48 protein-coding genes (2 of these 48 running past the window's edge) are annotated in these 57671 nt (G+C 62.9%); 29 read left to right on the forward strand and 19 right to left on the reverse strand.

Annotation, left to right across the window (positions count from 1 at the left end):
- A protein-coding gene (locus HJ583_RS06065; protein WP_170021059.1) for a YqaA family protein crosses the window boundary here: on the forward strand, window positions 1–104 show its final stretch. The gene continues 451 nt to the left of window position 1, outside the view; the window shows 104 of its 555 coding nt (coding positions 452–555); the start codon falls outside the window, past its left edge; the stop codon is at window positions 102–104.
- Here HJ583_RS06065 and HJ583_RS06070 read toward each other — a convergent pair.
- The 6 genes from HJ583_RS06070 to HJ583_RS06095 all read right to left on the reverse strand — a co-directional run bounded on the left by HJ583_RS06070 (window position 71) and on the right by HJ583_RS06095 (window position 6813).
- Window positions 71–1489, reverse strand: a complete 1419-nt coding sequence (locus tag HJ583_RS06070; protein WP_170021060.1) for an HD-GYP domain-containing protein — start codon at window positions 1487–1489, stop codon at window positions 71–73. The genes HJ583_RS06065 and HJ583_RS06070 overlap by 34 nt on opposite strands.
- Before the next feature lie 42 nt (window positions 1490–1531).
- Window positions 1532–2512 (reverse strand): phosphatidate cytidylyltransferase, encoded by a 981-nt coding sequence (locus tag HJ583_RS06075; protein ID WP_170021061.1) that lies wholly within the window; start codon window positions 2510–2512, stop codon window positions 1532–1534.
- A gap of 76 nt (window positions 2513–2588) precedes the next feature.
- Window positions 2589–3206, reverse strand: a complete 618-nt coding sequence (locus tag HJ583_RS06080) for a lysophospholipid acyltransferase family protein (RefSeq protein WP_170021062.1) — start codon at window positions 3204–3206, stop codon at window positions 2589–2591.
- Window positions 3196–3630 carry a hypothetical protein gene (locus HJ583_RS06085; protein WP_170021063.1) on the reverse strand — a complete coding sequence of 145 codons (435 nt, stop codon included), beginning with the start codon at window positions 3628–3630 and terminating at the stop codon, window positions 3196–3198. Before HJ583_RS06085 ends, HJ583_RS06080 begins: the two co-directional genes overlap by 11 nt.
- 21 nt (window positions 3631–3651) lie before the next feature.
- The gene (locus tag HJ583_RS06090) at window positions 3652–4971 is read right to left on the reverse strand and encodes a phosphatase PAP2/dual specificity phosphatase family protein (RefSeq protein ID WP_170021064.1); all 1320 of its coding nucleotides are present in this window, start codon (window positions 4969–4971) and stop codon (window positions 3652–3654) included.
- Between the two features lie 87 nt (window positions 4972–5058).
- The gene (locus tag HJ583_RS06095) at window positions 5059–6813 is read right to left on the reverse strand and encodes a bifunctional alpha/beta hydrolase/class I SAM-dependent methyltransferase (protein ID WP_170021065.1); all 1755 of its coding nucleotides are present in this window, start codon (window positions 6811–6813) and stop codon (window positions 5059–5061) included.
- A gap of 293 nt (window positions 6814–7106) precedes the next feature.
- Between HJ583_RS06095 and HJ583_RS06100 the strand changes: the two genes are divergently transcribed.
- The gene (locus HJ583_RS06100; RefSeq protein WP_170021066.1) at window positions 7107–7883 is read left to right on the forward strand and encodes a hypothetical protein; all 777 of its coding nucleotides are present in this window, start codon (window positions 7107–7109) and stop codon (window positions 7881–7883) included.
- 45 nt (window positions 7884–7928) lie between these two features.
- Here the strand turns inward: HJ583_RS06100 and HJ583_RS06105 are convergent, their stop codons facing one another.
- The 4 genes from HJ583_RS06105 to HJ583_RS06120 form a co-directional block, all read right to left on the reverse strand.
- Entirely contained in the window at window positions 7929–8534 is a 606-nt protein-coding gene (locus HJ583_RS06105; protein ID WP_170021067.1) for a CDP-alcohol phosphatidyltransferase family protein, read from the reverse strand.
- 37 nt (window positions 8535–8571) lie between these two features.
- A complete protein-coding gene (locus tag HJ583_RS06110) occupies window positions 8572–9042 on the reverse strand; it encodes a GNAT family N-acetyltransferase (RefSeq protein ID WP_170021068.1) in 471 nt (156 codons plus the stop codon).
- A 75-nt stretch (window positions 9043–9117) separates the two neighbouring features.
- Window positions 9118–10830 carry a single-stranded-DNA-specific exonuclease RecJ gene (recJ, locus tag HJ583_RS06115; RefSeq protein WP_170021069.1) on the reverse strand — a complete coding sequence of 571 codons (1713 nt, stop codon included), beginning with the start codon at window positions 10828–10830 and terminating at the stop codon, window positions 9118–9120.
- Window positions 10827–11939 carry a hypothetical protein gene (locus tag HJ583_RS06120; protein WP_170021070.1) on the reverse strand — a complete coding sequence of 371 codons (1113 nt, stop codon included), beginning with the start codon at window positions 11937–11939 and terminating at the stop codon, window positions 10827–10829. Before HJ583_RS06120 ends, recJ begins: the two co-directional genes overlap by 4 nt.
- A gap of 92 nt (window positions 11940–12031) precedes the next feature.
- On the opposite strand from HJ583_RS06120, the gene HJ583_RS06125 reads away from it, so the two are divergent.
- Both HJ583_RS06125 and lolD read left to right on the forward strand, forming a co-directional pair.
- Window positions 12032–13285 (forward strand): lipoprotein-releasing ABC transporter permease subunit, encoded by a 1254-nt coding sequence (locus tag HJ583_RS06125; protein ID WP_170021071.1) that lies wholly within the window; start codon window positions 12032–12034, stop codon window positions 13283–13285.
- On the forward strand, window positions 13278–13970 hold the full coding sequence (gene lolD / locus HJ583_RS06130; RefSeq protein ID WP_217423274.1) for a lipoprotein-releasing ABC transporter ATP-binding protein LolD: 693 nt from the start codon (window positions 13278–13280) through the stop codon (window positions 13968–13970). Before HJ583_RS06125 ends, lolD begins: the two co-directional genes overlap by 8 nt.
- Window positions 13971–13985: 15 nt before the next feature.
- Here the strand turns inward: lolD and HJ583_RS06135 are convergent, their stop codons facing one another.
- The 4 genes from HJ583_RS06135 to HJ583_RS06150 form a co-directional block, all read right to left on the reverse strand.
- Window positions 13986–16430, reverse strand: coding sequence for a two-component system response regulator (locus HJ583_RS06135; RefSeq protein ID WP_170021072.1), 2445 nt, complete (start codon window positions 16428–16430; stop codon window positions 13986–13988).
- Window positions 16427–17848, reverse strand: coding sequence for a sensor histidine kinase (locus HJ583_RS06140; RefSeq protein ID WP_170021073.1), 1422 nt, complete (start codon window positions 17846–17848; stop codon window positions 16427–16429). The genes HJ583_RS06135 and HJ583_RS06140 overlap by 4 nt, the downstream gene beginning before the upstream one ends.
- Before the next feature lie 257 nt (window positions 17849–18105).
- Entirely contained in the window at window positions 18106–18816 is a 711-nt protein-coding gene (locus tag HJ583_RS06145; protein ID WP_170021074.1) for a hypothetical protein, read from the reverse strand.
- Window positions 18817–18886: 70 nt separating this feature from the next.
- Window positions 18887–19453 carry a DUF2062 domain-containing protein gene (locus HJ583_RS06150; protein WP_170021075.1) on the reverse strand — a complete coding sequence of 189 codons (567 nt, stop codon included), beginning with the start codon at window positions 19451–19453 and terminating at the stop codon, window positions 18887–18889.
- Between the two features lie 94 nt (window positions 19454–19547).
- On the opposite strand from HJ583_RS06150, the gene HJ583_RS06155 reads away from it, so the two are divergent.
- The 5 genes from HJ583_RS06155 (at window position 19548) to HJ583_RS06175 (ending at window position 26543) form a co-directional block, all read left to right on the forward strand.
- A complete protein-coding gene (locus HJ583_RS06155; protein ID WP_170021076.1) occupies window positions 19548–21887 on the forward strand; it encodes a DNA internalization-related competence protein ComEC/Rec2 in 2340 nt (779 codons plus the stop codon).
- A gap of 11 nt (window positions 21888–21898) precedes the next feature.
- Window positions 21899–22795 carry an alpha/beta fold hydrolase gene (locus HJ583_RS06160; RefSeq protein WP_408058171.1) on the forward strand — a complete coding sequence of 299 codons (897 nt, stop codon included), beginning with the start codon at window positions 21899–21901 and terminating at the stop codon, window positions 22793–22795.
- An 87-nt stretch (window positions 22796–22882) separates the two neighbouring features.
- Window positions 22883–23722, forward strand: a complete 840-nt coding sequence (locus HJ583_RS06165; RefSeq protein ID WP_170021077.1) for a helix-turn-helix domain-containing protein — start codon at window positions 22883–22885, stop codon at window positions 23720–23722.
- Between the two features lie 75 nt (window positions 23723–23797).
- The gene (locus HJ583_RS06170) at window positions 23798–25708 is read left to right on the forward strand and encodes an ABC transporter substrate-binding protein (RefSeq protein ID WP_170021078.1); all 1911 of its coding nucleotides are present in this window, start codon (window positions 23798–23800) and stop codon (window positions 25706–25708) included.
- Window positions 25709–25826: 118 nt separating this feature from the next.
- On the forward strand, window positions 25827–26543 hold the full coding sequence (locus HJ583_RS06175) for a DUF599 domain-containing protein (protein WP_170021080.1): 717 nt from the start codon (window positions 25827–25829) through the stop codon (window positions 26541–26543).
- Window positions 26544–26637: 94 nt separating this feature from the next.
- Here the strand turns inward: HJ583_RS06175 and HJ583_RS06180 are convergent, their stop codons facing one another.
- Window positions 26638–27540: a LysR family transcriptional regulator gene (locus tag HJ583_RS06180; RefSeq protein WP_170021081.1), complete on the reverse strand. Its 903-nt coding sequence runs from the start codon at window positions 27538–27540 to the stop codon at window positions 26638–26640.
- Between the two features lie 144 nt (window positions 27541–27684).
- Here HJ583_RS06180 and HJ583_RS06185 point away from each other — a divergent pair, with 144 nt between their 5' ends.
- Both HJ583_RS06185 and HJ583_RS06190 read left to right on the forward strand, forming a co-directional pair.
- On the forward strand, window positions 27685–28314 hold the full coding sequence (locus HJ583_RS06185; RefSeq protein WP_170021083.1) for an NADPH-dependent F420 reductase: 630 nt from the start codon (window positions 27685–27687) through the stop codon (window positions 28312–28314).
- 73 nt (window positions 28315–28387) lie between these two features.
- The gene (locus HJ583_RS06190; protein ID WP_217423275.1) at window positions 28388–29209 is read left to right on the forward strand and encodes an isochorismatase family protein; all 822 of its coding nucleotides are present in this window, start codon (window positions 28388–28390) and stop codon (window positions 29207–29209) included.
- An 84-nt stretch (window positions 29210–29293) separates the two neighbouring features.
- On the opposite strand, the gene HJ583_RS06195 is transcribed toward HJ583_RS06190, so the two are convergent.
- Window positions 29294–30202 (reverse strand): LysR family transcriptional regulator, encoded by a 909-nt coding sequence (locus HJ583_RS06195; RefSeq protein ID WP_170021084.1) that lies wholly within the window; start codon window positions 30200–30202, stop codon window positions 29294–29296.
- Between the two features lie 98 nt (window positions 30203–30300).
- Between HJ583_RS06195 and HJ583_RS06200 the strand changes: the two genes are divergently transcribed.
- The 6 genes from HJ583_RS06200 to HJ583_RS06225 all read left to right on the forward strand — a co-directional run bounded on the left by HJ583_RS06200 (window position 30301) and on the right by HJ583_RS06225 (window position 34051).
- Window positions 30301–30927 (forward strand): NADPH-dependent F420 reductase, encoded by a 627-nt coding sequence (locus tag HJ583_RS06200; RefSeq protein WP_170021085.1) that lies wholly within the window; start codon window positions 30301–30303, stop codon window positions 30925–30927.
- 62 nt (window positions 30928–30989) lie between these two features.
- Window positions 30990–31988, forward strand: a complete 999-nt coding sequence (locus tag HJ583_RS06205; RefSeq protein WP_170021086.1) for an alpha/beta fold hydrolase — start codon at window positions 30990–30992, stop codon at window positions 31986–31988.
- Between the two features lie 65 nt (window positions 31989–32053).
- Complete coding sequence (locus HJ583_RS06210; protein WP_170021087.1) at window positions 32054–32236, forward strand: tautomerase family protein; 183 nt, start codon at window positions 32054–32056, stop codon at window positions 32234–32236.
- Between the two features lie 101 nt (window positions 32237–32337).
- Window positions 32338–32631 (forward strand): putative quinol monooxygenase, encoded by a 294-nt coding sequence (locus tag HJ583_RS06215; RefSeq protein WP_170021088.1) that lies wholly within the window; start codon window positions 32338–32340, stop codon window positions 32629–32631.
- Between the two features lie 138 nt (window positions 32632–32769).
- On the forward strand, window positions 32770–33324 hold the full coding sequence (locus HJ583_RS06220) for an NADPH-dependent FMN reductase (RefSeq protein ID WP_170021089.1): 555 nt from the start codon (window positions 32770–32772) through the stop codon (window positions 33322–33324).
- Window positions 33325–33427: 103 nt separating this feature from the next.
- The gene (locus HJ583_RS06225; RefSeq protein ID WP_170021090.1) at window positions 33428–34051 is read left to right on the forward strand and encodes an antibiotic biosynthesis monooxygenase; all 624 of its coding nucleotides are present in this window, start codon (window positions 33428–33430) and stop codon (window positions 34049–34051) included.
- A gap of 327 nt (window positions 34052–34378) precedes the next feature.
- On the opposite strand, the gene msrB is transcribed toward HJ583_RS06225, so the two are convergent.
- Window positions 34379–34774, reverse strand: a complete 396-nt coding sequence (gene msrB, locus HJ583_RS06230; protein ID WP_170021091.1) for a peptide-methionine (R)-S-oxide reductase MsrB — start codon at window positions 34772–34774, stop codon at window positions 34379–34381.
- A 138-nt stretch (window positions 34775–34912) separates the two neighbouring features.
- On the opposite strand from msrB, the gene purL reads away from it, so the two are divergent.
- The 3 genes from purL (at window position 34913) to HJ583_RS06245 (ending at window position 41711) form a co-directional block, all read left to right on the forward strand.
- Window positions 34913–38839 (forward strand): phosphoribosylformylglycinamidine synthase, encoded by a 3927-nt coding sequence (gene purL / locus HJ583_RS06235; RefSeq protein WP_170021092.1) that lies wholly within the window; start codon window positions 34913–34915, stop codon window positions 38837–38839.
- Window positions 38797–39954: a BamA/TamA family outer membrane protein gene (locus HJ583_RS06240; protein WP_217423276.1), complete on the forward strand. Its 1158-nt coding sequence runs from the start codon at window positions 38797–38799 to the stop codon at window positions 39952–39954. The genes purL and HJ583_RS06240 overlap by 43 nt, the downstream gene beginning before the upstream one ends.
- Window positions 39955–40604: 650 nt before the next feature.
- Window positions 40605–41711 carry a pectate lyase gene (locus tag HJ583_RS06245; RefSeq protein ID WP_170021093.1) on the forward strand — a complete coding sequence of 369 codons (1107 nt, stop codon included), beginning with the start codon at window positions 40605–40607 and terminating at the stop codon, window positions 41709–41711.
- 145 nt (window positions 41712–41856) lie between these two features.
- Here the strand turns inward: HJ583_RS06245 and HJ583_RS06250 are convergent, their stop codons facing one another.
- Window positions 41857–43935 (reverse strand): WD40/YVTN/BNR-like repeat-containing protein, encoded by a 2079-nt coding sequence (locus tag HJ583_RS06250; RefSeq protein ID WP_170021094.1) that lies wholly within the window; start codon window positions 43933–43935, stop codon window positions 41857–41859.
- 268 nt (window positions 43936–44203) lie between these two features.
- Between HJ583_RS06250 and HJ583_RS06255 the strand changes: the two genes are divergently transcribed.
- From HJ583_RS06255 to HJ583_RS06285, 7 genes are all read left to right on the forward strand, one after another.
- A complete protein-coding gene (locus HJ583_RS06255) occupies window positions 44204–46318 on the forward strand; it encodes a WD40/YVTN/BNR-like repeat-containing protein (protein ID WP_170021095.1) in 2115 nt (704 codons plus the stop codon).
- Between the two features lie 130 nt (window positions 46319–46448).
- A complete protein-coding gene (locus tag HJ583_RS06260) occupies window positions 46449–47663 on the forward strand; it encodes an acetylornithine/succinyldiaminopimelate transaminase (RefSeq protein ID WP_328824837.1) in 1215 nt (404 codons plus the stop codon).
- A gap of 99 nt (window positions 47664–47762) precedes the next feature.
- The gene (locus HJ583_RS06265; protein WP_170021096.1) at window positions 47763–50354 is read left to right on the forward strand and encodes a PAS domain-containing hybrid sensor histidine kinase/response regulator; all 2592 of its coding nucleotides are present in this window, start codon (window positions 47763–47765) and stop codon (window positions 50352–50354) included.
- 194 nt (window positions 50355–50548) lie between these two features.
- Complete coding sequence (carA, locus tag HJ583_RS06270) at window positions 50549–51694, forward strand: glutamine-hydrolyzing carbamoyl-phosphate synthase small subunit (protein ID WP_170021097.1); 1146 nt, start codon at window positions 50549–50551, stop codon at window positions 51692–51694.
- 66 nt (window positions 51695–51760) lie between these two features.
- Window positions 51761–54982, forward strand: a complete 3222-nt coding sequence (carB, locus tag HJ583_RS06275) for a carbamoyl-phosphate synthase large subunit (RefSeq protein ID WP_170021098.1) — start codon at window positions 51761–51763, stop codon at window positions 54980–54982.
- Window positions 54983–54987: 5 nt separating this feature from the next.
- Complete coding sequence (gene greA / locus HJ583_RS06280) at window positions 54988–55464, forward strand: transcription elongation factor GreA (protein WP_101943121.1); 477 nt, start codon at window positions 54988–54990, stop codon at window positions 55462–55464.
- A gap of 5 nt (window positions 55465–55469) precedes the next feature.
- Window positions 55470–55922 (forward strand): DUF4149 domain-containing protein, encoded by a 453-nt coding sequence (locus HJ583_RS06285; RefSeq protein ID WP_170021099.1) that lies wholly within the window; start codon window positions 55470–55472, stop codon window positions 55920–55922.
- Between the two features lie 45 nt (window positions 55923–55967).
- Here HJ583_RS06285 and HJ583_RS06290 read toward each other — a convergent pair whose 3' ends face one another.
- Entirely contained in the window at window positions 55968–56438 is a 471-nt protein-coding gene (locus HJ583_RS06290) for a YhbY family RNA-binding protein (protein ID WP_101943118.1), read from the reverse strand.
- Between the two features lie 39 nt (window positions 56439–56477).
- Here HJ583_RS06290 and HJ583_RS06295 point away from each other — a divergent pair, with 39 nt between their 5' ends.
- A complete protein-coding gene (locus HJ583_RS06295; RefSeq protein WP_170021100.1) occupies window positions 56478–57098 on the forward strand; it encodes an RlmE family RNA methyltransferase in 621 nt (206 codons plus the stop codon).
- A 100-nt stretch (window positions 57099–57198) separates the two neighbouring features.
- Window positions 57199–57671: the 5' portion of an ATP-dependent zinc metalloprotease FtsH gene (gene ftsH / locus HJ583_RS06300; protein ID WP_170021101.1), read on the forward strand. Its footprint extends 1420 nt past the window's final position; only the first 473 of its 1893 coding nucleotides appear in the window; the start codon lies at window positions 57199–57201; its stop codon lies off the right edge, out of view.

The raw sequence follows: 57671 nt of genomic DNA on the forward strand, positions 1-57671 counted from the left end.
TCTGCCGGGCTTTGCCGCGCCTGTCGCAAGGAGGGCGGATGGGGCTGTGGGCGGCAGGCTGGCTGGGTTTTTACGGCTGGTATTTCCGCCACTTTGCGGGCTGAGTAGCCGCCAAGCCGGTCTTCGCTGTGTTTACGAGGCGGTGCGGGTGAGCGCTGCGCAGGGCGGCAAAGCAGTCCGGATCGAGCGCCGTGCCGACGCTCTCGGCCATCATCTCGAGGGTCTTGTCGATCGGAATGGCGCCGCGATACGGGCGTTCGGCGGTGATTGCGTCGAAGATGTCGGCGGTGGTGATGATGCGGGTCTCCAGCGTGATCCGCTCCGCCGTGAGGCCATGCGGATAGCCCTTGCCATCGAGCCGCTCATGGTGGGCGCCGGCCACGCTGGCCAGTTCGCGGAAGGCGCCGATGCGGCTGAGGATCTGCTCGGTGTAGGCAGCGTGCATCTGCACTGCGCGCCATTCGGCTTCATCGAGCTTGCCGGGCTTGTCGAGCACGCTGTTGGAGACGCCCAGCTTGCCCAGATCATGCAGCAGGGCGGCGCGTTTGAGCCAGCGGCGGCGCTCGGGTGTGAGCCCCATCCGCTCGGCAAGCATGTCGGTGTAGAGCGCTACGCGCTCGCTGTGGCCGGCGGTGTAGGGGCTCTTCGAGTCGACTACCTGACCGAAGCCGGCGGCGATGTCGTCGAGATAGTCGTCATCGAGCACGACCGAATCCCTTGCCGGCTCCAGCGCAAACACGGCCTGGTCGATGGTTTCCGATGCCAGTGTCTGCCAGAACTCAGGCGACTGGGCGACGGACTCGAAAGCCTGCACAAGTTGCGGATCGAACCAGCTGCCGCTGCGCGTGCGCACCTCCTGCTGCGCGGCCGCGGGTCCGTTGGCCGTGAAGAACACGTCGGCGACCTGGGCCAGCAAGGCGATGCGAGCCAGCAGCGAGATCGCAGGACCGGCGATGCCTAGCGGCTTGCCGCCGCCGTTCCAGTGCTCATCGAGGTGCAGGATGCCGTCGGCCACGGTTTCATCGAAGCGCAGCTTGCGGGCGATTTCGGCACCACGCTGACAGCGGGTTTCGAATAGCTCGCGGCCGATTTCCTCGCCGTTCTGAAACAGATGAAAGAGGGAGCGGAAGCGCTCGCTGAGGGAGGCGTGGAGGCCGGTGTGGCGCAGCACGAAGCCGATGATCTGGGTGCTGCGGGTGCCCGCCAGCTTGAAGTCGCGCTTGAAGGCGAGATCGTCGGTGAGGTAGAGCGCGCAGATCCGTGCCGCGTTGCTGCTGCAGCCCAGGTCCTTGAGCAGCAGAGTGTAGTAGAGCGAGCGCAGCTGGGCATTGTCCAGCCGCAGCGCATGGCCGATGTGCATGCCGATCCAGCACACGCGCACGCAATGGCCGCGCGGTTGGCCTTCGGTGATGTCCAGCGCATGGCTCAGCGCGGCCATCAGCTCGGCCAGGGTCAGGGTGTCGGCGGAAAATCTTGCGAAGCGCTCCATTCCTGCCTTAACGGCAGGAATGCCTTCAGGCCTGAGGAGTGACTATGTGAAAAAGTAGCGCACCAGATGGAAGAAGACCGGCGCGGAGAAGCACACAGAGTCCAGCCGGTCGAGCATCCCGCCGTGGCCTTCGATCATGTGCCCCCAGTCTTTCACGCCGCGGTCGCGCTTGATGGCGCTCATCACCAGCCCGCCGAAGAAGCCCATCAGCGTGATCGCCAGCGCCATGCCGGCAGCCTGCCAGGGCGTGAAGGGGGTGATCCAGAACAGCGCGGCGCCCAGTGCCGTGGCGCTGCCCAGCCCGCCGAGGAAGCCGGCGATGGTCTTGGAGGGCGAGAGGTTCGGCGCGATCTTGCGCCGGCCGAAGAGCTTGCCCCACACGTACTGCAGCACGTCGGAGGACTGCACGACGATGATCAGGAACACCACCAGCAACAGGTTGCGTTCCTCGTAACCGGCGATGTTCAGCGCGAGCAGGGCCGGCACATGCGAGATCGCATACACGCAGATCATCAGTCCCCATTGGGTCTGGGTCGCACGCGCGAGGAAGTTCGTGGTGTCCTGCCCGAGGCAGGCCAGGCAAGGCATCAGCAGGAAGGCATAAACCGGGATCAGGATCGAGAACATGCCGTACCAGTTCTGCCACACAAACACATACTGCAGCGGCAGGAACACGAAGAAGCAGGCCAGCAGCGCGTAGTGGTCGCCGCGCCGGGTGTTCGTGAGGGTGATGAACTCGCGTAGGGCGAAGAAGGAAATCAGCCCGAAGAGCACGACCACCCCGGTCTGCCCGCCGAGCAGCGCGATGCCGATCACGGCCACCATCACCCACCAGGCATTGGTGCGTGCCACCAAATTGGCAACCACGCCGTTGTCGCGACCCAGCTTCCAGCGCAGTAGCCAGCCGATGAGGCTGGCGAGGAGCAGCACCGCACCGATGCCCATGAACAGATGCAGGGTGGCTTCGCGCGCGGCTTCGGGAACCTGGTTAGGTATGCTTTGCAGGGAAGTGGTCAGGCTCATGATTGGTTTTGGTGAGAGCGGCCATCGGCCGTGAAGGTTCATGCAGGAGCGGCCTCTGGCCGCTCCTGCCCCCGGATCAATGTTGCGGCATCATCGCCAGCACGGCTTCGCGCGCCCGCAAGAGAAAATCCGCCTTGGCCTCTTCCGCACCTAGTGCCAGCGGCGTACCGAAACTCAGCACGCACACCAGCGGCACTGGCAGCAGATTGCCCTTGGGCATTACGCGATTCAGATTCTCCATGCGCACCGGCACCAGCTCGACCTGTGGATTGTCACGCGCCAGGTGATACAGGCCGCCCTTGAAGGCCTGCATCTCGCCATCGAGCGAGCGGGTGCCCTCGGGGAAAAAGATCAGTGAGTCGCCTGCATCCAGCGCTGCCTGCAGCGGCGCCAGCGGGCTCACGCCGGGCTTGGGTTTGCGTTCCACCAGCACGCCGCGGAATACGCGATGGATCAGGTAGCGCCGCAGTGCGGAGGCGCCCCAGTAGTCGGCGCCGGCCACCGGCCTCGTGCGGTAGCGGATGGCCGGTGGCAGCATCGCCCACAGCAGCAGGAAATCAAGATGGCTGGAATGATTGGCGAAGTACAGGCGCTGTTGCGCTTCGGGTCTACAGCCCAGCCAATTGGCATAGGCGCCGGTAAGCAGGCGGGCCAGCGCGATCAGGAAAAGTCCGGCGAAACGATCAAGCCACATACAGGAAGCCGCTGGCGGCCAGCACGAGAATGAGTTGTGCGCATACTACCGCAGCCAGTCGTACGACCAGTTTCCGCGTGGCCGCTGCGCGCTGGGCCAGATCGCGGACATCCGTGCCCTGGCGCAAGCCCAGCTGGCTCAGCGCGGCGTCGAAATCCGGCAGGGCCCTGGCCTCCTGCTCATGCGTGGCGATCAGCTCGAAGGCGGCTGCGTCGAAACGGATGCGCAAGGCGTACCAGGCCAGTGCCAGACCCAGCAACAGGGTCGCGCCGAACAGCCACAGTGCAGGTGCTGCAGCCTGCCGTGTTGCGAGCAGCAGGCCGCCAGCCGCGACTGCACACAGGATGCCGCCGAAGACTTGCAGCGGCTGGGTGCTGCGCAGAAAGGCGGCGCTGAGGGTGGCGAGAGTGCGGTCCGGAGTCATGCGTGTCGGGCTGTTATGTGATCAAGGACGCGTTGCAGACGAGAGGCCTGCCGCAATGCTCTGCGCCTGCAGGCGCACATGGGGTCGTGCATGCCGGATTGCCATCACTGCCTCTTCCGGCGTGTGCGCGCGATGGCGCACCAGCCAGGCCGCCACGCTGGCGGCACTGCGCGAGAAACCCAGCGCACAGCAGACCCACACGCGCTGCCGCTGCTGGCGAGCATGTTCAATGGCGTCGGCTGCCGAGGTCAGCTGCGTGCCGCTGGGCGGCAGGAGGTCAAGCAGCGGGAGGCTGTGTGCAGCCGATCCTGGTGCGGGCAGTGGCAGCTCGGCGGCGAGGTCGATGATCTGATCGATGCCGTAGCGGGTGAGTGTGGCGGCGTCCGGCTGGCGGCCGAGGAAGACGCCATCGACGACTTCAGCTCCGGCCGGCAGTTTGCGTGTCCATAGCCATACATTGAGTCGCGCGCCCAGCAGGTAAGGGGCGAAGAACATCCAGCTGCGCCAGGGCATGCGCGTGCCCTGCTTGCCGAAGTGAGCGCCTTCGCCAAACAGATAGATCGCAGCGACACCGGCAAGGGCCGCAGCCGTCCAGTAGAGCAGCCAGGCGAGGGCGGCGGGGAAGAGCAGGGCGCCCAGGCCGGCGGCTGTCAGCGCACCGGCCCCGTAGTACAGCGCAAGGCGTGAGCGCTTTGCTTCCAGCCCGCGCCAACGCCATGGTGCGTCGCTGTCCGGCACCAGCAGCAGGCACAGCGCACCGGCCCAGAACCCGGTCAGTACATCAATGAAATGGTGCTGCCAGGTGGTGAGAACCGACACGCCAATCAGTGCGAACCAGAAGTGGAGCAGCCAGCGGATCGGGCGATGTCCTGAGAGGTCGGCATAGAAGCGCCACAGCACGACGAGCAGGCAGATATGCAGTGAAGGCGCCTGGTTGTAGGGCAGGTCGAAGCCGGTGAGTGCATCGAACATTACACCGGCCCAACCATGGGTTTCAGGGCGGCTGAACGAGAAATGCAGCGGCCATAGCAGGAAGCCGGTAATGCAGAGGACTTGCGCAGCCAGCAGGCGTTTGGCCAGACGAAAAAGTTCGTCGCGGCTGCGTGCGGCAAACAACGCAATGCCGTACAGAAAATCGATGCTCCAGTAGGGCAGGATGGTCCAGGCAATGAAGGGGATGTGGTGCTCCCAGCCGAAGACGTAGAGACCTACGTCGCTGCGCTGGGCGGTGAAGTGATTGGCTGCGCTGTAGCTGCCAAAGAACAGCACGCCGAGAAAGACACCCCAGGCAAGGGCCTGAGGCCAGGGGCGTCTGGGTTTTATGACGAGGTTTTCAGACATTTTGAGTCTTGCGCAGGGGGCTTAGGGATGAACCGCAAGGCCGACTTCTGTCGGCCCTGCGGGTTGGGTGTGCGGCTGAAGCCGAACCTAGGCCAGATTGCGCCGCGCAATCGACACCGTGAAGATCCCCCACTCATCGGCCAGCGTGTGCAGCTTGGTGAAGCCGGCGGCCTCTACAAGCTGATCCATCTCGGCCTGTACGCGGCGGCGCATCACCCAGGGCTTACCATCGCGATGGCTGGACAGCACGCGGGCAATGAACTCCAGCTGCGGGTGCCAGGGCTGGCCGGTGTAGATCAGGTAGCCACCGGGCTCTACGGCATCCGCCATACCGGCAAGTGATTCGCGCAGCAGTGCGTTGTCCGGGAAGAGTTCGTAGAGGCCCGAGACCACGCCGATCGTGGGGCGGGGCGATACGGCGGCGAGCGAAGCGCGGTTGAAGGCATCGCCCTGCACGAAGCGGGCAATGGCCTGCAAGCCCTTCTCGACGATGAGCTTGTTGCCCTTCTCGACGTTCAACTCGGAAAAGTCGCGCAGCAGGATGCCATCCGGCTTCTGGGTCAGCTTTTCGATGCCTTCGAGGATGTAGCGTCCGTGGCCGGCGGCGATGTCCAGCACCTGTACCGGGCGGCCTTCTGCGCGCAGCTTCGAGATGGCTAGCTGTAGCAGTTGCTCGACGTGCAGTTTGCGCTGGCGGATGCCGCGCCAGCCGATTGCGTCCAGATAGTTGCGGTCGATCAGGCGCCCAACCAGGCCCTGGCCGCGTGCTTCATTGCGATAAACGTAGTCCAGCGTGCTGCCCGAATCGAAGCCGGTGGCAAAGCCCAGGCGCACGCCGGAGGAGAGGCGGCCGATGCTGCTCATCGACAGGCGCGAGAGCGCAAAGGCCCAGCGCTTCGGACTCAGCAGGGGCAGTGGCCGCGCGAGTTGGGTGTATTCGTCAAAGCTGTAGCCGCGCTGGTGGGCATCGAGCAGTTGCGGCTTGAGTGCTTCGGCCTCGAAGCGCTCAAGCAGGAAGCTGCGTAGCTTGGCGATGGCTAGGTGGCGATCCACTTCGCCGAGCGTGTCGTGATAGAAGCCCTCAAGGACGTGTTTCTCTTTCACTGGGCTGCCCAGGCGTTCGAAGAATTCGTGCTGGGGGGCGTGATGAACCACCCAGTCTGCGCCGGAGATCAGTAGCTGAGTCGGCACCTGGATCGCGCCGGCATCCTGCACGACGCGCTCGGCCGCTTCGTAGAGCGCGAGCAGGATGTTGACCGAAATCGGCCGGGTGATCAGCGGGTCGGAGTTGAAGGAGCTGATGCGCGCCGGATCGTGCGTCAGGTAATGTGCCTTGACATAGGAATTGACGTAGAAGTTGCCGAACAGCTTGTGCATCAGCGCGAGGCCGGCGCGCGCGAAGGGGACATAGAGCTTGACCTTGAATGCCGGTGAGGCGAGCGACATGCAGCGGATCTGCGGCGCGTGATCATGCACCCAGGCGCTGACCGTGACGGCGCCCACACTCTGCGCAATGACGCCGACATCTGATAGCGGCAGGCCGTGCTGTGCCGCGGCAAAGCGCACGAACTCATCCACATCACGAACCGAACGGCCGAAGCTCGGCGAGAAGCCGCGCGGGCCTGCGTTGCGGCCATGGCCACGGGCATCCCAGGCATAGAAGGCAAAGTCCGGCAGCTGCAGTTCATCCACGACATGGGCCATGCGGCCCGAATGCTCATGCCCGCGGTGGAACAGCACGATCACGCCACGTGGTGTGGCGCTCTGTGCGGGCCAGTGACGATAAAAGAGCGAGGATCCGTCGCTGGTGGTGAAGCTGCTTTCAATGACCTGACGACTCATGTGTGCTCCGTAGGGAGTGAGAAAACCTGATAGGGCTGAGAGTCATTCTATGCGGAATAAATTTCTAGTGGTTTTCCGCAATACCCACTCGTCCTGAGTGGATTTTCTGTCTCACCATTTTCTCGTCGGTACAGGGGCGTAATCCAGGGGCTTGCGTGCCCGCAATGCCGGCTTGCGCAGCGCTGGAGCTCGCCCGATGATCGAACTGGTTTTCTCGTGAAAAGGATGACGACATGTGTACATCGGCCTTGCGGCGTCTGACAGCTGTTTCAGTTCTTTGTCTTGCCGGCGGCATGAGTGGTGCAGCCCAGGCAGAGGAGTGGCAGTATGCCGTGCAGCCTTACCTGTGGCTGCCGACCATCAACAGCACGTTCCGCTTCTCGCCGCCGGCAGGTGGCGGTGCACCGGAGAGTGAGGTCGGCCCGAACGACTGGCTCAGCAATCTGCAGATGCTGGTGATGCTCAATGGCGAGGCCCGCAAGGGTGACTGGTCCATCATTTCCGATGTGGTCTATCTGAGTTTTGCCGGCGAGAAGAGCCAGGTGAAGAGCATCGACTTCAATGCCGACGGCGCCCGCAACCGCTATTCGAGCAGCCTGGATGCCGGCAGCAATACGACATTCAAGGGGCTCGAATGGACACTGGCCGGCAGCAAGGTTGTGGCGCGCAACAGGGCCGATACTTTCGAAGTGCTGGGTGGTGTGCGCTACTTTGGCCTCAAGGCAACGGCAGACTGGGCGCTGAATGCTTCGGTCAGCGGCCCAGCAGGCACGACCAGTTTCCCGGCCAATGGCAGCATTTCCGAGCGTGTCGATCTGTGGAATGCCATTTTCGGCGTGCGCGGCGATGTCCAACTCGGCGCAAGCAACTGGCATGTGCCTTATTACCTGGATTTCGGCGTGGGGCCGGATGCGCAATCCTGGCAGGCCATGTTGGGGCTGGGCTACCGCTTCAAGTGGGGCAGCGCCAACTTTGCCTATCGTCACATCGCCTACGATCAGCCATCCGACAAGCTGGTGCAGAACCTGAGCTTCAGCGGCCCGGCTTTCGGCGCAAGCTTCAAATTCTGAGCCAGCAGGTTTGAATCTGACGGCCCGACAGTGTCGGGCCGTTTTTCATTCTGCGCTGGCTTCAGCCAGCCCCCTGCGCACGCGCTGTACGATGGTCAGCGCGCACAGCAGGCTCATGACTGGGAAGACCAGCGCCTGCCAGCCCTGCACCGGCAACCCTAGCCAGACGGCCAGTGCCAGCGCGCCGATCACGAAGGCCCGGTCGCTCTTGCCAAAGGGGCCGTCATAGCGGCGTGAGGCGCCCACCATGAGGCCGATCACTCCACTCATCTCGACCACGATCGAGAGCGCGATGAATACGCCTACCCACAGCGCCGGGAAATGCAGCAGGGCGGCGAAGGGCAGGTAGAGGCAGGCGTCCGAGATCACGTCGGTGAGCTCGTTGAGATAGGCGCCGAGTTTCGACTTTTGGCCGAACTCGCGCGCCAGCATGCCATCGATGGCATTAAAAGCCATGCGCAGGAACATCCACAGCGGGATCAGGCCGAACAGCGTCGGGCGCGGGTCGATGAACAACCACAGGCCCAGCGCCACTGAGATCACGCAGGCGGCCAGCGTGACCTGATTGGCCGTGACGCCGGCATTGAAGAGGGCGCGGGTGAGCGGGCGCAGCAGGTTCTGGAACTTCGGCTTGAGGGCGTAGATGCTCATCGGGAGTTAGGTTTCAGGGTGAGGATGAAAGTCTGGATCACAACGGCTTTCCGAGGAAATGCGAGCGTATTGCATAACCCAGTTCTTCGTACAGCGCGATCGCCCGCTCATTGAAGGCCCATGCGTGCAGGCGCATATCGATGGCGCCATGCTTTGCTGCCCATTCTTCCGCGCGTGCCATCAGTGCGCGGCCAACCCCCTTGCCACGATGTTCACTGGCTACGCTGACCGAGCCGATGCGTCCGTAGCACATGGGCTGCATGAGTGAGCCGGACTCCTGGAACAGGCTGACGGAGACAAAGCCGATGACCTGGTCATCGCGCTCTGCGACGAATGTCTCGGCCTCCGGCGCGCCGATCCCCTTTGCCCAGAAGGCTTGGTCGCGCGCTGCTTCGCCTGCGGGGGCAAAGATCTGTGGCCAGACGCGGTGGTGGATCTCGTTGACCTCGTTGCCCAGTGCGCAAATGGAAGGAATGTCTGCAATGGATGCCTGGCGGTAGCTGATCATCACGCTTCAGAGAGACTGCTTAAGTGAATGGCAACTACTTTATCGTCATAACGCGGCCTGCGAACAGATCGAGGGTCACGCTGGCTCGAAATATTCCAGCATCAGCTGCAGGCTCTGCACGCCCTGCCATTCGTTACTGGAGAGGCGGTAGGCGGCGCGGATGCGGGCGGGCACGTTCTCGGCACAGTTAAAGCGCACGGCTTCGAACACGGCGCCGGGCTTGGCCAGTTCAAGCTTGAGGTGACGATCCTTCATCAGGCGCTGGCGCCTGACCTCGAACACATCCTCGAAGAGCGGCGCTGCGAAGCCCTGACCCCAGATTTCGTCATCGAGCAGGCGCGCGGTTTCCAGACTCATGTAGCCGGTCTCCAGTGCGCCGTCGGTCTCCAGCGTGCGCTGCAGCTCGTTGGGTGGCACCAGCTCGGCTACGGTGTCGGCAAAGATCTGGCGGAAGCGCGCGAAATCGCGCTCGCGGATCGTCAGGCCGGCCGCCATCGCGTGGCCGCCGAATTTCAGGATCAGGTCCGGATGGCGCTTGGTGATCAGATCCAGCGCATCGCGTAGGTGCAGGGCCGGGATGCTGCGGCCCGAACCCTTGATCTCGCCGCCATCATCGTCGCGCTCGCTGGCGCGGGCGAAGGCAATGGTCGGGCGGTGAGCCTGATCCTTGATGCGGCCGGCGACGATGCCGATCACGCCCTGATGCCATTCGGGTTCAAACAGCGCGATGGCCGGTCCTTCGTCGATGCGCGTGGCATCCAGCGTGGCAAGCGCGGCGTCGCGCATCTCGGCCTCGATCTCGCGCCGCTCGACGTTCAGATTCTGCAATTCCTGAGCGATGGTGAAGGCGCGGGCATAGTCGTCGGTGATCAGGCATTCGATGCCGAGGCTCATGTCGGACAAGCGCCCGGCGGCATTCAGGCGCGGGCCCAGTGCAAAGCCCATGTCAAAGGGCGTGGCGCGCGCCGGGTTGCGCCCGGCCACGGCGAAGAGCGCGCGGATGCCGGCGCACATGCGATCCGAGCGCATGCGGGCGATGCCCTGGCGCACCAGCAGGCGGTTGTTGGGGTCGAGCTTGACGACGTCGGCTACCGTGCCGAGCGCCACCAGATCCAGCAGGCTGGCGAGGTTGGGCGCCGGGTTAGCCTCGTTGTAGATGCCGCGCGTACGCAGTTCGGCGCGCAGGGCCAGCGCGGTGTAGAACATCACGCCCACGCCCGCCAGATTCTTGCTCTCGAATGTGCAGCCGGGCTGGTTCGGATTCACGATCACTTCTGCGCCGGGCAGGGTGTCGCCGGGCAGGTGGTGGTCGGTGACCAGCACGGTCATGCCCAGGGCCTGAGCCGCGGCAACGCCATCCACGCTGGCGATGCCGTTGTCCACGGTGATCAGGATGTCTGCTTCGAGGCGCGCTACATCGGCGACGACGCTGGGCGAGAGGCCGTAGCCGTGCACCACGCGGTCCGGCACGAAGTAATGCACGTCACGCGCGCCCAGCAGGCGCAGCGCCCGGATGCCGACCGCGCAGGCGGTGGCGCCGTCGCAGTCGTAGTCCGCCACGATCACCATGCGCGCCTGCGCTTCGATCGCGTCGGCGAGCAGGCGGGCTGCGTCGGCAACGCCCTTGAGGCCTTCGGGTGGCAGCAGGCCCGCGAGCTCGGTCTTGAGTTCGCTGGCAGAGTGGATACCGCGTGCGGCGTAGAGGCGGGCCAGCAGCGGGTGCAGGCCGGCGTCCTGCAACTGCCGGGCGGTGCGTGAATCGGCTTGGCGCTGGATCAGGCGGGTCATGCGGGGCGATTCTCGGTAGGGGCCTGCAGCTGTCTGGCTACTGCGGCAGTGCTCAGCGGCTTGCGCCAGAAGGCCCAGCGGGCGTGGCGCGGCAGCCGTGCGCTGAGCAGGCGTTTGTCGGATGGCGCGTGCAGCGTAATGTTGTGAACGCGCCCGGCCTGCCAGGCCGCGAGCAGTGGCTGCAGCAGTTCCTTGTCGAGGGCCTGCAGGCCACCCAGCCAGGCGTTGAAGTCGCCCATCTGCGCGGCTTCCTGCAAGCGGCCGTCGTGCAGCCAGCTGTGGCCGGGCAGGCCGGCGATGAGGCGCGCGGGGCTGTCGATGAGCTGGCAACCGGCCCGGCGGGCGAGGCCGCGCAGCAGTGGGTCCGGGCTGCACAGGTGGGTGGTGGGCGCTTGCAGCCCCTCTCCCCCGGCCCCTCTCCCCTCCGGGGCGAGGGGAGTCTCCCCCCAGAACCACAGGGCATTCGGCGCGAGCTGGCCGCGTTCGCTGCGGGCCTGGCTCACCGGGTGATTATGCAGGGTGACCTGGATTTCGTTGGCCAACCGGTTCCAGCGCCGGGCGTCCTCGCCTTCCGGAGGGAAGAAGGCCACCGGCCGGCCCAGCACTTCGGCCAGCGGGTGGAAGCGGGCGTGGATAGGCTCTTTGGCCAGTAGGTAGAAGCGCTCCGGGCTGGTGGCAAGCCATTGGCCCATGTCGCCAAACTCGGTGTTCAGGGCGGTGATCAGGGCGCTGACTTCGTCCGGCGGCAAGGCCAGTTCGCGCGGGCCGCGCAGGAGCAGGGCGTCGGAGGCGAAGCTGAGCGAGACCGGGTCGGCGCACAAGACGTGCGTTGCGGCGGTCGTGGGCTGCGTGTCTTCGCCAGCCAGACGCAACGCTGCCCAGGGCAGTTCGCTGGCGCCGAACTGAGCAGGAAGCCACTGTGACCAGGGCTCCGCCGCCTGCTCGCGGGTGTCGCCGCGCCCGAGCAGGGTGGCCAGCGCAGGCAGATCAAGTTGCTGGAGGGAGGCCGTGATGCCGCTGCCGGGCCAGACGAGGCCGGGCAGAACAAGCGTGACGCGGATGGGCTCGCTGTGCTTGGGGCGGGTGCCCATGCTGGGATGAAAACTCACAGGATTTTCAAGGCCGAATAGGGCGCTAAAGAAAGGCGCAAAAAAGGGCGCGGGGTGCGCCAGAGGCCGGGGCAGTGTAGCATTGCCGCGCCATGAAATTTCCTCTCCTTGTCGGGCTGCGCTATGTGCGCGCCAAGCGTCGCAATGCCTCGGGCGGCGGCTTCATTTCCTTCATTTCCTTTGCCTCGATGGCAGGCATTGCGCTGGGCGTGATGGCCCTGATCGTGGTGCTATCGGTCATGAACGGCTTTCAGGAAGAGCTGCGCAACCGCATTCTCGGCGTAGCGGCGCATGCGCAGATCCTGTCCTTCGATGGCAGTCTGCAGAACTGGCGCGCCTACAGTGCCAAGGCGCTTGAGCGCAAGGATGTACTCGCGGCCGCGCCCTTTGTGCAGCAGCAGGCGATGTTCTCGATGGATCAGGCCGTGCGCGGTAGCGTGATTCGTGGCATCGATCCGGCACTGGAGGACACCGTGGCCGACTTCGCCCGCTTCATGCGCTCGGGCGAGCTGGGCGACCTGAAGCCAGGCGAGTTCGGCGTGATTCTGGGGCGTGAGTTGTCGCTTGCGCTGGGGGTACGGCAGGGCGACAAGGTGACCCTGATCGCTCCACAGGGGCTGGTGACGCCGGCCGCCGTGCTGCCGCGCGTGAAGCAGTTCCGCGTGGTGGGCGTGTTCGAGGCCGGCATGTATGAGTACGACTCGGGTCTGGCCCTGATCCACATGAAGGATGCGCAGACGCTCTACCAGATGGGTGACGCGGTGAGCGGCGTACGCCTGCGCCTGGCCGATCTGTTCAAGGCGCGTCAGGTGGCGAGCGAGCTGGGCGGGCAACTGCCGCAGGATGCCTTCGTGAGCGACTGGACCCAGAGCCATGCGAATTTCTTCCGTGCCGTGCAGATGGAAAAAACGGTGATGTTCATCATCCTGTCGCTGATCGTGGCGGTGGCCGCTTTCAACATCGTTTCCGCGCTGGTCATGGCAGTGCAGGACAAGAAGGCCGATATTGCGATTTTGCGCACCCTGGGCGCCAGCCCGGCCGAGGTGATGACGATCTTCGTGATCCAGGGCGCCACCATGGGCCTGATCGGTCTGGGGGTCGGCACCCTTGGCGGTGTGTTGCTCGCGAAGAACATCAGCACCATCGTGCCGTGGATCGAACGCACCTTCCACATGCAGTTCCTCGCCAAGGACGTGTACTACATCTCGGATCTGCCCTCGCAATTGCTGTGGGGTGACGTGGTCGGCGTGCTCGGGGTGGCCTTCGTGCTGACCGTGGTGGCCACGCTCTATCCGAGCTGGCGAGCTTCGCGCATCAATCCGGCGGAGGCGCTGCGCTATGAGTGAAGTTGCGATGAACGAATGTGTGTTACAGGCCCGTGGCCTGTCCAAGGCTTATGGCAGTGGTGATGCGGCCGTGCATGTGCTGAGTGGCGTGAGCCTCACCGTGGGCAAGGGTGAAACCCTGTCCATCATCGGCGCCTCGGGTTCGGGCAAGAGCACGCTGCTGCATCTCCTGGGCGGGCTGGATACCCCCAGCGCCGGCTCGGTGGAGCTGCTGGGCCGTCCGCTGACCTCGATGAACGAGGCCGAGCGTGGCCGCATGCGCAATCAGGCGATGGGCTTCGTGTACCAGTTTCACCACCTGCTGCCGGAATTCACTGCGCTGGAGAACGTGGCCATGCCGCTGGTGATTCGTGGCCTACCCATGCCGGTGGCGCATGGCCGGGCGGCGAAGATGCTGGAGTCCGTCGGCCTCGGTCACCGCCTCACGCATACGCCGGGAGAACTCTCTGGGGGGGAGCGCCAGCGTGCCGCGATTGCCCGTGCGCTGGTCACCGAGCCGCGCGTGCTGCTGGCCGATGAACCCACTGGCAACCTCGATCGGCAGACCGCCGCGACGGTCTTCGACCTGATGCTGGACCTGAACGAACGTTTGGGCACCGCCCTGGTGATCGTGACCCACGATCCGGAACTGGCCAGGCGTGCTGGCAGGGTATTGAACCTGCGTGACGGAGTGCTGGAGGGCTGATGGCGCGCGCCCGGCTCAATGTGGGTCGGGGGTGTCGGCGAGCAGCAGAGTCAGTGCCGGATGTGCCACCGGGCGACTGAACAGATAGCCCTGGCCGCCGTCGCAGCCGAGTTGCCGGAGAATGGCGGCCTGTTCAGGGCTTTCGATGCCTTCGGCAATGATTGCCATATGCAGCGAGCCGGCGAGTGCCACCATGGCCTTGACGATGGCAACGCCATCCTTCTTTTCCGGCAGGTGGGTGATGAAGGAGCGGTCGATCTTGATGCGGTCGATTGGCAAGTCGCGCAGGATGCTCAGCGACGAGTAGCCGGTGCCGAAGTCATCAATGCTGACGGCAATACCCAGGCGTTTGAGCGCGCCGAGAATCTCGATGCTGCGCTCGATGACCTGCAGCGTACTCTCGGTGATCTCGATCTCCAGCGCCCCGGCGGGGAAACCCGTCTGGGCCAGGGTCTCGCTCAGGGTCTGGATGAAGTCTTCGCGGCGAAACTCGCGTGCCGATACGTTGACGGCCAGGCGTAACTGCTCGCCCGCTGCATTCCTGAGCCCCGCGATATCACGACAGGCGCGCTCCAGGACCCAGCGCCCGAGGCTGTCAATCACGCCGCTTTCCTCCGCGATGGGAATGAAGCGATCCGGCGGCACCATGCCCAGTTCCGGGTGCTGCCAGCGCAACAAGGCCTCAACGCCGAAAATCTGCCCGTTGGCCAGCTCGACCTGGGGCTGGTAGAGCACGCTGAGCTGCTTTTCCTCGATGGCGTAGCGCAGGCCCTGTTCCAGCAGCAGGCGCTCGTTGGTGTGTGCCGCCATCTCCTGTGAGTAGAAACAGTAGCGGTTGCGCCCTGCCGATTTGGCCGAGTACATCGCGATGTCGGCCGCACGCATGAGCAGGTGTTGGTTGTTGCCGTTCGCGGGGTATACGGCGATACCGATGCTGGCGGAGACAGTGATTTTCTGGCCGCTCAGGCTGACCGGCAGGCGCACCGTGTTGAGGATCTTGCGGGCCAGCTCTGCCGCGTATTTTTCATTGGCACCGCTGGCCAGAATCACGAATTCGTCGCCTCCGAGGCGGGCCACGGTGTCGGTGCCGCGCAGGGTGTCGCGCAACCGTCCGGCGATGACACGCAGCAATTCGTCACCGACGCTGTGGCCCAGGGTGTCGTTGACGACCTTGAAACTGTCTAGATCCAGGAACAGCAGCAGGCAGGAGTGTTTCTGACGGCGAGCCAGTTCGATTGCCTGACCCAGGCGATCGTCGAAGAGCAGGCGGTTGGGCAGGCCGGTCAGAGGGTCATGGTGAGCGAGATGATTGAGACGCTCCTCGACGACATGGATTTCGCTGACATCGGAGAAGGCAATGACGAAGTTGCTGATCTGATTGAGCGGGTTGCGCACCACGCTCAGGCTTTGCCAGGCTGGGAAGCGCTCGCCGCTGCGCCGCTGACACAGCACCTCACCCTGCCAGTAGCTGTCCGGGCTGGCGGCCAGGGTGGCGAAGAAGGCAGCACTGTCGTGCCCGCCGCGTTGCACGCCGAGCAGCAGGTCGGTGTCGAAACCCAGCGCTTCGGCCTCGCTGTAGCCGGTGATGCGCGTGAAGGCCGCGTTGACCGCGACCACTTGGCGCTCGGTACTGGCGATGACGATGGCTTCGGCGGCGGTATGAAAGACAACGCTGGAACGACGCAGACTGTCTTCCGACTGGCGGCGCTGAGTGACATCCTGCAGGATGCCTACTACCCGGCCTTCGCTGCCGAGGCCGGAATAGGCCCTGACGTTGGCCTCCAGGACATGCGGACCACCGTTGGTGCGCAGGGTACGGAATTCGATGTGCACAGTTTCGCCGCAGCAGCGGGCCTGGCCCAAGGCTTCTGTGACCCGTTCGCGATCGTCATCGTGCACCCGGGCGGTGAAGGCTTCCCAGGATTCGTCGAGTGGCATCCGGGTATCGCCGAAGAGCGCGCCTAGATGGCCGTCACCATGCAGGCGGTTGCTCTGCGGCAGCCATTCAAAGACGCCCAGCGAGGCTGCATCCAGTGCCAGCCTGAGGCGCAGTTCGCTGTTTTCCACCGCGAGCTCCACCTCACGCCGGGCCAGTGCCATCTGAATGGAGGCATGTAGCTCGCGCACATCCCAGGGTTTGACGAGATAGCCGAAGGGCCGGCTGGCCAGTGCGCGCTGCAGCGTGTCGTCCTCGGCAAAGGCTGTTAGATAGATCACCGGGATCTGATGGCGCTGCTGGATTTCGGTGGCTGCCATTACGCCATCCATGGCGCCTTCGAGGTGGATGTCCATCAACACCAGATCGGGGGCGATTTTGGCGATGCAGGCCAGCGCTTGCTCGCCGCTGCCGACCATGGCGCCTACCCGGTAACCGAAGGACTGGAGCTGGTTCTTGAGGTCGAAGGCGACGATGCGTTCATCCTCGACCAGCATCAGGTTGATGGGTGTTTGGCTGTTCATGGCGAAGTCTCCATGACGGAATCGAGCGGATCGAGAGGGAAGCGTAGGCTGAAGCGTGCCCCCGGTCCGGTCCCGAAGCTGCAGCGGCCCTTGAGCTGTTCGACCAGCAGGGGCACCAGTTGCAGCCCCAGTGACTGGATGCTGTTCAGATCAAAGTCGGGCGGAAAACCGACACCGTTGTCGGTCACAATCAGTTCCAGCTCCTTGGCGTTCAGATGCAGTTCGAGGCCGATTTCGCCGGAACGCCCCTCCGGAAAGGCGTGTTTGAAGGCATTGGTCACCAGTTCGTTGACGATCAGGCCGCAGGGAATGGCGCGGTCGAGGTCGAGAAATTGCGGCCCCGAGGGCAGGGCCCGGCGCAGGCTGATGTGCGCACTCTCTTCGCGGTAGCTGCTGAGCAACAATTGGGCGAGGCGTTCAAGGTATTCGCCCAGATCCACGCGCGAGTAATCCTTGCGTTCATAGAGCAGCTGATGGGTCAGCGCCATCGCCCGTACGCGGCTCTGGCTCTCGCTGAGAATGGCGCGCAGTCGTGGTTCCTGGGTGTGGGTGGCCTGCAGGTTGAGCAGGCTGGCGATGACTTGCAGGTTGTTCTTGACGCGGTGGTGTACCTCGTTGAGCAGCACGGTTTTTTCTTCCAGCGCCTTTTCCAGGGTTTGCTGTACCCGGCGGCGTTCGGTGATGTCCACGATGGAAGCCAGAACCATCCGCCCTTCTTCGGTTTCGATCGGGTTGAGGCCGATCTCAACTGGAAACTCCGTGCCGTCGGCCCGCCGCGCGAAGAGGTCGCGGCCGACGCCCATCGGGCGGGGCTGGGATTCCTTGAGAAAACCGTTGCGGTAACCCACGTGCTCGCCACGCAGGCGCTCGGGGACCAGCATCTCGATGGGCTGGCCGATCACGGCGCTGCGTGGAAAACCGAAGAGCTGCTCGGTCTGGGCATTCACCAGAACGATGCAACCCTTGCGATCCACCATCACCATGGCGCTGGGCGCATATTCCACGACGCGGCGAAAACGCTCTTCCAGGCGTTTACGTTCGGTAATGTCGACGATCGCCGCCAGCACCATGAAACCGTTGCCGGCGTCTATCGGAGTAAGGCCGATCTCGACCGGGAATTCGCTGCCATCGTGGCGCCGTGCGAAAAGCTCGCGGCCACTGCCCATTGGGCGTGGATGGGGATTGCTGGAGAAGGCCTGGCGAAAGCCCGGGTGCTGGCCCGCAAAGCGCGCCGGCACCAGCATTTCGATCGGCTGGCCCAGCAGTTCGTCGCGGCTGTAGCCGAATACCCGCTCGGCCTGGGCATTGGCCAGCACTATCTGGCCTTCTTCATTCACCATGACCATGGCGGTGGGCGCCCACTCGACGGCCCGCCGGAAAGACTCGTCACCGGGAAGGGGGAGAGCGGCGTTATTCATCACCGCTTCCCTGATGAAGAAGGCTGCCCGGGCCGGGCTGTCCGCCGTGGAGTGCCAGGGCTGTGCCGGAGCTTAAGGCCGACAGGCGCGACAGCCCTGGCGCGAAAGCGGGTAGAGCCAAGGGATTGCACTGACTTCACGCGCAATCTTAGGGCAGCGTCTCCATACATTCTTCTCGTGCCCAAAGTCAGGGAATGAGAATTGTTTCTAGCTCTTTCTCAAGCCGATTACCAATCAGATTATTCGCTGTGAGTCGCTCAGTCGCCGAACAGGCCGTACCAGCCAAAGCCGAAGCTGAAGGTCGTGGAATCCTTCACGCCAGCTACCCGGGCAGCAGTGAAATCGATGCCGAATTTGTCCGGAACGGCCCATACGCGCAGGCCACCAGCCTGGGTCGTTCCGGCGCGTTGCTGGTACTGCGCTTCGGCAAACAGCATCACGCGCTCATGCGCGTCCCACGCCAGCGCGATGTTGGCCAGGCGAGCGTTCTGTTGTTCGACGCGATCCCGCGCGCTGCCGAGGTTGGCATGCAGGTTGAGACCGTTCGTGATCTCCCAGCTTGCCAGCAGCAGGGCGCCATTTTCGACCGGACGATAGCCTTCCCATGCTTCTTCGGCGGCCGGGTAGACGCGGGCGCGGCCAGTCCACAGCTTGGCCCCGAAGCCGACAGGGCCGAATTTCAGCACATCTGGCGCCCACTTCAGGGCCAGGCTCTGTGCGCTTTCCTTCTGTGCCTCAGGCAGTTTTGTTTCCGAGGCTTCCAGCCCCAACTCGAATTCACCCAGCCCGCAAGCCGGTGAAGCGACCCAGCCGCGCGTGTCCTGCGTTTTTTCATACCAGGCTTCGAGCTGGCATTGCTTGTCCCCAACGGTCGCGGCATCGTCGGTGCCCAGGGGGCGTCCGGCATGGGCTGGAAGGCTGCTCAGGGCGAGCAGCAGAAGGGCAAGGCGGCAGAGCGGGCGGTGCAAGATGGCATCTCCGTTAGGATGGGGGATGTCATCAGGATAGTCATTGAATGAGAGTTGTTATTAATTATTGTCAATCAGCACCCAATTGCGCTTTGGAGCTGCAGCGGCGCGTCTTGCAGCGTTTATGCCAGCTGTGGCGCAGCCAGATTTCCCAGCCGTATTTCACCGAGAAGTAGCCTGCAGCCGCCAGCAGCAGGGCGAGCAAGGGCAGGCCGACGAGCAGGGGCTCGCCCAGTTGCATGATCCATTGCGCCCAGGCAGACATCATTTCCGCGAGGCTGTTCCAGTCCACCTCCGGTGGGTGCGTGAAATGGGCATGACTGCCGGTCACGAAGCGGCCGATCATGAAGGCCGCCAGATACAGCGGCACGATGGTGAGTGGATTGGAGAAGAAGGTGCCGACCAGCGCCAGCGGCAGGTTCACCCGGAAAAACACGCACAGGATGCCAGCGCCCAGCATTTGCAGCGGGCCGGGAATCATTCCGCAGAAGAGGCCTACGGCAATCCCGCCGGCCGCAGAGCGGCGGTTCAGGTGCCACAGACGGGGATGGAGCAGGGTATTGCCGAGCAGACCGAAGATGCGATGTTCGCGCAGGCTGTCGGGATGGGGCAGGCGATGGCGGATGAATTTGCGCATGGAGTCATTATGGTGGAGCCGATGGGGGGATTGACCGCTGGCAATGCGGGTAGTTCAGCCGGAGGCCTGGCGGGGGCTGGTAATAATCCCCAGCATGCGTCTCTTGATCGTGTTCTTCGCCCTGGGAATCGCATCTTGCCAGTTGCAGGCAAATCTGCAGCCCTGGCTGTTCTGCTTGGGTAGCGCCGCCGCACTGGTGGGCGTGGCAATGGTCCTGCCGCGCAAGCCCCTGCGCGTGGCGACCCTGTGGCTGGCGATGGCCTTGTTCGGGTTTGCTTACGCTAACTGGCGTGCCGAGTTGCGTCTGGCGGATCGACTTGCCGAACATCTGGAGGGGCAGGACCTGCAGCTGCGCGGGCGCATCGTGGGCTTGCCTCAGGTTTTCGAGCGCGGTCTGCGGTTTCGCCTGGAAACCCAGCAGGCTCCCGCTGGAGTCCCTGCCACCTTGATGCTGAGCTGGTATGCGCAGGGAAAGGGCGAGCTGCGACAGATGCCACCAGCAGTGCATGCAGGCGAAACCTGGCAGTTCACGCTGCGCTTGCGCCAGCCTCACGCCAGTCTCAACCCGCATGGCTTTGATTACGAGGGCTGGCTGTTCGAGCAAGGCATTGGCGCGACCGGTTATGTGCGCAGCGGGCCGGGCAATCAGCGCCTCGAGGACAGCGGAGGCGGCCTGATGGCCCGTGTGGATCGCTGGCGTGAGCAGATCCGCAGCCGCTTTGAACGAGCGCTGCCCGACGCTGCCGGGCGCGGTGTGCTGGTGGCGCTGGCGGTGGGTGATCAGGCCGGCATTCCGTCTGCGCAGTGGGAGCTGTTCCGGATGACAGGTCTGACCCATGCGGTAAGCATTTCCGGGTTGCATGTTACGCTGATCGGAGCGCTGGCTGGATGGCTGGCGAGCTGGTTGTGGCGGCGTTCGCCGCGGCTGATGCTGTGTTTGCCGGCGCAGAAACTGGCCATTCTGGTGGCGGCGCTTGCTGCAGGCACCTATGTGTTGCTGGCCGGTTGTGGCGTGCCGGCCCAGCGTACCTTCTACATGCTGGCAGTAGCGGCATTGGCCCTGTGGAGCAAGCGTGCGGCGGGGGCCAGCCGGGTGATGGCAGCGGCCCTGCTGCTGGTGTTGCTGATTGATCCCTGGGCCGTGCTGTCGGCCGGTTTCTGGCTTTCTTTCGGAGCGGTGGCCGCCTTGTTGCTGGTGGCGTGCCAGCAGAGCGCGGCAGGGCGTGCGAGCTGGCGACGCCTCGTTCCGGACTGGCTGCGTGCCCAGTGGGCGGTGAGCGTGCTGAGCCTGCCCCTGCTGCTGGGTTTGTTCCAGCAGTTTTCGCTGATCTCACCGCTGACCAATGCGCTAGCGATTCCCTTGATCAGCATGCTGATCACGCCCCTGGCGCTCAGCTTTGCCGTGCTGCCCCTGCCATCACTGGCGGAGTTCGCACACTGGCTACTGGAGGGCCTGCTGGCTTTTCTGGCCTGGTGTGCGGCGAGCCCGCTGGCCTTGTGGCAACAGGCTGCGCCGCCGCTGTGGCTGGTGGCGGTTTGCGCATTAGCTGCTTTATGGGCCTTGCTGCCGCGCGGAGTGCCGGGGCGTGCGGTGGGGTTGTTGAGCTTTGCACCCTTGCTTCTGTGGGCACCCTTGCGTCCGGCGCCCGGTGAGCTGGATGTGAACGTGCTGGACGTGGGGCAGGGCCTGGCGGTGCATTTGCGCACCGCGCAGCATGACGTGCTTTTCGACGCCGGGCCGCAGTACGGGCCCGAGGTGGATGCCGGCGAGCGCATCGTGCTGCCCTGGCTACGCGCTGTGGGGGCGCGCAAGCTGGATCTGCTGGTGGTGTCGCATGACGATGCGGATCACTCGGGGGGCGCCGATAGCGTGCTGGCAGCCGCGTCGCCGGCGGAGTGGCGCAGCAGCCTTGCGCCCGGCCATGCCTTGCTGGGCTTCTTCAGCCCGCATCAAGCCTGCCGGCAGGGCGAGGCATGGGAGTGGGATGGCGTGCATTTCGAATTCCTGCACCCCGCCGAGGGCTTCAGTGGCAAGGACAATGAGCGCTCCTGCGTGCTGCGTGTGAGGTCCGCTCAGGGAAGTGTTTTACTCACCGGAGATATTCCGGCCGCTGTTGAAAGCCGTCTGCTGCAGGAGCAGGCAGAGGCACTTGCCAGCGAGATCCTGATCGTGCCGCATCACGGCAGCCGCAGCTCCTCCACGCCGGAATTTATCCGCGCGACAGCCGCTCGCCATGCTGTTTTCACAGCCGGCTATCGCAATCGCTACGGCCATCCTGCGCCAGACGTGCTGGCCCGTTATGTGCAAGCCGGAGCAAGCATCCATCGCTCGGACGCTGACGGCGCACTGCTGTTTCGCCTGCGCGCCGGCGGCATCGAAGTCGATCCCTTCCGCCAGACGCATGCCCGCTATTGGCACGATCGTACTTACTGAGGGTTCATGTCATGGCATTGGCTTACTTGTCGCGATTTTTCCGCTGCTTGGGTGCGATGCCCGAGATGCGCCGTGGCAGCGTGCAATGCCTCACTTCGGGCCAGTTGCACCGCATGGCCTACACCGAATGGGGGCGGCCGGACAATCCGCGCGTGCTGATCTGTGTGCACGGCTTGTCGCGCAACGGACGGGATTTCGATGTCCTCGCCGCTGCGCTCAGTGGCGACTATCGGGTGATCTGCCCTGACATTGCCGGCCGCGGCGACAGTGACTGGCTGGCGGACAAGAGCGCCTATGCCGTGCCCAGCTATGTGCCGCATCTGCTGAGCCTGATTGCGCGGCTGGATGTGGAGCGGGTCGACTGGCTCGGCACCTCGATGGGCGGCCTGATCGGCATGGCGCTCGCGGCCATGCCCGGCAACCCGATCCGGCGCCTGATCCTCAATGATGTTGGGCCGGTGCTTTCAGCTGCCGCCTTGAGCCGCATCGGTGACTACGTCGGACGGGCTCCGCACTTTGTGGCGCTGGAAGAGGCTGAGCGCTACCTGCGTGGCGTCTGCCCCGGTTTCGGCCCGCTCAGCGACGCACAGTGGCGTCAGCTGACCCTGAGCAGCCTGCGCCCGGAGGGCAATGGCTGGCGCATGCACTATGACCCGGCCATCGGTGATGCCATGCGTGCCCAGCCGCTCAAGACCGATATGCTGCTGTGGCCGATGTATGACGCCATCACGGCACCGACCCTGGTGTTGCGCGGGGTGGATTCGGATCTGCTGAGCCATGCCACCGCAGAGGCCATGAGTCGGCGCGGGCCATGCGCCCGCCATGTCGAGATTGCCGCGACCGGTCATGCGCCGATGCTGATGGATCCGGCACAGATCGGGATCGTGCGGGAATTTCTGGTGGGCTGAAATGCGCTTTGCGATCAATTGGCCGGAGTGGTGCAGGCGTATGCTCGCGGTTCCGTCCCCCTCGTTCTGTCGGAGCCCGCTCAAGCCATGCGCATGACCGTTGAACTCTTCGCCCTGCAGAGCCGCCGCGTGCGTAGCGTGATCGAGTATGTCGGCACGCATCTGGATGAGGATATTCCGCTGACGCATCTGGCCGATCTGGCCTGCCTCTCTCCCTCCCAGCTGGAGCGCCTGTATCGCAGCAAGGTGGGGGAGACGCCGCTGGTCACGCTGCGCCGCCTGCGCTTGTCGCGTGCACTGGAGCAGATCCGCAACGGTCAGGGCGCATTGCAGGATATCGGTCTTGCGGCTGGCTATGGTTCTGCGGCGGCTTTCTGCCATGCTTTCGTGCGCCGTTTCGGCTTCGCTCCCTCGCAGGTCGGCGCGCATTCGCCGCGCGGCCGGCCCCTGCCGCCCTTGAGCCTTGAATACCTGCCCGAGCGGCCCGTCTGGCAGATGAACTATCGCGGTCAGGCGCGCGAGCAACACACCGGCGCCGCCCCGCTGGTGGGCAATCTGGCCGTGGCCGGGGTGGCGCACTGGCGCAACTGGCTGGCGCTGGATCGCGATTGTCCGCTTGGCGGCGGGTTGGAGCGGAGGGTTGCAGTGCAGCACTTCGTGCCGGCCCTAGGGTTGAGCCAGCAGGTCGCGCAGGTGGATCGCGTCGTCCATCCCGCCGGGCTGTATGCGGTCTGGCACACCCTGGCTTTCCCGCGTGCGGCCAGCTTGCCTGGGGTAGTCGAGGAAGTCCGCGCCAGATTTGGCTGCGTATGGCGGCAGGAGGCGCGCGTGTTACTGCGCGAGATTACGGTCAGCGGCTACACCGCGCCGCAGGAGCGCCGCTTTGCGCTTTACCTGCCGGTTGTCGCACTCAAACGCCGATCCTGATCAAGGACGCGATGGCCTGCGCGGCATGCTGAGTCCGTCGGCAAACGGCCGGCATTTGCCCTGATGAGGACAAGCATGCAGCGATATCTATTTTTCCTGAGCCGGTTTTGGCGTAGCGGGCTGGCTGTCTGGGCCGCTCTGGCCTGTATGAGCAGTCAGGCTTTCAGCGAGGCCCCGGAACTTTCAGCGCGGGTAGCGGCAGGTGAGCTGGCTCCGGTACAGCGTCGCCTGCCAGATTCACCCGAAGTGATTCACGCACTCCCCGGTGCGCGCTACGGGGGCAGCCTGCGCAGCGCCTTGCTGGCCAGTGGTGATGAAAACGGCGTGCTGCGCTTTGTGGCCCAAGGGCTCACGCGTTGGGATACGCGCTTCGAGCACATCCAGCCCAACATCGCGGAGCGCTGGACGGTGAATCGCGATGCGACCGAGTATGTATTCAGTTTGCGCCACGGCCTGCGCTGGTCCGATGGTGTGCCTTTCACGGCAGATGACGTGGTGTTTGCCGTCAATGAAGTGATTGCCGACCGCCGCCTCTCCGGCCCGCCGGCCGATCGCTATCAGGCTGCCGGGGAGACCATGCGGGCGGAGAAAATCGATACCTGGCAGGTGCGCATCCGTTTTGCTGCGGGCAATCGCCTGTTACCCGAGGAACTGGCCGGTCCCTATGGCCATCACCCGGTGCTTTATCCCCGGCACTACTGCACGCGCTTTCATGCGGCCTACAACCCGCAGGCTGATGCCGAGGCCAAACAGGCTGGTCTGAGTGGCTGGATGGCGCTCTTTAACCGTCAGTGCCCGGCCTTCGCGGGGCGCTGGTCTAACCCGGACAAACCCACCCTTGATCCCTGGGTGATCAGTGCAGGCTTGGGGCGCGGTCTGACGCCGGTCGTCCTGCAGCGTAATCCCTACTTCTGGCAGGTTGACCAGCGCGGGCGCCAGCTGCCTTATCTCGATGCAATCCGTTTCGAGCTCTTTCGCGACCCCACGGCCATTCTTGCCGCGGCCATGGAGGGGCGGCTGGACCTGCAGATCCGTCATGTCAGCGGGGTAGCTGCGCGTGAGCGGCTGGCAGCGCTGGTGGCCAGCGGCAGCCATGTGCAGATGAGTTTGCCGGACGTGAATGCGTCGGCAGTCGGGCTTTATCTCAACCACACCACTGTGCGTGACGCGCTGCGCCGCCTGTATGCCGACGTGCGCTTCAAGGCGGCGCTGTCGCAAGCATTTGATCGCGATGCCATCGCGCGCGGCGTGTTCCGCGGTGAAGTCACGCCCTGGCAGGTTGGGCCGCCGCGTGGCCACCGCTTTTACAACGAGAAACTGGCCAGTCAGTTCACCCGCTTCGATCTCGCCGCTGCCAATCACAGTCTCGATGCGTTGGGTCTCACGGCACGCGATGCCCAGGGTTTCCGCCTGCTGCCCGATGGCGCTCGCCTGAGCCTGCGCGCCATCGTCAACAGCAACGCTGAACAGATGATCGCCACGCTCGAGATGGTGCGACAGGACTGGGCGCAGGCCGGTATCGAGCTGGTGATCGAGGCCCTGGATCGTGCGGTGGCAAGCAGCCGGGCGCGCGCCAATGATTACGACATCAGTGTGGATGTCGTCTCCGGTGGTATCGACCCGACCTACAACCCACGCGCCTATCTCGCCCAGCATCCGGCCGATTCGCGCCAGGGCCTGCCCTGGGTGCGCTGGTACGACAGTCACGGCACCGAAGGCTTGGAGCCGCCGCCGGCGATGCGCCAGCGCCTGCAATGGTGGGATGAGTGGAAGGCCGCCCGCTCCGCTGCCGAGGCCGACCGGCTGTTCCAGCGGATTCTCGCTATCGCGGCAGAGGAACTGGAAGTGCTTGGCACCGTCAGCTCGCCGGCCCAGACCGGCATTCGCGCCCGCCGTCTGCAGGGCGTACCTGATCAGATGCCCGGCGCCTGGATCTGGCCCACGCCCAACCCATCACTGCCGCAGCAGTATTTTTTCACTGATTAGCCGCGCCAGAGGCGCGCAGCGGGCACTTCCATGCCCGCTGCGTCAACCCTAGGCATGCGCTTGCGTGCGGGCAGGGCCTCGGGCATCCTTGCCCGCCTGTCATGCGGAGCTGCGCACCATGGATTTCCTGGCTTTCTTCAAGCAGTTCTTCTGGGCCGACTGGTTGGGGCTGGTCTGGTTCCTGATCTGCTGGTTCGGCTATGAGCGCCTTGTGGAGAAAGGCTGGAAGGGGCATTCGACCCTGCTTGTCGAAGGCCATCGCCTGCGCGTGCAATGGGCGCAGCAGATGCTTACGCGCGAGAACCGCATCGTCGATTGCGCGCTGGTCAGCAATCTTGTCAGTAGCGTGAATTTCTACGCCAACACCTCGATCTACATCATTGCCGGCCTCTTCGCGACCCTCGGGGCACTGGACCGCTTCATCGACACCGCTGCCGAGCTGCAGTTCTCGCGCAGCATCTCGCGTGAGGCCATGGAGCTCAAGCTGATCCTGCTGATCACCATCTTCGTGGTGGCTTACTTCAAATTCACTTGGGCGTTGCGTCAGTTCAATGTGCTCTCGATCACTACCGGCGCGGTGCCGCCCAGGGAGTCCGCCCCGGAAGTGCTGGAGCGTTTCGCCCAGAAGCACGCCGCCGTGAATACCTGCGCCGGGGATGACTTCAACCGCGGCCTGCGCGCCTATTACTTCGGCCTCGCCGTGCTGGGCTGGATGCTCTCGCCTTGGCTTTTCATCATCGCGACCACTGTGGTGGTTTACGTTCAAGCCCGGCGCGAGTTTGATTCACTGGTGCTCCGGGCACTGCGTGAGGTGGATGAGATCAAGGCGGAGTAAGGCCGCTTGTGCCAGCCAATGGCCAGGCGCTGGCAGCCTCGTTTTTCGCAAATCCGCCCGTGAGCGAGCGGGGTGTTTCAAAGCTGTTCTTGATTCATGATCGCCATGCGGGCTCGCGCAAAGCTTCCACCAGAAAGTCCAGCAGGCGGCGCACTTTCAGGGGCAAGTGTTTGCGGGTGGGGTAGACGGCATGGATCGGGATCGTGGCGGCGCGCCAATCCGGCATCAATTCAATCAGGGCCCCGCTGCGTAAATCCTCATGGATGAGAAAGTCCGGCTGCAGGATGATGCCTTGGTGTGCCAGCGCGGCTGCTCTGCAGGTGTCGCCGTTGTTGGCGTGCAGCCTTGAGCGGATACGCACCGAGATTTCTTCGTTTTCAGGTCCCTTGAAGCTCCAGGTGTCGCCCCCGGACCAATAGCTGTACGAAATCGCGGCGTGCGCTGCGAGATCTTGCGGGTGTGTGAGCTGGCCGTGGCGAGCGACGTATTCCGGTGAGGCGCACAGCACCATCCGGGTATCGGCGAGTTTGCGGCTGACTAGCCCTGAATCGGGCAATCGGCCAATCCGCACTGCAAGGTCAAAACCTTCCTCGACCAGATCAACCACACGGTCGGCCAGCACGATGTCCAGTGTGAGATGGGGGTTCTCGGTCACGAAACGTCCCCAGAGTGCCGCGAGGTGCATGGCGCCGAAGGTCTGTGGGGCGCCAATGCGTAACCGCCCCCTGATCTCGCCACTGCTGTCACTCAGTTCTGACTCCGCCTCATCTACCGCGAGCAGGATGTCACGGCAACGCTGCAGGTAAGTCTCTCCTTCGCTCGTCAGTGAGAGCCGGCGTGTAGTGCGCTGGAGCAGGCGCACACCCAGATGTTGTTCCAGTTCGTTCACGTGACGTGAGATTGCAGGTTTCGAGAGCCCCGTGCTGTCCATAGCACCCACAAAGCTACCGGCCTCCACAACCGCGACAAAAGTCTTCATGCCTTGAAAGAGATCCATGTTTCGAAATCCGGAACAGTTTGTCTTGTTTGGCCTAGTTTGTTCCGAATGTCGGTACTCGTAAAGTTCATTCCACGGCGGCACCACACGGTGCCCTGGCAGACGGATGAACCGGCTGCTCCCCCAATAGCAAAGGAAAGCATCATGAACATCACCATCATCGGCGCAGGCAACATGGGCTCGGGTTTCGTCAAGCAGCTCTCCGCTGCGGGCCACAAGATCCGCGTCACCGCACAGAATCTGGACAAGGCGCAGGCGCTCGCCGCAGCCCACGCAGGTGTTGAAGCGCTGCCCGCTGCTCTGGCGCTGGGCGACTCGCAGGTGGTTATCGTCGCCACGCCTTTCGGCGAAGCCGTCAATGCACTCAAGTCACTTGGCTCGCTCGAAGGTCGTGTCGTGATCGACATCACCAACCCGCTCACCGCCGACTACATGGGCCTCACCTTGGGCTTCGATACCTCGGCCGCTGAGCAGATCGCCGCCGCAGTGCCGGGCGCCCGCGTGGTCAAGGCCTTCAACACCATCCTGGCTCAGGTGCTGGCGCAAGGGCCAGTCTTCGGCACCAGCCGTGCTCCGGTTTTCTATGCAGCGGACGACGATGCGGCCAAAGCTGTGGTGCGTGAGCTGATTGCCGGCATCGGCTTTACTCCGGTGGATGCCGGTGGCCTCAAGAACGCCCGCTATCTGGAGCCGGTTGCCGGATTGAACATCTACTTTGCTTACGGCGCTGGTCACGGCACCCAGATCGCTCCGAACTGGATCCGCCGCGACTGAGTTTTACCCCGGGCGGTTGCTCCTCGGCACACATCGCGGCCGCCTCCACCCCGACAATTGAAAAGGAATTCCCATGAAACAGCGTCTTTCCCACATCGCCGCCGCCCTGCTGCTGGCAGGCGTTTCCAGCCTCAGCATGGCTGCCGACATCGTCAGCCCGATCAGCGACAAAGTCATGGCCAACCGGGTCCGCCCGGCCGACGCCCGCAAAGCTGGCCGCGTGGCTTACGACAAGCCCACGCCCGAGAACAGCATCATGCTTTTCATTGATCATCAGGTTGGTCTGATGGCGAGCGTGCGCGATTTTCAGCAAGCCTCCGGCTACAAGTCGAATGTGGTGTCGCTCGCCCAGATGGCCAAAGCGCTCGGCATTCCGGTGCTGGTGACCTCCTCGAACGCCCAGTGGCAGAACGGTGACACGCTGCCGGAGCTCAAGGAGCTGTTCAAGGATCAGCCGATCTATCGCCGCACCGGCATCATCAACGCCTATGAAGACCCCACTTTCCGCAAGGCGCTGGAAGATCTGGTCGCAAAAACCGGCCGTCGCCACATCATCATTTCCGGCGTCACCTTGGGCACCTGTGTGACCCTGCCGACCCTGTCGATGCTCAATGATGGCTACCAGGTTTATCCGGTCGTGGATGCCTCCGGTGCCTGGAGCCGCTATGAAGCCGAGGCCGCCATGCAGCGCATGACTGCCGCCGGTGCCGAACTGGAATCGGTGTTTGCACTGGGCGCCGAACTGCAGGCGGACTGGAAAAATCCGAGCGCAAACGACATGCTGCCGCCCTTCATCAACGGCCTGCCGGAGTACGGCTGGGTACTGCAGAACTACTGGAACAATGCCGACCCGGCCAAGCGCCCGGTGCAGGATCCTTTCGGCATCGTGAAGTAAGCAAGGTCAGCCTTTGCCAGAGCCCGACGGCAAGAAGCCGCCGGGCTCTTCTGCGTCGACATCAGGCAACTGAATGCCGATGAATCATGCCTCCAGATCAGGTTGGGCATCTGTACCGAAGGCGGCCAGCGCAAAGTCGACGAAGCTGCGCAGCTTGGGCGTCATGCGGCGGTCCGGCGCATACACGAGATGGAAGGGGCGGGTCGGTACCGGAAAGTCCGGTAGTAATTCGACGAGCCTGCCTGCAGAAATGTCTTCGCGCACCAGCTCGCAGGGCTGCAGCAGGATGCCCATGCCGGCGCGCGCGGCCATCAGCAGCGCCTCACCACTATCGACCATCAGCTTGCCGGAGACCGCGACGCTGATCGGCCCCTCCGGCCCCTCGAAACTCCAGCGGGTTCGCAACTCGGTGTAGGAAAAGCCGAGGCACTCATGCAACTCAAGATCGGCGGGATGGGTGATTGGCGCGTGGCTGGCGAGATAGGCGGGTGCCGCGCACAAGCGCAGGCGATAGGGTGCAAGCCGGCGCGCGATCAGCCCGCTGTCTGAAAGCTCGCCAACCCGGAAGGCCACGTCAAAACCTTCATCGATCAGGTCAACGAAGCGGTTGGCGAGCGACATGTCGACCGACACTTCGGGATACGCGGCCAGGTATTCAGGCAGACGCTTGGAGAGCGCATGCACGCCGAATGACACCGGGGCATTGATGCGCAAGCGCCCGCGCGGGGTGCCGCCGCTCATGGCGGCCATGCCTTCAGCGGCCTCCACCTCGGCAAGGATGATCTTCACTCGCTCATAGAAGGCAAAGCCCGCTTCGGTGAGGTGCTGGCGCCGCGTGGTGCGGTTGATCAGGCGCACGCCCAGATGCTGCTCCAGGGTCTGCACATGCTTGCCGACCAGCTGGGAGGACATGCGCAAGGCTTCCCCTGCAGCCGAGAAGGAGCCGGACTCCACGGCCTTGGCAAACACGCTCATGCTCAAGAGACGATCCATTGCAAACGCTCCGTTTCAAGTAATGGTAATTATCGGTCATTTATCCGCAGTGGTTTCAAGTCTTAAAGTGTGTGCTCCAACCAACAAGGAGCAAGAACATGAAAATCGCCATCATCGGAACCGGCAACATGGGCGCAGGTCTGGCCTCGGCACTGGCTGCTGCAGGACACGAAATCAGCGTCGGCGCACGCGATCTGACCAAGGCCGCTGCTCTGGCAGAGAAGATCGGTCACGGCACAGTGGGTGGCGGGATTGCCGCCGTAGCCAAGCTTGCCGACGTGGTGATTCTGGCTCTGCCGTTTGGTGCTGCGGCCGAGGCCATCAAGCTGGCCGGGGACCTGGCCGGCAAGCTGCTGATCGACATCTCCAACCCGATCAGCGCGGACTACAAGGAACTCACCATCGGTCACACCACTTCGGCTGCCGAAGAGATCCAGAAGCTCGCCCCGCAGGCCCGCGTGGTGAAGGCCTTCAACACGATCTTTGCGCAATTGATGGCGCCCGAATCCCGCAGCGGCAAAACCCTGCAAGTGTTCGTGGCGGGCGATGACGCAACAGCCAAGGCCACCGTATCCGGGCTGGCGCAGTCCATCGGCTTCGAGGCCGTGGAAGCTGGCCCCCTTTCCAACAGCCGCTTCATCGAGCCTATCGGCGAGATGAACATTCATTTCGGCTACTTCCTCGGCAAGGGCCCGAGCGTCGCGCCGGCCTGGGTGCAGATTTAAACCGGTTGCCCTCACTAAGCGGCCTGCGTCAGCGGGCCTCTGGATTGCCTTCAAGGATCATCATGGACTTCCGTATTCGCACAGCGCTGGGCGCTCTCGCCTTGCTGGTCAGCACCAGCCTCGCACTGGCCGCCCCGGCCATCGAAGTGCTGGGCCACGACTTCCGCTTTCCCAACAAGCTGGAGGGGCTTCCTGCGAAGCTCTCAGACTTCAAGGGCCTGCAGATCAACAGCTTCACCACGAGTGACGGTGTGAGGCTCAGCTACTGGGAGGCGGGTTCCGGCAAGCCGCTGGTGTTCATCCCGGGCTGGTCGGCCAACGGCGCTGAGTACATCAATGTGATGTACCTGCTCAGCAAGAATTACCACGTCTATGTGCTGGACCCGCGCAATCAGGGCCTGTCGCAACGCGTCGATTACGGCACGCGCATCGCCCGTTTTTCTGTGGACCTGAAAGAGTTCTCGACACACCTCGGTCTGAAATCAGCCGATTACATCGGCTGGTCAATGGGGGCGTCCGTGCTATGGGGTTACATCGACCTCTTCGGTACGCAAGGCATGCGTAAGGCTGTCTTCGTGGATGAGCCGGTGTCGATCTATTCACATGCGGACTGGTCGGAGCAGGAGCGCCTGGAAGCCGGCGGCATGACCTCCTCAGTCGAGCGCATGGTCGCCAGTTTCACGGCCGGCGCGCCGACCAACCAGCTCGTGGTCGACATGAAGGTCATCGAGCGTGCGATAGCCACAGATTCGCCCTATTACGTGAACTCGCTAGCTTTCGCCAACGCGTTCATCAAGACCGACCCTGCCTTTACCGCCAAGGTGCTGTTCGATCACGCGACCAATGACTGGCGCGACGTGATCCGCCACAAGATCACCGTGCCCACCGCGATCTTCTCGGGCGAGTACAGCCACAACCTGCCCAGTCAGCGCTGGATGGCCTCGGTGATTCCGCATGCCCGGCTCTATGCCTATACCGAGGCTGAGCAGGGAGACCACTTTCTCATGTTCAAGAACCCGTTCAGATTCACTCAGGATCTGCGCGATTTTCTCGAACATTGAGTCCGCGCCGGCTTCGGCCGGCAAACCTCCCCAACCTACACCTCATTCCATTCAAGGAGAAACCCATGCCCGTCGTACGCGTCAGCTGGTTCGAAGGTAAAGACACCCCCACCAAACAGGCTGTTGCAGCCGAAATCACCGAAAGCATCGTGCGCAATACCGGCACCGATGCGAAGTACATCTACGTCATCTTCGAAGACGTGAAGCCCTCTGACTGGGCCGGTGAGGGCAAGCTCTACGGCGGCTGATACCTGCCGACCATCCCCGGCGGTGCGCTTGTGGCAGCGCACCGCTTCATCCATTGATTCATCCGGCGACTGACAGCAGCGCGCCGACCTGAAGGATTCCCATGAGTATCACGATATTCGCAAGCGTCGAAGCCAAGGCAGATGCCGTGACTGCAGTCGAAACCGCATTGCGCGCAATGCTCGAGCCGACACGTGCCGAACCTGGTTGCCTCAGCTACGAGCTGTTCGCCTCGCGAGATGCTCCCGGCATCTTCCACTTGCTCGAAACCTATACCGACGATGCGGCGCTGGCGGCCCATCACGCCTCCGCGCACTTCGCCGGACTCGTTGCGAGTATTGGCGACAAGCTCATGCGCGAGATCCGCATCGAGCGGATCGCTGAGCTTGAGGCCTGAACGGTTCCGGTTCTTACGGAGAGTGTCGGGAGATTTCGCAGTAAAGGAATGCCTTCCGCTTGCCGTCAAGGTAAGGGATGGCATGAGTCAATGCCTAGCGACCCTTCTTCCTTGCGTAAATGAATGGGTGAAATCAACATGAGTAAGTTCAAGCTGCTAGGAATAGCCGGAAGCCTTCGCAGGCATTCGACTAACAAGGGGCTGCTTAGGGCTGCGAAAGCCTCGCTGCCTGACGATGTCACGATGGAGGTTGCGGACCTGTTACAGGTTCCGCTATTCAATCCGGACTTTCCTGATCCTCCTCCCTCGGTGAGAAGAGTGTTCGATCAGATGGCAGAGGCGGATGGTTTTGTTCTGGCTGCTACCGAGTACAACTACTCTGTTGCCCCGGCGTTGAAGAACATTCTGGACTGGGCCTCAAGAGTGCCTGGCAACGCGCTTCTGTGTGGCAAGCCTGCTGCCATGCTGGGCGCAGGTGGGCCGATGGGAACGGGGATCGGTACGGCACGCGCTCAATACCATTTGCGGCAGATCTGTGTGTTTCTCGATTTGCGAGTCCTGAACAAGCCGGAGGTTTTCGTGAACGCTTATGCAGGCGGCTTTGATGAGGAAGGGAACCTGACCGATCCCGCTGTCATCGAGGCTGTTGCAGCCCAGATGCAGGCTTTGCGCTGCGCTTTAAAGCTCAATTGAAACGCTCGGGGGATCGGCCCTTCTTGACTGCTAAGATCAATGCACCTAACAGCCCAGCCGCCCCTTGTAATCAAGAGGTTGATCTGCGGCGTCCCCGTCCCTGATGAAAACACCGAATGCTTGGACAATGAGTGATGCATCCGCCCACCCCGTATTGCTGCTCGTAAGCCGTCGCGCCAAAGCCGGGCATGAGGCTGAATTTGAATGGCTGATGGCCGAGTTCATCCATGCTGCCGAGGCCTTCCCCGGATGTCTAGGCGCTCAGTTGGTCCATCCTGGAGATGAGGAGGATGTTGAGGACACCCTCTACCATGCTTTGATGGCGTTCAAAGACGCCCAAAGTCTGGATGTCTGGCAAAAGTCGGCTGAGCGCTCCGCAGGGCTGGCCAGCATAGAACCCTATTTGGAAGGCCCAGCAGTGATGCGCGGCATTTCCGGGCTTGCGCACTGGTTTCAGGCTCCAGCTGGCGTCAAGCAGACTCAGCCTCCCCGCTGGAAGGTGGCCCTGGTCACATGGCTGGGTATTTTCCCAACGGTATATCTCCTCTTCCTGGAGTTGGGAGAGGTTTTGGCGCCCTGGCCACTTTTGCCCCGGATCTTTCTCCTGACGATGCTGGTGGTGATCATCATGACCTGGGGCGTTGCGCCACAGCTAACCCGGCTACTCAAGCCGTGGTTGTTTCCTTCCGCGAAGCCCAGTGTCCACAAGGGCCCCGAGCGGCCTTAGAAGCTGTTTACGATCTTACGGCGAGGCCGTGATCAGGGCTCATGCGCTGCTCGGAATCCTCATTTATCAACATAAACTCCGGTTCCTGTGCTGCGCTTCCCCACGGTTTGCTTCGCACAGAAAACCGGCTGCGGCAGCGCAGAGCAGGCTCTGTGCTTACCCAGCCTCAGCCCCTGCTGACGGCCTGTCGCTGCAGATCGTGAACAGCTTCTTAGCATACCTGGGTCGGGAAGCATGCTGCAGACAAGTCGCCAGGCGACTTGCTGCAAATACCTGGCATTCCAAAGTGCTGCAAAGGGCGATGCAGTCTGCGACAGCCCGTGCGTTTCAAGTCTTGTCCAACTTGATCGAGGCCGAGTTGATGCAGTAGCGCAGGCCGGTCGGGGCAGGGCCGTCATCGAAAACATGGCCCAGGTGCGCGCCGCACTGCTGGCACAGCACTTCGGTGCGGTACATGCCGTGGGAAAAGTCTTCGCGCTGCTCGACGTTTTCCGGCGCAGCGGCGCTGTGGAAGCTGGGCCAGCCGCAGCCGGCATCGAATTTCGTGTCCGACTGGAAGAGCTCGGCACCACAGCAGCGACAGCGGTAGTCGCCGTTTGACCATTCGTTCCAGTATTCCCCGCTAAAGGGGCGCTCGGTGCCGGCCTGGCGGGTGACGCGGTATTCCTCGGGGCTCAATACTTCACGCCATTCTGCGTCGGTCTTCTCGATGGGGCGGGGCATGGTGGGGGCTCTCTGTGATTGTGAATTGGCTTGTCTTCAAGACCTTACGGCATTTTTGCCCAGTTTTGGAGGGGCGCTTCCGCTATAATCCGGCCTCCCTCAGACCGGCCCGGCCGGTTTCAATCCAGAGTGCCTCCCATGTCCGACATCCTCAGCCTTCGCGGCGCACCGGCCTTTTCGGCTTCGCGTCTCTCTCGCCTATCCGAATCCTTGAGCAGCGCTGGCGTGAAATTGCGCGCGCTGGCTGCTGAATTCTGGTACTTCGTTGAGATCGAAGAAGCACTGTCGGCGCAGGAGTTGGAGCGTCTGGTCGATTTGCTCGATGCCCGCCCGGCTACCTCCGCTGCGCCGGCCGGCACGAATCTGCTGGTGACGCCGCGTCTGGGCACGATCTCGCCCTGGTCCTCGAAGGCCACCGACATCGCCCACAACTGCGGTTTTGCCAAGATCGTGCGCATCGAGCGCGGCATCCAGTTCTCGCTGGATGGCACGTTCGCCCGCGATACCGTGCTGCCGCTGCTGCATGACCGCATGACCGAATCGGTGCTGGACTCGGTGGACGCCGCTGCCGGTCTCTTTGCCCACTATGCTCCGCAGCCGCTGACCAGCGTCGACACCCTCACCGGCGGACGCGCCGCGCTGGTCGTCGCCAATACCGAACTGGGCCTGGCGCTGTCGGAAGACGAGATCGACTATCTGGTCGAGAACTTCACCAAGGTGAATCGCAACCCGACCGACGTCGAGCTGATGATGTTCGCGCAGGCCAATTCCGAGCACTGCCGCCACAAGATCTTCAACGCCGACTGGATCATCGACGGCCGCAAGGAAGAGAAATCCCTCTTCGGCATGATCAAGGACACCCACAAGGCGCACCCTGAGGGCACCATCGTGGCCTACGCGGATAATGCCTCGATCATCGAAGGCTTCGAGGTGGATCGCTTCTACCCGGATGCCGATGGTCAGTGGGCTTACCGCAAGGAGCTGACCCACATCCTTGCGAAGGTGGAAACCCACAACCACCCGACCGCGATTTCGCCTTTCCCCGGCGCTTCGACTGGTGCGGGCGGCGAGATTCGTGACGAAGGCGCAACCGGTCGTGGCTCGCGTCCGAAGGCCGGTCTGGCAGGCTTCACCGTGTCGAATCTGAACATTCCCGGCGCGACTCAGCCCTGGGAAAAGGCCTACGGCAAGCCTGAGCGCATCGCCTCCGCGCTGGACATCATGATCGAAGGCCCGCTCGGCGCGGCTGCCTTCAACAACGAATTCGGCCGCCCGAACCTGACCGGCTATTTCCGCACTTTCGAGCAGGAAGTCGAAGGCGAAGTGCGCGGCTATCACAAGCCGATCATGATCGCCGGCGGTCTCGGCTCCATTCAGGCCGAGCAATCCTTCAAGACCAAGTTTGCCCCCGGCACCTTGCTGATCCAGCTTGGCGGTCCCGGCATGCTGATTGGTCTGGGCGGTGGCGCCGCGTCCTCGATGGCGACCGGCAGCAACACCGCTGATCTGGACTTTGCCTCGGTGCAACGCGGCAACCCGGAAATGGAACGCCGCGCGCAGGAAGTCATCGACGCCTGCTGGCAGCTCGGCGAGAAGAACCCGATTCTGGCCATGCACGACGTGGGCGCGGGTGGCTTGTCCAACGCCATGCCGGAGCTGGCGGATTTCGCCGAACTCGGCGCGCACTTTGAGCTGCGCAATATTCAGATCGAAGAGCCGGGCATGAGCCCGCGCGAAATCTGGTCGAACGAATCGCAAGAGCGTTACGTGCTGGCAATTGCGCCGGAATCGCTGCCGCTGTTTGAATCCTTCTGCGCCCGCGAGCGTTGCCCGTTTGCGGTGGTCGGCACGGCGACCGGTGACGGCCGACTGCAGGTGACCGACAGCCACTTCGGCAATCACGCGGTCGACATGGACATGCAGGTGCTGCTCGGCAAGCCGCCGAAGATGACCCGCGACGTGAGCACGCGCCCGATCTACCTGCCGCCCTTCGATGTGTCGGAAATCGATGTGTCGGAAGCCGCGCTGCGCGTGCTGCGCATGCCGGCCGTGTCCAGCAAATCCTTCCTGATCACCATCGGCGACCGCTCGGTGGGCGGCCTGACCGCGCGCGACCAGATGGTCGGCCCCTGGCAGACTCCGGTGGCCGATGTGGCCGTCACTGCCATGAGCTTCCACGGTTACACCGGCGACGCCTTCGCGATGGGCGAGCGCACGCCGCTGGCCTGCGTGAATCCGGCGGCTTCGGGCCGCATGGCGGTGGGCGAATCCATCACCAATCTGCTGGCAGCGGACATTGCCGACATCGGCGACGTGAAACTCTCCGCCAACTGGATGGCCGCCTGCGGTCAGCGCGGCGAAGATGTGCGCCTGTTCGATACGGTCAAGGCCGTGTCCGAATTCTGTATCGGCGCCGATCTGTCGATTCCGGTCGGCAAGGATTCGCTGTCGATGCGCACCACCTGGAAAGAGGGTGAAGAGGCAAAGTCCGTGACCTCGCCGCTGTCCATGATCGCTACCGCTTTCGCGCCGGTGCAGGACATCCGCAAGACCCTGACGCCGCAACTGAAGATCGAAGAGGGCGTCGAGACCGAACTGGTGTTGATCGATCTGGGCAAGGGCAAGCATCGCCTCGGCGGCTCGATCCTCGCGCAGGCCTACAACTCGGTCGGCGAACATGCGCCGGATATCGACGCCGTGACCATGAAGGCTTTCTTCAAGGGCATCACCGCGCTGAAGCAAGCCGACCTGCTGCTGGCCTACCACGACCGCTCCGATGGCGGCTTGTTCACGACGCTGGCCGAAATGGCCTTCGCCGCCCGCAGCGGCATCTCGATCGAGCTGGATTCGGTGTGCTACGACGACATGGTCAATGACATCGATGGCGCCGAAAAGCGCCCGGATATGCTCAAGGGCCGCTTCAATGATCGCGTCTTCGGCGCGTTGTTTGCCGAGGAACTCGGTGCCGTCGTACAGATCCGCCGCAGCGACCGCGAGCGTGTGCAAGTCATGCTGCGCGAAGCCGGGCTGGGCGCGGAAACCCACTTCATCGGCTTCCCGAATGATCGTGGCGCCCTGCGTATCCGCCGCAATGCCAAGACCGTGTTCGAAGCCGATGTGCACGAGCTGCTGCAGGTGTGGAGCGAGGTCAGCCATGAGATCGCCCGCATCCGCGACGACGCGATGAGCGCCGATCAGGAATTCAATGCTCTGGCCGACAAGGCCGATCCGGGCCTGTCCGTCGCGCTGAGTTTCAATGCGGCCGAAGATGTGGCTGCGCCGTATATTGCCAAATTGAGCGCACGTCCCAAGGTCGTGATCCTGCGCGAGCAGGGCGTGAATTCGCAGAACGAAATGGCCTCGGCTTTCGAGGCGGCCGGTTTCGCTCCGTTTGACGTGCACATGTCCGACCTGATGGCGGGGCGCGTGAATCTGGCGGACTTCCACGGTCTGGCCGCTTGCGGCGGTTTCTCCTATGGCGACGTGCTGGGCGCGGGGCAGGGCTGGGCCAAGTCCATCCTGTTCAATGACAAGCTGCGCGAACAGTTCTCGGCCTTCTTCGGCCGCAGCGACACCTTCGCGCTGGGCGTGTGCAACGGTTGCCAGATGATGAGCAACCTCGCCGAAATCATCCCCGGCGCCGATGCCTGGCCGCGTTTCCAGCGCAACCGCAGCGAGCAGTTCGAAGCCCGCACCGCGTTGGTCGAAGTGCTGGAGTCGCCGAGCATCCTGCTCGCCGGCATGGCCGGTAGTCGCATGCCCATCGTGGTCAGCCACGGCGAAGGCCGTGCCGACTTCAGCCAGCATGGCGCACAAGACAAGGCGCTGGTCTCGTTGCGCTTCATCGACAACAAGGGCGAGGTGGCGAGCGCTTACCCCGCCAATCCGAACGGCTCGCCCGCTGGCATCACCGGCCTGACCACCCCGGACGGGCGCTTCACCATCATGATGCCGCACCCGGAACGCTGCCGCCGCACGGTGCAGATGAGCTGGGCGCCGGCCTCACTGGGAGAGGATTCGCCGTGGATGCGCATGTTCCGCAACGCAAGGGTGTGGCTGGGCTGATTCCACGCCTGATGATGCTCGCTAGCCTGGTGCTGGCAGCATCGCAAGTTCATGCCGAAAACGGCCGTTTCTCCGATCCGGAGGACGGTCGTTTTGACATGAGCGAGCACCTGCTGACCTATCAGGGCATGCTGCCGGTGCCGATCATTGTGACTGAGCCGGCCGTAGGCTTTGGAGTTGGCCTCGCAGCGCTGTATTTCGATGAGTCCATCGCCGACGCGTCGAATAAGAGCCTGGCCGAAACCGGGCGCCGGGCGCCGCCGAACGTTTCCGCCTTTGGCGGTTTCAAGACCGAGAATGGCACCCAGGGGGGATTCGCCGGGCATATGCATGGATGGAACGGCGACCGCATCCGCTCCATCAGTGGCGTGGTCAAGATGGGCATCAACCTGGATTACTACGGGCTGGGCGACCAGGCCCAGCGTTACACCATTGACGGGGCGGGTTTCGTGCAGCAAGTGCTGCTGCGCGCGGGCGACAGTCCCTGGTTAATGGGCCTGCGCTATGCGTATTTCGATACCGAAATGCACTTCGAGCGCGAACGGCCGCTGGATCTGGTGAATCAGTCCGTGTCGGAGACGCTTGGGGTCGGCGGGGTAGTGATTGATTACGACACGCGCGACAATTTTCTCTCCCCTAACTCCGGCAGCTATGTGGAGGGGGAAGCGAATTTCATGCGGCCGGAATTCGGCAGCACCAGCAGTTTCGATCTGCTGGGCGTGCGCGGCTACCACTGGCAGCCGCTGGGGCGCAGTCTTGTGCTCGGCCTGCGGGCAGACTGGCAGCGCGCGCAGGGCGACGCGCCGTTCTGGGCGCAGCCCTATGTCAAGCTGCGGGGTATCCCCGCTGCGCGTTACCAGGACAGGGAGACTGCCGCCGGAGAACTGGAGTTGCGCTATGCCATCGATGACCGCTGGTCGGCAATCGGGTTTGGCGGTGTGGGCAAGGCCTATTGCCGGCGCCATGATTTTTCGGAGGCCGAGCAGGTCACGACCATTGGTGCTGGCTTCCGTTATCTGATTGCGCGCAGGCTGGGGCTGCTGGCCGGGCTGGATGTGGCGCGCGGTCCGGAGGATACGGCGGTCTACATTCAGGTTGGTAGTGCCTGGCGCTGAACTCGCCAGGCGATTGCGCGTCGCACAGGCTTCGCTATCTATTGCCTCGATCCGCTAGTGCTGGCCTGAACTGTTTTGCAAGGTTTGTCTATAAATCCATTGAAATTTTCTATTTAGTTGCGCAAAAGACTTTCTCTCTGGCAGGCCCCCGCACCTTGTTGCACTGCCGGAGTTTGCCGCATGCCGCAGCGCTCTCAGACATAGCCTGGATTGATCCGGACGGGTGTTGCGCGCTACAACCAGGCCGTGCTTTCTGGGCTCTCTGGTTTATGAAATTCACTGATAGGCATGGAGTTTTCTGCTTCTCAGGGGACTGCAGCCTGCACCGATGGGTGAGCTTGCGAATTACTTTGCAGATCTGTCAGGCAACAGTGAGATGCCGCCTTGTCTTCGGCATGCACCGATGTTGCGCCGCAGCGTCATGAGCGCTGACGGAGAGGTATGTGTTTGTAGGCGGGTTTGATACAAGGGTAAACGCTTATTTGTGTCCATTGGTCGCGCTTATGCTGCGCTTGTCTCCATGGCTTGACCCGCGAATCATCCTGCAAGATAGTGCGCACCACTGAACTTATTACTTCAGTCGTAGTAGCCCGGCATCGGCGGCCAAACCCTTGCAGGGCCTCACTAAAACATTGGCAGGAGACAAGACTATGCGTAGCAAGATCCTGATGGGCCTCGCGGCCCTCGCTTTCGCCGGCACTGCTTTTGCCGCGACTGATTATCCTGACGGTTACACCAAGTGCGTCCAGAACACTGGCGCCACCTGTAGCATGAGCGGCACCCGCAACGTTGCGCTGGGTAAATCTGGCAGCTTCGTTTATGCCGTCAAGACTGGCAGCTTCGCCTGTATCGGTTCGGCTTTCCCGACCAATTCCTACACCACTTCGGCTTGGTGTTCCTACGGCGCAACGACGAGCGCCAGCAGTTCCTCCGCAGCTACTTCGAGTGCAGCGGCTTCCAGCGTCGCTTCGTCCGCAGCAGCTTCGAGCAAGGCCGCTTCCTCGGCGGCTGCTTCGTCCGCAGCCGCCAGCAGCACCGCCGCCGGCAGCATCAACATGACGATCCCGGCCGCTACGGCGACTGTGACCAATTCTGGTACGACCACCATCCCGGCAGGCAGCACCAAGAGCTACGGCAACCAGCGTATCGGCGTGAAGAACTCCGTGGGCAACTGCACCAGTGAAGGTCAGATCCCGGTCTTCATCCTTGAAGAGGGCGCAACCCTGAAGGATGTGATCATTGCCGGTGGCGTGAATGGCTCCGACGGTGTGCATTGCAAGGGCTCCTGCACGATCCAGAACGTGTATTGGGAAGATACCTGCGAAGACGCAGCCTCCAACCTTGGCGCGGGCTCGACCATGACCGTCAAGAACGTCATCATCGCCGGTGCGACCGACAAGGCCCTTCAGCACAACAGCAAGAACAGCCTGACCGTGCTGCAGGATTCCTATATCGCTGATACCGGCAAGGTGTGGCGCTCCTGCGGTAACTGTACCAACAACGGCGGCCCGCGCAAACTCACCCTAGACAATGTGAAGGTCGGCAAGGCTGGTTCCATCGCGGGTGCCAACGGCAACTACGGTGACGTGGTGAAGATCCGCAAACTGCAGATCAAGGGTTACAAGTCCGGCAGCCCGAGCGTTTGCGTCGAATACAAGGGTATTGAGAAGAACGGTAGCGCTGAATCGCCGAAGATTGGCGAGAAGTGGAACACCTCTGTTTGCGACGTCAGCACCTCTGACGTGACTGCCTACTGATCTGCGATCGCTAAGTTCTGCAAGATGAAACGGGTGCTGCGGCGCCCGTTTTGTTTTCCACGGTAGCCGGCTCGGCAGCAAGTGCTGAACTCAAGTGGATGCCCAGGCGCCTGCCCTGCCAAGGGGCCAGGCAGAGGGATTCCTTTTACTGCCCCAGGCGCAGGATTCGATCGCCCCAGAAGAACAGGCTGCCACTGGCCGGATTGAGCAGGCTGCCGGCGTAGCGTGTGGGCTCTGGCGGGCTGGCTTCGCGCCAGCTCAGGCCCAGATCGGTTGATTGCAGGATGGCACCGCCACGGCCAGCCACCAGCAGGCGCTGACCGACGGGGTCGTGGGCGATTAGCCGCAGCAGATCGGAGCTGCCGGAGGGGATGTTCTGCCAGCTCTGGCCCAGGTCGGTTGAGCGCAGGATGTAGCCCTTGCTGCCTGCGGCCAGGATGCCGCCGGGCAGGCCCGGGATTGGTGCGAAGTCCGACAGGCTGGTGAATTCCGGCAGCATGATTTTCTCGAAGCTGCGCCCGAGGTCGGCCGAGCGCAGGATGCTGCCCTCGTTACCGGCGGCGAGAAAGATTCCGCCGATCTGGCGCAGGCGCGAGATCCCCTTGGCCAGCCCTGCTGGCAGGTTCTCCCAGTGCGCTCCGCCATCATCGCTGCGGGCAAGACGATCTTCCCGGCCGGCGGCCACCAGCACGCCGCTGTGAGGCTCCTGATCCATGCTTAGCCAGATCGTGTCGCGGTCGGCGTCGCTGGCTTGCCAGCTCTGGCCCCCATCGTCAGACCACAGGATGCCCCTGGCGTTGCTCAGGGCGAGGATGCGCCCAGAAGTCAGCAGGCGCAGTTGCGAGAGGGTGGCGTCGCCCGCGATCTGGTGTGTTTGCCAGCTCCGGCCGCCATCGCTGCTGCGCATCAGGGTTCCGTTGGAGCCGGTCACCAGCAGGCTGTGGCTGGCTGGGTGAAACAGGGCCGTGAAGAAATAGACGTTATCGGGCGCGGTGACGCGCTGCCAGCTTTGGCCGTCGTCGCGCGACAAGGCCAGGCTGCCATTGACGCCGGCCGCCAGTAGCAGACCTTCTGGGGGCGCACTGGCGATGGCATGAGTGTATGGGCTCAGGCCATGCCGCACTATCTGCCAATTGCGGCCATCGTCCTCGCTGCGCGCGATGAGGCCACCGCCTCCGGCAGCCAGCAGCGCGCCCTCAGGCAGTCGGCCGAGGGTTTCAAATTCCTCCATGCCAGCTTGCAGCACTGACTGCCAGAGTCTGCCGCCCTCGCTGCTGCGGAAGATGCTGCCTTGTGCGCCGGCGGCGATGAACTCGCCATCCTGGGTGGCGAGTACGGAGGAGAGAAAGTGGCGGGTGCCGGTCTGGGCAAGCGACCAGCTCAGGCCGTCGTCTAGCGAGTGGAGTACACGCCCGTCCTGAGTCACGGCGGCGATCTGTCCTGTGCGGGCCTGGGCGATGGCATTGATAAGGGCGCCCGTAGCACCGCTTGGCAGGCGGGTGTTCTGCCAGCGCCGGCCGGCGTCGGTCGAGCGCAGGATTTCGCCTGTGCTGAAGGCCGCCAGCAGGCTCCCACTGGCGAGTTCGGCGAGGCGGCTGACGTCTCCGTTGGGCTGAACCGCGATGCGTTGCCAGCGTTTGCCTGTGTCGGTGGAGCGCATCAGCAGACCTTTTTCGCCGCCCGCCAGAAGGATTGAGCTAGATGTGTGGCGTAGCAGGTGGGCGATATAGGCACGTGTTGGCATGCTCACGGCTTGCCAGTCCTTACCGCCGTCGGCGGAGCGCAGTAGGCTGCCGCCTTCACCGGCAGCAAGCAGCAGGCCGGTCTTCTCGTCGGCGAGCAAAAGGCTGCGCAGCGCGAGCGGGGGAATACCTTCAAGCCGCTCCCATTGCTGGCCGCATTGGCTACTGCGCAGGATCGTGCCTTCGCTGCCGGCAGCAATGAACTGGTGACGCCCGGCATCGAAGAGCAGGGCTGAGAAGGTGGCACGCGCCGGGCTGGGGAGACTTTGCCAGTGGCGCCCGCCATCCTGGCTGAGCAGCAAGGCGGCATCGCTGCCGCTCAACAGGGTGGCCGGGCAGGCCGGGTCGCTGGCGGCGACAAAGAGATTGGCGTTACTGGTGCTGAAATAACGGCCATTCGAAGGCATCGCGCCCTGCGCAAAGGCGGCGTGCAGGCACAACGCCAGGGCGGTGGGCATGGCCAGGTGGAATGTCTGCTTCATCTGTCTCGTCCTGTGGTCCGAGCCGCTCTGCGGGGCTCTGCGAGCACGGATTCTGCCATGCGGCCTTGTGCAGCAGTTCAGTGTCCCGGAGCAAGATCGCCGTCCTGTTGTTGTTCTCCTGCGTCAGAAGCAGCAGGGCCCCGCGGGCCGACCGCAGGATTTCCCGCATTTCCATGCCCTGCGCTAGGATCGCCCTTCCGCAGTTAGCGGAATACAAGCCAAACAAGGTGGCCCACCACCTGGCAATCCAAAGGAGACTGGATTCGTGATGAGCAAGCAGAAACTGTGTTGCGCCCTTGCCGCGCTGGGCTGTGCCCTGGTGTTGAGTGCCTGTCAGCGTGAGGCCGCTGGGGTGGGGGGGGCGACCCTGAGCAAGACTCCGCCGACCTATCGGGGCGTGGTGATCAATCCTGCGCTGTATGTCGTGGAGTCGACCGGCAGTGGCTTTCTTGCTGCAGGCTCCGATGGAGCCGTCTGGCGCAGTGAGGATGGTGGTCAGAGCTGGCTGCCGGGCGTGCCGGGGCGGATCGCATCGCTTGCACGTCTGGCCGAAGTGCCGGGCAGCACGCGGCTGCTGGCGCTGGGTGCCAATGGGGCGCTGCAGCGCAGTGAGGATGGCGGACGTAGCTGGCTGCCGATAGCCTCTGGGGTGAGTTCGGCGCTACAGGCCTTGTTTGTCGAGGCTGACGGGCGCCTCGCGCTGGCGGCTGGTCTGGAGGGGGCAATGCTGCGCTCCGAAGATGGCGGCTTGAGCTGGGAACAGATTGCGCTGCCCGGGCCGGCAGCGATCGGCCGGATCGTGCAGGAGCCCAGGAAGGGGGATTTGCTTGCGGTGGGTGGGGCAGGGGCGATCCTGCGCTCATCTGATCGCGGACGTTCCTGGGCGGGCATCGATGCGGGTGTGCACGAAGGGCTGACCGAGGCGCTGGTCGAACAGCGTAGTGGCGATGTGTTGATCGGAGCTGGCAACGGTCATGTACTGCGTTCAAGCGATGCGGGCACGCGCTGGAGCAGGCAGGCCACGGGCCTGAGTTACATCACCCAGATCCTCCAAGAGCCGGCCAGTGGCGTGCTGATTGCACTCGGGGCCGACAGCCATATCGCCCGCTCGGAGGATGGCGGAAAGCACTGGCAGGTGGTGGCGGTGCCGATGCAGGGCGCCTTGCTGCGCGGGGCGCTGGCCGGAAAACGCATCGTGGCAGTGGGCGATCATGGCAGCACATTGGCCTCCGACGATCTGGGCAAGAGCTGGACGGCACAGGCGGCGGGCGAGGATCGTCCGCTCAATTCGGTCGCCTTCGATGCCAGGAGTGGCAGCCTGGTGGCGGTGGGGGCTGGGGGATGGATCATCCGCTCGACCGATGGCGGTCGGAGTTGGCAGACCCGTTCGCTGGGCATCGCCGAGTATGTGCATGCAATTGCCCAGTGGCCGGAAAGCGGCGAACTGCTGGCCGCGGGCATCAATCGCACGGTGTCGCGCTCGAAGGATGGCGGGCGTACCTGGAGCAGCCAGATCATGGGGCAGCTGGTCGAGCCGGCCTATCTCTTCAAGGTGGCGTATGAGCCGGTCAGCAAAAGCATGCTGTTTGCCGGTGGCAAGCGCTCCTGGTTGCGCACGCCGGATGCAGGCGCCAGCTGGCAGCACGAAAGCGCGGAGGGGCCGGTATATCAGGGTTTCGTGAGTCATCCGAAGACCGGGACGGTGATTTTCTTTGGCGACTCAGGCGTGCTGGCGCGCCTGCCGGCCGGGGCCGTCAAGAGCGAGCCGCTGCCGCAACTGGTGGATGCCGCCTGGTTTCGGGGAGAAGTGGATGCCCAGACCGGCAGCCTGTGGGTGTATGGCGCCCAGGGCGCGCTCGCGCGCTCGGACGACGATGGTCGCAGCTGGAGCCTGATCGCAACCGGCACGGATGCCACGCTGTATGGCGGCATCTTCGATAGCGCCCGTGGCCTCTTTCTGCTCTCTGGCAGCAAGGGCCTGATCTTGCGTTCCGAGGATGGTGGACGCAGCTGGCTGCCGGTGGAGAGCGGCTCAGTGGCCATGTTGGGGGCGATGCTGCGCGATCTGAAAAGCGGAACCTTGTTGGTGGCCGGGGCTCAGGGCACTGTCCTGCGTTCGACCGATGATGGCAAGCACTGGCAGTCTGCGCGCACAGGTACGGAAGCACTGGTCCGTGCTTTTGCCATCGAGCCCGGCAGCGAGGCTTTGCTGCTGGCCGGGCGGGATGGCGTGATCCTGCGCTCAACCGACGGCGGCGAGACCTGGCAAGGCATTGCGTCCAATACCGAGTCCCGCATCAAGGCCCTGCTGCCTGATCCGAAGAGCGGCAATCTGATCGCCTATGGCGATCGCATCGTATTGCTGGAGCGGGTGAGTCAGTGAGGTTGGCTGCCCGGATTGCGTGACATCCTTGGGCAGGAGCAGCAGCGCGGCGAGCTTTGCCCTTAAAATGACTCTCCTTGTCCGGCGTCCTGCCGGGTGAGTGTGCTTCTCTCGCAAAAAGGATATTTCAGTGACTGCCGCCGTCTCCCGCGCCGATTTCGATCGCTACATGGTTCCCGTGTTTTCCCCGCTCGACATGATCTTCGTGCGAGGTGAGGGTTCGCGCCTGTGGGACCAGCAGGGTCGCGATTACATCGATTTCGGGGCCGGCGTGGCCGTGACTTCGCTTGGCCACGCCCATCCGGCCCAGCTCAAGGCGCTCACCGAGCAGGCTGCCAAGCTCTGGCATGTGTCGAACTACTACACTAATGAGCCGGCCCTGCGTCTCGCGAAGAAGCTTTGCGACCATACCTTTGCCGAGCGTGTGTTCTTCTGCAATTCCGGCGCCGAAGCCAATGAAGCTGCGCTGAAACTGGCCCGCAAGCGCGCGGTGGACAAGTACGGCCCCGAGAAGATCGACATCATCGCCTTTAACGGCAGCTTCCACGGCCGCACCTTCTTCACCGTGTCGGTGGGTGGCCAGGCCAAGTACTCCTCGGGCATGGGCCCGAACCCGGCCGGCATCGTGCACATCGACCTGCACGACGAAGCCGCGCTGCGCCGCGTGGTGGGCAAGAACACCTGCGCCATCATCGTTGAGCCGGTGGTCGGCGAGAGCGGCGTGGTGCCGGTGAAGCCGGAATTTCTGAAGCTGATGCGCGAGCTGGCGAGCGAGTTCGATGCCAGCCTGATCTTCGATGAAGTGCAGTCCGGCAACGGTCGCACCGGGGCGCTCTACGCCTATATGAACAGCGGCGTCGTGCCGGACATCCTGACTACGGCCAAGGGCATCGGCGGTGGCTTTCCGATTGGCATGATGCTCACTACGGCTGCGGTGGCGGACAAGCACTTCACGCCCGGCGTACATGGCAGCACCTTTGGCGGTAACCCGCTGGCCTGTGCGGTCGCCGAGGCGGTGTTCGACGTCATCAACACGCCAGAAGTACTGGCGGGGGTGAAGCGCAAAGCCGCACATGCTGCCGGGCGTTTGCGCGCAATGGGTGAGAAGTACGCCTGTTTTTCGGAGGTGCGTGAATCGGGCCTGTGGCTGGGCTGCGAGCTGACGCCAAAGTTCGCCGGTCAGGCCGGCGCCTTCATGGCGGCGGCGGCCAGCAATGGCGTGCTACATATTGTGGCCGGGCCGAACGTGGTGCGTCTGGCTAGCTCGCTAATTATCTCGGACGCGGAGCTGGATGAGGGGCTGGATCGCCTCGATCTGACCTGCGCCCAGATGGCCGGGCGCTGATGCTTTGCCGGTGAGTTGATGCAGAGTGTGGCGGAACGCAAGTTCCGCCCGCTTTTTGCCGTTCACCCCTTGCACCTCTCCTGAATTCTTTCTGGACCCATGCCTTCTTCGCGCGATATCGCCAATAGTGTCAGCCCAGATCTGAGCAGCCTGCGTGACGCTTTGCGGGCATTGGCCGCGCGTGCCGGCATCAGCGATGGCTTCGAGGATCCAGCCAATGATCCGGTGCGCCTGATCTGGCGCCTGGTGCGCCTGATGGATCAGCAACTGCGCGAGAAGGACCGCCTTTCGCTGGCCCTAGATAACCGTCACGATGGTCTGTGGGACTGGGACTTGCGTAGTGGCCAGTGTTTCCTGAGCGAACTCTGGAAGCATGGGCTGGGTTATGTCGACGGCGAATTCGGTAATCGCCGTGAGGATTGGGAGGCGCTGATCCATCCCGAGGATGCGCCGCAGGTGCGTGAGCGTATCGATCTGCATCTGGTGGGCGGCAGCGAAGATTTTGAGGCCGAATATCGCTTGCGAGCCCGCGACGGTGACTGGCGCTGGATTTCCACCCACGGCAGGGTCGTGTCGCGCAGTGCGGATGGTCAGGCGGTGCGTGTGGTGGGTATCCACCGCAACGTGACCGAGCGCAAGGGTTGGGAGCTCGAGATGCTGCGCGCCAAGGAGGCCGCCGAATCCGCCAGCCGCGCCAAGGGCGACTTTCTTGCCAACATGAGCCACGAAATCCGCACCCCGATGAACGGCATCATCGGCATGACGGATCTGGCGCTTGATACCCAGCTCGACGCGGAGCAACGTGGCTATCTGCAGACGGTGAAAAACTCCGCCGATTCGCTGCTGGCCATCATCAACGACATCCTGGACTTCTCCAAGATCGAAGCCGGCAAGCTGGAGCTTGAGGACATCGAGTTCTCATTGCCGGCCGTGATCTCGGATACCTTCAAGGCGCTGGCCCTGCGCGGTCACCAGAAAGGCCTTGAACTGGTGTTCGGCATTCAGCCGGATACCCCGCATGTGCTGCGTGGCGATCCGAATCGCCTGCGCCAGATCCTGATGAATCTGCTTGGCAATGCGATCAAATTTACCGAGCAGGGCGAAGTCGAGGTTTCGGTGCGCTGCGTGCTGCGCGAGGGAGCGCATGTGCGCCTGCAGTTCGATGTGCGTGATACCGGCATCGGTATTGCCCAGGCCAAGCAGGGCGAGGTGTTCGGTGCCTTCTCGCAGGCTGATACCTCCACCACGCGCCGCTACGGCGGCACCGGCCTTGGTCTGGCGATCTGCAAGCGCCTGGTCGAACTGATGCGTGGCCGCATCTGGCTGCAGAGTGAGCCGGCGCGGGGTAGCACCTTCTCTTTCACCATCGAGGTGGGGGCGGTACGAGAAGCCGTGCAGGCCGAGCGGGTGGATCCGCGTTATGCACGCATGAACGCGCTGGTGGTGGAAGACAATCCGTCGGCCGCCCGAGAGATGACGGCCAACCTGCAGCGCTGGGGCTTTAGCGTGGATCTTGCCAGGAGTGGTGAGGAAGCCGAGGCCTTGCTCCAGCAAGCGGCCAAGAGCGGCTTCCCCTTCGATGTGATGCTGGTCGACGCCAATATGCCGGATCCGGCCGGCTTTGCTTTGCCCGCTTATTTTCACGGTGAGGGGGCGAGCTGCGAGCGTATCGTCATGCTGCTCACCTCCGATAGCCAGCGCAATGATTCAGCGCGCTGCCGCCAGTTCGGCATCAAGGCCAATATCGTTAAGCCCGTGTCCTCCTTCGATCTGCTGGATGCCCTGCGCCTCGTGCTGACCCAGGAGCAGCCTGAATCCGCTCTGGAGCTGGCTGAGTTCCAGATCGACGAAAGCCTCCTCAAGGCTAGCCCGCAGGCACCCAGGAGCAAAGCGGTGCTGCTGGTGGAGGATAACCCTGTCAATCAGACGGTTGCCACCAAAATTCTGCAGCGCGCCGGCTACGAAGTCGTGCCAGCGGGTGATGGGCAGGAGGCGCTGGACTGGTTCGAAAAGCGTCGCTTCGATCTGATTCTGATGGATGTGCAGATGCCGGTGCTGGGGGGGATCGAGGCGACCAAGGCAATCCGGGCGCGCGAGGCGCGGCGCAGTTGGGCGATGTCCGGGCGTTGGGAAGTAACGCCGATCATCGCCATGACGGCACACGTGATGCAAGGCGATCGTGAGCGCTGCCTCGAAGCTGGTATGGACGATTATGTGTCCAAGCCTATTCAGCCCTCCGAACTGTTTGCTGCCATAGAGCGAGTGACTCGGCGTTTCGAGTCCACCGATTTTGAAGGCAATCTGAATGCGCTCGATGAACCCAGCAGCCCTATCGATCCGGAGGGAGGCGTTGCCGATCTGGGACAGACCCGGGCACTGCTTGATGGCGATGAGGCTTCGGTGCACAGCCTGATCGAGATTTTTCTGGGCGATTACTCGCGCAACTGCAGCAAGCTAGAGGAAGCGGCTGCACGCAGCGATGCCAAAACGCTGTATACCGTGGCGCATTCTTTGAAGTCCTCGGTCGGCGTTTTTGGTGCAGTGATCGCGGCAGACGCGGCGCAAAGGGTGGAGCAGGCGGGGCGTCGCGGTGACCTGGAAAAAGCGCTGCAGGCCTTGCCGGAACTCTTGACGGAGCTCTCCCGTGTGGCGGCCTATCTGCGTAGCCAACTGCCGGATCCGGGCGCCTGAAAACGCCTCCGTAGCTACTTTTGCGTTGCGGAAAGGCCTGATTTCAGGCTACAATTGGCAAAATTTGCAAGCGGGACTCGTCTGGAAAGACGGGTCCCGTTTTTCACGTCGGACCCATCGACCAGGCCCCTCACCCCGCGGTGAACAGGCGGCCGGACCGAGGGTCCGATTTCACAGGAATCCAGGAGTAATCGATGACGGAAACCCTTTACGCCCTTCTTGCCCTTGCCGACGGCACCGTGTTTCAAGGGCAGGGCATTGGCGCCGTGGGCAAAAGCGTCGGCGAGGTGGTGTTCAACACCGCCATCACCGGCTATCAGGAAATCCTCACCGACCCCTCCTACACCCGCCAGATTGTCACGCTGACCCATCCTCACATCGGCAACGTGGGCGTAAACAAGGAAGACTGTGAAGCAGGCAAGGTGTACGCCGCGGGTCTGGTGATCCGCGATCTGCCTTTGCTGGTATCGAACTTCCGCTCCGAGCAGACCCTGGATGCCTACATGAAGGCTGAAAATGTGGTCGGCATTGCCGGGATCGATACCCGCAAGCTGACGCGCATCCTGCGCGAGAAGGGCGCCCAGGCGGGTTGCCTGATCACCGCGTCGAGCCAGAAAGAACTCAACGCCGAAGCGGCCATTGCTGCTGCACGTGCCTTCCCGGGCTTGGCCGGCATGGACCTGGCCAAGGTCGTGACGACCGAGCGGTCTTATCCCTGGACTTCCGGTGAGTGGAAGCTGGGGCAGGGTTTCGTTGAGCAAAGTGAAGCGAAGTACCATGTGGTGGCTTACGACTTCGGCGTCAAGCGCAACATCCTGCACATGCTGGCTGAGCGCGGCTGCAAGCTCACCGTGGTGCCGGCGCAGACCTCTGCGGCCGAAGTGCTCAAGCTGGATCCGGACGGCGTCTTCTTCTCGAATGGCCCAGGCGATCCTGAACCCTGCGACTATGCTATTGCTGCTGCCCGCGAGTTCCTTGAGCGCAAGCTGCCGACCTTCGGCATCTGTCTGGGTCACCAGATCATGGGCCTGGCTGCCGGTGCGAAGACCCTGAAGATGAAGTTCGGCCACCATGGCGCCAACCATCCGGTCAAGGATCTGGATTCCGGTCGTGTGCTGATCACCAGCCAGAACCACGGCTTCGCGGTGGATGAGAAGACCCTGCCGGCCAATGTGCGCGTCTCTCATGTGTCGCTGTTCGACGGCAGCCTGCAGGGCATGGCCTGGACCGACCGCCCGGCGCTGTGCTTCCAGGGCCACCCGGAGGCCAGCCCCGGCCCGCACGATGTGGCCTATCTCTTTGATCGCTTTATCGATCTGATGGCGGCTGCCGGCAAGTAAAACGGAATCCATGTCGGGTGCAACCAGCAGGCTGCACTCCAAACGTAACGAAATTCAGGTGTTGATATGCCCAAGCGGACAGACATTCAATCCATCCTCATCATTGGTGCCGGCCCGATCATCATCGGTCAGGCCTGTGAGTTCGATTATTCCGGTGCCCAGGCCTGCAAGGCCCTGCGTGACGAAGGTTACAAGGTCATCCTGGTCAACTCGAATCCGGCCACGATCATGACCGATCCGAACATGGCCGACGTGACCTACATCGAGCCGATCACCTGGCAGGTGCTTGAGCGCATCATTGAGAAGGAACGTCCGGATGCCGTGCTGCCGACCATGGGGGGCCAGACTGCGCTGAATGCGGCGCTGGATCTGTGGCGCAATGGTGTGCTCGACAAGTACAAGGTCGAGCTGATCGGCGCTACGCCGGAAGCCATCGACAAGGCTGAAGACCGCCAGAAGTTCAAGCTGGCCATGGAAAAGATCGGCCTTGAGTCCGCTCGCTCGGGCATTGCCCACAGCATGGAGGAGGCTCTGGCCGTGCAGGCGCAGGTTGGCTTCCCGGCCATCATCCGTCCCTCCTTCACGATGGGTGGCACGGGCGGTGGCATTGCCTACAACATCGAAGAGTTCAACGAAATCTGCACTCGCGGTCTGGATCTCTCGCCGACCCGCGAACTGCTGATTGAAGAGTCGCTGCTGGGCTGGAAGGAATTCGAGATGGAGGTCGTGCGCGACAAACACGACAACTGCATCATCGTCTGTTCGATCGAAAACCTTGATCCGATGGGTGTGCATACCGGTGATTCGATCACCATCGCCCCGGCCCAGACCCTGACCGACCGTGAATACCAGATCATGCGTAACGCCTCGGTGGCGGTGCTGCGCGAGATCGGTGTGGATACCGGCGGCTCGAACGTACAGTTCTCGGTTAATCCGGCGGATGGTCGCCTGATCGTGATCGAGATGAATCCCCGCGTGTCGCGTTCCTCGGCACTCGCTTCGAAGGCGACTGGTTTCCCGATCGCCAAGGTGGCAGCCAAGTTGGCTGTGGGCTTCACGCTGGACGAGCTCAAGAACGATATTACCGGCGGTGCGACACCGGCCTCGTTCGAGCCGTCGATCGACTACATCGTTACCAAGATTCCGCGTTTTGCTTTCGAGAAGTTCCCGCAGGCACCGGATCGCCTGACGACCCAGATGAAGTCGGTGGGTGAAGTGATGGCCATGGGCCGTACCTTCCAGGAGTCCTTCCAGAAGGCCCTGCGTGGTCTGGAGGTTGGCGCCTATGGCCTCGATGAAGTCGAATGTGATCGCGAAGAGCTGGAGCACGAGCTCGCCAGTCCTGGCGCCGAGCGCATCTGGTATGTGGGGCAGGGCTTCCGCGAAGGCATGAGCCGCGACGAACTGCACAGCCTGACCAAGATCGATCCGTGGTTCCTGGCTCAGATCGAAGACATCGTATTGACCGAAAAGAGCCTGGCCGGCCGCTCGCTGAAGAGCCTTGATGCGGCCTCCCTGCGCGTGCTCAAGCGCAAAGGCTTCTCCGATCGTCGTCTGGCCAAGCTGCTTGGCGCGGATGAGACGGCTGTGCGTCTCTACCGTCATGCCCAGGGCGTGCGTCCGGTCTACAAGCGTGTCGATACCTGCGCGGCCGAGTTCGCGTCGAGCACTGCCTACATGTACTCCTGCTACGACGAAGAGTGCGAATCGCAGCCTTCCGACAAGAAGAAGATCATGGTGCTGGGCGGTGGCCCGAACCGTATCGGTCAGGGCATCGAGTTTGACTACTGCTGCGTACATGCCGCGCTGGCCATGCGCGAAGACGGCTACGAGACCATCATGGTCAATTGCAATCCGGAGACCGTGTCGACCGACTACGACACTTCGGACCGCCTGTACTTCGAGCCTCTGACCCTGGAAGACGTGCTGGAAGTCGTGGCGCTTGAGAAACCGGTCGGCGTGATCGTACAGTTTGGCGGCCAGACCCCGCTGAAATTGGCGCGTGAGCTGGAAGCCAATGGTGTGCCGATCATTGGCACCTCGCCGGACATGATCGATGCGGCCGAAGACCGTGAGCGCTTCCAGAAGCTGCTGCACGATCTGGGTCTGCGTCAGCCGCCCAACCGTACGGCACGCAATGAAGCAGATGCGATCCGTCTCGCGGCCGAGATCGGCTACCCGCTGGTGGTGCGTCCGAGCTATGTGCTGGGTGGTCGCGCCATGGAAATCGTGCACGAGCAGAAGGATCTCGAGCGCTACATGCGCGATGCCATCAAGGTTTCGAACGATTCACCGGTGCTGCTGGACCGCTTCCTGAACGACGCGACCGAAATCGATGTGGATGCTCTGTCCGACGGCACTCAGGTGATCATCGGCGGCATCATGCAGCATATTGAACAGGCCGGCGTGCACTCGGGCGACTCCGCCTGCTCGCTGCCGCCCTACACCCTGTCGGCCGAGCTGCAGGACGAGTTGCGTCGTCAGACCGAACTGATGGCGCGTGGCCTCAGCGTATGTGGCTTGATGAACGTGCAGTTCGCGATCCAGGGTCAGGGTGACAATGCGGTGGTGTATGTACTGGAAGTGAATCCGCGCGCCTCGCGTACGGTGCCCTTCGTTTCCAAAGCCTGCTCGTTGCCGCTGGCCAAGATTGCCGCGCGCTGCATGGCCGGCCAGAGCCTCGCTTCACAAGGCGTGACGCGCGAAATCGTGCCGCCGTATTACTCGGTGAAGGAGGCGGTCTTCCCGTTCAACAAGTTCCCGGGCGTGGACACCATTCTCGGGCCGGAAATGAAGTCGACAGGCGAAGTCATGGGGGTTGGCAAAACCTTTGCTGAAGCCTTCGTGAAGAGCCAACTGGCGGCGGGTACCCGTTTGCCGTCCTCGGGCACGGCTTTCATCAGCGTCAAGCAGACTGACCGAGCCAAAGCCGTCGAGGTGGCGCGCGAGCTGGTTGATCTGGGCTTCAAGGTGGTGGCGACCAAGGGTACGGCTGGCTACCTGCATGACGCTGGTGTTAGTGCTGTTACTGCCGTGAACAAGGTTGGCGAAGGCCGCCCGCACATCGTGGACATGATCAAGAACAACGAGATTGCGCTGATCATCAATACGGTGGAAGAGAAGCGCCAGGCGATCGCCGACTCGCGCTCGATCCGCACTTCGGCGCTGGCTGCCAAGGTGACGGTATTTACCACGATTGAAGGTGCGCGCGCCGCTTGTATCGGTATCCGCCACATCAATGACCTCGAACCCTATTCGCTGCAGGAACTGCACGCGCAGCTGGGCTGATTGCGATGATCAAGACTCCTCTGACCCTGAATGGCGCGGAATTGCTGCGCACCGAACTCCATCGCCTGAAAACGGTGGAGCGCCCCAGTGTGATCGCTGCGATTGCCGAAGCGCGTTCGCATGGCGATCTGTCTGAAAACGCTGAATACGATGCAGCCAAGGAACGCCAAGGCTTCGTTGAAGGCCGTATTGCTGAAGTCGAAAGCAAGCTGTCTACCGCGCAGATTATTGATCCGAAGCTGCTGGATGCTGACGGCCGCTGCGTGTTTGGTGCCACCATCGATCTGGAAGATCTCGATACGAACAAGCGCGTGATCTACCAGATCGTGGGTGAAGACGAAGCCGATCTGAAAGCGGGCAAGATTTCGATCAACTCGCCGATTGCACGTGCGCTGGTTGGCAAGTTCGCCGGTGACGTGGCCGAAGTTCAGGCCCCGGGCGGTGTGCGCGAATACGAAATCATCGAAGTCCGTTACATCTGAGCCTCATGTCGCGTCTGGCTGAATCCCTCTTTGCGCTTGCGATCACCCTGTGGGTGGGGGCGCTGTGGGCAATCGGTTACATCTCGGCCCCGGTGCTGTTCGCTTCCGTTGCAGACACAGGTTTTGCCGGATCGCTTGCTGGCAAACAGTTTGCCATTGTGGCTTGGCTCGGCATCGGTTGCGGTCTCTACCTGATAGCCTATCTGCTGTTCCGTGAAGGCCTGAAGGCGTTCAAGGGCGTGCTGTTGTGGCTGGTTCTGCTGATGCTGCTGCTGACGTTGGCCGGCCATTTTGGTGTGACGCCAGTGGTTGAAAAACTGCGTCTTGATCCTGCCCGCGAGGTTGTTGAAAGTGTGGTGCGCAGCCGGTTTGCGACTTGGCATGGGATCGCCAGCCTGCTCTGGATGATCCAGAGTGTGCTGGGTGTGGCATTGGTGACTCAGGTCGTGCGCAAATGAAAAAGGCCGGCATTGCCGGCCTTTGTGCGTGTGTTACAAAGTGACTCAACGCGCGCTTTTGCGGGTACGGCTGCTGCCGGCAGAAGGCTTGCGGTAACGCGTTTCCGGTGCGCCAGCCATCGATTTGCGCGGTGCATTGCTGGTGGTTGGGCGACCGGGGCGCTTGTCGAAAGCCACTTCCTGGCTGGCTTTCTTGCTGCGCGAAGGGCGCTTGGGCAGGGCCACAGGCTTCACAACATGGAGTTCCGGGTTCAGGCGGAAAACAACCAGCAGCTTGCCGATGTTTTGCACGGCTGCGCAGTCGAGCTTGCTGCAGATCTCCAGCAGATAGGCGGCGCGGGCTTCGCGGTCGTCGCCATAGACGCGGATCTTGATCAGTTCGTGGGCCTTGAGGGCTACGTCGATTTCTTTCAGGACGTTGGCTGTCAGGCCGTTGCCGGCAATGCTGACGACGGGGTCCAGGTGGTGGGCACGGGCACGCAGATCGCGGCGCACGGCAGGGCTAAGTTCTTGCATGCTATTGAATAATCCTCACTAAAGTTGAATTGTAGTGCCATGAAGCCCAGCAAGACCAGCAAGTCCTGGATGCAGGAACACGTGAATGACCCTTGGGTGCAGAAGGCCAAGGCCGCCGGTTATCGTGCGCGTGCCGCTTTCAAGTTGCTGGAGGTCGACAAGAAAGATCGTCTGCTCAAGCCCGGCATGGTGGTCGTTGACCTCGGTTCGGCCCCCGGATCGTGGTCCCAGATCGCGGGCCCCAAGGTGAAGCCGGGAGGCGAACTCTTCGCGCTCGATATCCTGCCGATGGAGGCACTGCCGGACGTTACCTTCCTGCAAGGCGACTTCCGAGAGGAGTCGGTGCTGGCCGAGTTTGAAAAACTGCTGGCCGGGCGGGCTGTGGACCTTGTTTTGTCCGATATGGCCCCCAATATGTCCGGTAATGCGGTCAGTGACGACGGGCGCATGATGTATCTCGCCGAACTGGCGCTCGAATTCTCTCGTGATCATCTGCGCCCCGGTGGCAACATGCTGATCAAGGTGTTTCAGGGGGCTGGTTTCACGGAATATCGTGCGGAGATGCAGAAAACTTTCCGTAGCGTGGTTTCGCGCAAGCCCGAAGCCTCGCGTGATCGTAGTGCCGAGGTGTATCTGCTGGGGCTGGATAAAAAGCCCTGATCTATGGGCGCCATTGTTTGCCGGAGGGAACGTTCGGCCATAGAATGGGTCCAGAGTAACGTATGCCCTGCCTTCCCCACAGGGCTTTTCAGGAGTTGCCTTGAATAACAGCGTCTTCAAGAATCTCGCGATCTGGTTGGTGGTCGGCGTCGTGCTGCTCACCGTTTTCAACCAGTTCAGCGGTCGCCAGGCTCAGCAGAATTCCATGGAATATTCGGTATTCATGGAGGAGGCCAAAGCAGGTCGGGTCACCAAGGCCCAGGTTGATGGCCGTACGGTCAAGGCCGTGACTCAGGAAGGTCGTCAGGTCACGATTTCCACTCCGGGCATCCAGGATCCCTGGATGGTTTCCGATCTAATGAAGTACGGCGTGCAGGTCTCGGCCAAGCAGGAAGAAGAACAGTCCTGGTTGTTGAGCATGCTGTTCAACATGTTGCCGGTGCTGCTGATGGTCGGCGTATGGATCTTCTTCATGCGCCAGATGCAAGGCGGTGGCAAGGGCGGCGCGTTCTCGTTTGGCAAGAGCAAGGCCCGCATGCTGGATGAGTCAGCCAATTCGATCACCTTTGCCGA

The sequence above is a fragment of the Uliginosibacterium aquaticum genome, from assembly GCF_012972705.2.
GTDB lineage: Bacteria > Pseudomonadota > Gammaproteobacteria > Burkholderiales > Rhodocyclaceae > Uliginosibacterium > Uliginosibacterium aquaticum.

Coding starts and splice junctions, on each gene's coding strand:
- HJ583_RS06070 (WP_170021060.1), bottom strand. CDS start 1,489: ATGGAGCGCTTCGCAAGATTTTCCGCCGACACCCTGACCCTGGCCGAG.
- HJ583_RS06075 (WP_170021061.1), bottom strand. CDS start 2,512: ATGAGCCTGACCACTTCCCTGCAAAGCATACCTAACCAGGTTCCCGAA.
- HJ583_RS06080 (WP_170021062.1), bottom strand. CDS start 3,206: ATGTGGCTTGATCGTTTCGCCGGACTTTTCCTGATCGCGCTGGCCCGC.
- HJ583_RS06085 (WP_170021063.1), bottom strand. CDS start 3,630: ATGACTCCGGACCGCACTCTCGCCACCCTCAGCGCCGCCTTTCTGCGC.
- HJ583_RS06090 (WP_170021064.1), bottom strand. CDS start 4,971: ATGTCTGAAAACCTCGTCATAAAACCCAGACGCCCCTGGCCTCAGGCC.
- HJ583_RS06095 (WP_170021065.1), bottom strand. CDS start 6,813: ATGAGTCGTCAGGTCATTGAAAGCAGCTTCACCACCAGCGACGGATCC.
- HJ583_RS06100 (WP_170021066.1), top strand. CDS start 7,107: ATGAGTGGTGCAGCCCAGGCAGAGGAGTGGCAGTATGCCGTGCAGCCT.
- HJ583_RS06105 (WP_170021067.1), bottom strand. CDS start 8,534: ATGAGCATCTACGCCCTCAAGCCGAAGTTCCAGAACCTGCTGCGCCCG.
- HJ583_RS06110 (WP_170021068.1), bottom strand. CDS start 9,042: ATGATCAGCTACCGCCAGGCATCCATTGCAGACATTCCTTCCATTTGC.
- recJ (WP_170021069.1), bottom strand. CDS start 10,830: ATGACCCGCCTGATCCAGCGCCAAGCCGATTCACGCACCGCCCGGCAG.
- HJ583_RS06125 (WP_170021071.1), top strand. CDS start 12,032: ATGAAATTTCCTCTCCTTGTCGGGCTGCGCTATGTGCGCGCCAAGCGT.
- lolD (WP_217423274.1), top strand. CDS start 13,278: ATGAGTGAAGTTGCGATGAACGAATGTGTGTTACAGGCCCGTGGCCTG.
- HJ583_RS06135 (WP_170021072.1), bottom strand. CDS start 16,430: ATGAACAGCCAAACACCCATCAACCTGATGCTGGTCGAGGATGAACGC.
- HJ583_RS06140 (WP_170021073.1), bottom strand. CDS start 17,848: ATGAATAACGCCGCTCTCCCCCTTCCCGGTGACGAGTCTTTCCGGCGG.
- HJ583_RS06150 (WP_170021075.1), bottom strand. CDS start 19,453: ATGCGCAAATTCATCCGCCATCGCCTGCCCCATCCCGACAGCCTGCGC.
- HJ583_RS06155 (WP_170021076.1), top strand. CDS start 19,548: ATGCGTCTCTTGATCGTGTTCTTCGCCCTGGGAATCGCATCTTGCCAG.
- HJ583_RS06160 (WP_408058171.1), top strand. CDS start 21,899: ATGGCATTGGCTTACTTGTCGCGATTTTTCCGCTGCTTGGGTGCGATG.
- HJ583_RS06165 (WP_170021077.1), top strand. CDS start 22,883: ATGCGCATGACCGTTGAACTCTTCGCCCTGCAGAGCCGCCGCGTGCGT.
- HJ583_RS06170 (WP_170021078.1), top strand. CDS start 23,798: ATGCAGCGATATCTATTTTTCCTGAGCCGGTTTTGGCGTAGCGGGCTG.
- HJ583_RS06175 (WP_170021080.1), top strand. CDS start 25,827: ATGGATTTCCTGGCTTTCTTCAAGCAGTTCTTCTGGGCCGACTGGTTG.
- HJ583_RS06180 (WP_170021081.1), bottom strand. CDS start 27,540: ATGGATCTCTTTCAAGGCATGAAGACTTTTGTCGCGGTTGTGGAGGCC.
- HJ583_RS06185 (WP_170021083.1), top strand. CDS start 27,685: ATGAACATCACCATCATCGGCGCAGGCAACATGGGCTCGGGTTTCGTC.
- HJ583_RS06190 (WP_217423275.1), top strand. CDS start 28,388: ATGAAACAGCGTCTTTCCCACATCGCCGCCGCCCTGCTGCTGGCAGGC.
- HJ583_RS06195 (WP_170021084.1), bottom strand. CDS start 30,202: ATGGATCGTCTCTTGAGCATGAGCGTGTTTGCCAAGGCCGTGGAGTCC.
- HJ583_RS06200 (WP_170021085.1), top strand. CDS start 30,301: ATGAAAATCGCCATCATCGGAACCGGCAACATGGGCGCAGGTCTGGCC.
- HJ583_RS06205 (WP_170021086.1), top strand. CDS start 30,990: ATGGACTTCCGTATTCGCACAGCGCTGGGCGCTCTCGCCTTGCTGGTC.
- HJ583_RS06210 (WP_170021087.1), top strand. CDS start 32,054: ATGCCCGTCGTACGCGTCAGCTGGTTCGAAGGTAAAGACACCCCCACC.
- HJ583_RS06215 (WP_170021088.1), top strand. CDS start 32,338: ATGAGTATCACGATATTCGCAAGCGTCGAAGCCAAGGCAGATGCCGTG.
- HJ583_RS06220 (WP_170021089.1), top strand. CDS start 32,770: ATGAGTAAGTTCAAGCTGCTAGGAATAGCCGGAAGCCTTCGCAGGCAT.
- HJ583_RS06225 (WP_170021090.1), top strand. CDS start 33,428: ATGAAAACACCGAATGCTTGGACAATGAGTGATGCATCCGCCCACCCC.
- msrB (WP_170021091.1), bottom strand. CDS start 34,774: ATGCCCCGCCCCATCGAGAAGACCGACGCAGAATGGCGTGAAGTATTG.
- purL (WP_170021092.1), top strand. CDS start 34,913: ATGTCCGACATCCTCAGCCTTCGCGGCGCACCGGCCTTTTCGGCTTCG.
- HJ583_RS06245 (WP_170021093.1), top strand. CDS start 40,605: ATGCGTAGCAAGATCCTGATGGGCCTCGCGGCCCTCGCTTTCGCCGGC.
- HJ583_RS06250 (WP_170021094.1), bottom strand. CDS start 43,935: ATGAAGCAGACATTCCACCTGGCCATGCCCACCGCCCTGGCGTTGTGC.
- HJ583_RS06255 (WP_170021095.1), top strand. CDS start 44,204: ATGAGCAAGCAGAAACTGTGTTGCGCCCTTGCCGCGCTGGGCTGTGCC.
- HJ583_RS06265 (WP_170021096.1), top strand. CDS start 47,763: ATGCCTTCTTCGCGCGATATCGCCAATAGTGTCAGCCCAGATCTGAGC.
- carA (WP_170021097.1), top strand. CDS start 50,549: ATGACGGAAACCCTTTACGCCCTTCTTGCCCTTGCCGACGGCACCGTG.
- carB (WP_170021098.1), top strand. CDS start 51,761: ATGCCCAAGCGGACAGACATTCAATCCATCCTCATCATTGGTGCCGGC.
- greA (WP_101943121.1), top strand. CDS start 54,988: ATGATCAAGACTCCTCTGACCCTGAATGGCGCGGAATTGCTGCGCACC.
- HJ583_RS06285 (WP_170021099.1), top strand. CDS start 55,470: ATGTCGCGTCTGGCTGAATCCCTCTTTGCGCTTGCGATCACCCTGTGG.
- HJ583_RS06290 (WP_101943118.1), bottom strand. CDS start 56,438: ATGCAAGAACTTAGCCCTGCCGTGCGCCGCGATCTGCGTGCCCGTGCC.
- HJ583_RS06295 (WP_170021100.1), top strand. CDS start 56,478: ATGAAGCCCAGCAAGACCAGCAAGTCCTGGATGCAGGAACACGTGAAT.